Here is a 56,301-nt window from a genome sequence, read left to right as displayed (position 1 = left end):
CGGCCCTGCAGACCGTCATCACGCTGCCGCCGGGCGAGGAAACCGAACTCGTGTTCCTGCTGGGACAGGGGGAGAATGCCGAACATGCCCGGGAACTGGTGACGAAATACCGGACCGCTGATCTGGATGCCGTGCTGGACGAGGTTAAGCAGAACTGGCGGTCGGTTACGGACGCCATTCAGGTTCGCACGCCTGACCGGGCGATGGACATCATGCTCAATGGCTGGCTGCTGTATCAGTCCCTGTCGAGCCGCATCTGGTCGCGGGCCGGCTTCTATCAGGCGAGCGGAGCCTACGGGTTCCGGGACCAGCTTCAGGACGGGATGTCGCTTGTAACGTCTGCACCTGCGCTGGTCCGGGAGCATCTGCTGCGTGCGGCATCCCGGCAGTTTGTGGAAGGGGACGTGCAGCACTGGTGGCTGCCGCAGAAGGGCAATGGTGTGCGGACGCGGATTTCCGACGACTGTGCCTGGCTGGCCTTTACGGTTGCACATTATGTGCGTGTCAGCGGTGACAGATCCGTCCTTGATGAAACCGTGTTATTTCTGGAGGCTCCAGTGCTCGCTCCGGATGAGCATGAACGGTTCCTTCAGCCGGAAACGGCGGAACGGACAGCGTCGCTGTACGAGCACTGTGCCCTTGCGCTGGATCACAGCCTGAAATGGGGCGCTCATGGTCTGCCGCTCATGGGGACCGGAGACTGGAATGACGGGATGAACCGTGTTGGCGAAGCGGGGCGGGGAGAGAGCATCTGGCTCGGCTGGTTCCTGTCATCGGCGCTGAAGGCATTCCTGCCACTGGCAGAGGCGCGGGGTGATCAGGCTCATGTAGCGCTGTGGGAAAAGGCGCTGACGGATCTGAAAGTCGCGCTGGAAAACGCATGGGACGGGAACTGGTACCGTCGCGCCTATTTCGATGACGGCAGCCCGCTGGGAAGCCGTCTGAACCGGGAAGGGCGGATTGACGCGATCGCGCAGTCCTGGGCCGTGATCTCCGGAGTGGGCGATCCGGACAGGGCACAGCGGGGCATGCAGGCTGTCCGGGAACAGCTGGTCCGGCTGGATGATGAAATCATCATGGTGCTGACGCCGCCATTTGATACTTCAGAGCCTGACCCCGGCTATATCCGCGGCTATCCCCCCGGTGTGCGGGAAAATGGCGGACAGTATACCCATGCAGCGCTCTGGACGGTCATGGCGACAGCGCTTCTTGGTGACGGGGCGGCCGCTCACGCCATGTTTGCGACGATTAATCCTGTGCATCATGCCCGTGATGGTGCGGCCGCCGAAAAGTACAGGCTGGAGCCATATGTGGTTGCCGCAGATGTTTATTCTGCCCCGCCGCATGTCGGACGCGGTGGGTGGTCCTGGTACACCGGATCAGCTGGCTGGATGCAGCGTGTAGGCACAGAAATCCTGCTGGGCGTGCGGATCGAGGATGACAGGCTGTTCGTGTCGCCCTGCATCCCACCGGAATGGCCGGGTTTTGAAGTGACGCTGCGCTGGAAGACAGCTACTTACAGGATCGAGGTCACCAATCCCGATCATGTCAGCCGCGGCGTGGTGGAAATTGTTGAGAACGGGAGCCCGCTTGCGGAGAGCGCGCCGGTCATTCTGCAGGATGACGGAGGCCAGCATGTCATCGGGGTCATTATGCGAGGGCCATTTGTAAAATCAACCGGTTGTATGAAGGGGAATGATCCATTAACACCGGGCCAGCCCGGGACGGATGGTGGGAGACCGGGCGTGTGAGACGCTGTTGAAATATTTTCTGTATCTTCCAGTTCTGTCCTTTCTTTTCGTATTGCCGGCGCAGGCCGATACGTGCCCGGCAATCTTCGCGGAAGGCACTCCACCTGCGGTCTTGCGGGAGACGGCCCGGATCGGCACGGTGCAGCTCTGCAATTCCGGTTATGCCGTTCTTGCTTCGGAAGCCAGTAAAGGCCCCCTCTGGTCAGCCGAGGATCTGACGGAAGAAAATCTGGAAATTGTGGACCGGACACGCCGTCAGGGCAGTTTCTTCGTCGATACACGACTGCCTTTCAGCATGCGCGCCTCACTCGAGGATTACCGGTCCTCCGGCTATGATCGTGGTCACATGACCCCGAGCGGGGATGAGGCAGGTCTTCAGGCGCAGCAGCAGTCCTTCCTGCTTTCCAACATCGTCCCACAGACAGCGGAACTGAACCGCGGGCCGTGGGAAGGGGTCGAGAGTGCCGTACGGGGATGGGCCCGGCAGGAAGGGGAAATCTTTGTCGTGACCGGTCCCGGCTATGATCCGGAGCACATCCGGACCATTGGGAAGGGCCGTATTCCGGTCCCGGCCGTGACCTGGAAGGCGATTTACGATCCGGCAGCCAACGGGACAGGTGCGTATGTCTGTCTGAACACGCGTCACCCAACCTGCAAGATCACGAGCGTGGCGCTGCTGACCCAGCTTGTAAATATCGATCCGTTTCCCGCGCTTCCGGCTGCGTTAAAAGATCATGTCAGCGCAATGCCCCCAATCCGCGAGACACCGGAAGCGCTTTCGAGACAGCCACAGGCCAGGGAACTTCTGCGGGAATGGGGCTCGAAGGCTGCGCAAAAAGCACTCAAGGCTCTTGTCAAAGCGCTTATCCAGTAAGCGACGTTGTGTAACGGCCTGAGGGCGTCAAAAATGGCGCCAGGTCTTATACTTTATATGTCGCGGCTCCCTACTGTGAACGTTTTATGAAAAGCAGGAATGTCACAATCAAAAAGGATTAAGATGGATTAAGGCAAGGTTCAAAATAACGGAAACCGGACCCTATGCTCCATTTTGACCCGTCTTCGGCGACATCGCTCGTCGCACTGTGCCTCTGTTTTGTTCTGGTCTGCGTGTTTGAATTTGCCAATGGCTTTCATGACACGGCCAATGCTGTCGCAACAGTCATCTATACCAACTCGCTCAAGCCGACCGTCGCCGTCGTATGGTCGGGACTGATGAACCTTCTGGGTGTGATCCTGGGCGGCATTTCCGTCGCCTATGCGCTCGTGGAGCTTCTGCCCCACCCGATCGTGCGGGCTGTGCTGGTTCTGACCTGCACGCTGGTCAGCTTCTCGCATGGCAGTAATGACGGTCAGAAGAGCATCGGTCTGATCATGTTGACGATCATCGGCATCATGCCCGCTGCCTTCGCGCTCAACCCGGCTTCTCCGGTCAGCATCGAGCAGATCCGCCAGGACGCTCATCAGGCCCTGCCGCTGGTCACGCAGTATGACCGTTATTCCTTCAAGGGGGATGCCGTCGCTTCGATCAACCGTCTTTCGCAGACGGAAGGTCCTGCCGAAGCGCCGTCCGAACTGCGTGGCGATGTGTATCAGGTCCTATCCGGCCTGCGTTCCATCGCTGCCAACCCGGCTGCATCGGATTCAGACAGGAAGCTCGCATCCCATCTCGCATCCGAACTGCGCCCGACTGTTGAATATGCGCCGGGCTGGGTACGTCTGCTGAGCGCACTGTGCCTCGGGATCGGGACCATGGTTGGCTACAAACGGATTGTGCGGACGCTGGGTGAAGGTATCGGCACGACCCATCTGACGCCGGCGCAGGGTGCTGCCTCGGAAGTTGTGGGTGCAGGCTTGATTATGACGGCGGGCTATACCGGTCTGCCGGTTTCCACGACGCATATCATCACGTCGGGCGTTGCCGGAACGATGGTGGCGGCCGGGTCCGGCATCAATAAAAAGATGCTGACGAAGATCGTGATGGCCTGGCTGCTAACGCTGCCGGTGACGGTCTGTGTTGCGGCAGCGGTTTTCTATCTTCTCGCCTGATCAGCGAAAGTTCTGACCGGGAAAAGGACGCGATGGTCTGTCATCGCGTCCTTTTCTGTTTTCAGACCCCGGCGATTTGCAGTGCCAGCTGCGCCATGCGAATGGCGCCTTCGCGGCTACCCGCACCGCAGATGAAACGGGCAGGGTGGGCAAACACGGCATCGGAGACGCCGGAGACGGCTGCCAGCTTTTCACGCTCCAGTCCACCCCAGGCTTCCGGCAGGGAAACGCGCTGTCCGAAATCCCCTCGCACGGGCGGAACGGCCTTGACGTTCCACTGCTCCGGCCCAGCGGGAGAGACCACATAAACGACAGGCAGCTCATGCTCGAAAATGACCTTTTCGGTCGGCATGCCGGTGCCCATGACGAGGATGCGCTTGTCTTCGGCATTTTCATAAGCTGCCAGAACGCGGTCCGTCGCCTTGAGGCTCGCACGGACGCGGTCCACCACGTTGGTCAGGTGGGATGCGACGGCCGTGGCGGCATTAGCAAAACCAAGCAATTCTCGGACACGTGCTTCCTGACTGCCATAGACTTCGGCCGTGTCCCAGGGCGGGCTGCAGGCGGAGACGATGTCCGCCAGCGAGAGCTTGCCCATTTTGACCACACCGTTGTCGTCCTGATCGATCGGCAGGATCAGGGATTTGTCGAGGCTCTTCCAGATCAGATCCACAGTCGCGTCATCAACCGGGGTCTTCAGGATGTTGCGAATGGCGGCGTGGCCGTAATCCTTCCACAGCAGACCGGCGGCGCTGTAGGGCGTGCCGTCTTCGCGCAGCGGCTTGTCCTTCATATGGTGATCGTAGCGGCCGTGCGGCGGGTCGTAGAGACCACCCACGTCAAAGACGATATCGGCCGATTTGATGATATCCGGATTGCGGGTCCGGATGAAGGTCAGGCGATCAGCGGATTTTTCGTTAAGGACGCGCGCGCGCAGGTCACCATGCGGGGCGAGAGCATAGTGCAGGATGACATAGCCCATGGTCTCATCGACGTGGAAATTGCCCGAATGGGTGAGAGCCGTGACCGGCGCTGCACCGTTTTCGAGACCAATGGGAGTATGTTCGGACATCTGGAAAAACCTGCGGCAGGGAAAAGGACGTGTTGGCCCCTTTCATGCCGCAGGGCAGCCCGGCAGACAACCTTGCTGCCGGGATTGGTTGGTTTCAGGCGGCCTTGTACATCGCGCAGAGCTTGTTGCCATCCGGATCGCGCAGATAGGCCAGATACAGGTCGCCCATCGACGTGTGACGGATGCCGGGCGGGTTTTCGATGGCTTCGCCACCGTTTTCCACACCAGCCTTATGCCAGGCATTGACCTGTTCGGCACTGTTCATCGCAAAACCGATCGTCCCGCCATTGGCAGCTGTGGCGGGTTCTCCGTTCAGCGGCCTGGTAATGATCAGACGGCCACCGGTATGAACATAAGCCAGACGGCCCTTGTCATTGGGCTCCGCGGGCTTGCAGCCGATAACGCCAAGGGTCGCATCATAGAATTTCTTGGAGCGGGCAATGTCGTTGCTCCCCAGCATGATGTGGCTGAACATGAAAACTCATTCCTCCATGGGGCATGGCGGCCAGCAGAAATGCTGACCTGCGCTTTCAGTCGATATTGATGTTGCGGATACCGCCCGGAATGCGGGTCTTTGAATTGCGCGGCACGAATGAAAGACTGGTCGTGTTGTAATCCGGATTTTCTGCCATGGCCTGAAGCGTCATGTCATCGCGCACGTCCAGCGGGCGGTCATGGCCACCATTATCTTTGCGAACCTTGGCCGCACAAATATTGGCAGCGGTCGCGAAGGGATGGTCATTGCCATTGGCGCCGGTCAGCATCTGCTCACGGATGCATTTGCTGTCCGTATGTCCTGTCACCCAGGGCGCTGCGGAGCAGGAGGCAAGAAGAAGCAGGCCGGGAAGGAGGACGTAACGCATGACAGAAACCTACTCGTGACGGGAAGGGGAGTAAAGCGCATGGAAATGCAGAATCTGACCGACTATTGGCTCCCGACATCCGGAAAGGTCAATGCCTTTGATCGATCCGCAAGATGGTGGTCCTTTTGAACGATCTGGTGTTCTCTTGTGGGCATGACTTGCGGAGAATGACCATGAACCCAGCTGAATATCCCGTTCTGAACGATCCGGGCGTCCTTAGCGAAGTGACGGCCATGTCGGACCGCTATGAAAAAGCCCTTGGGGAGAACGCGCTGCTGGAACTCGACGCGCTTTTCTACAATGGCGCTGAAACGGTGCGTTATGGGGTCGGAGAAAATCTTTACGGGTTTGACGAGATCCAGGCCTTTCGCCGGAACAGGACTGGCGGGTCTCCGCCGCGTGAGGTCCTGCGGCGGGTGGTAACAGCCATCGGAAAAGACGTGGCGACAGTTGATCTGGAGTTCCAGCGGATCGGGTCAGACCGGATCGGACGACAGAGCCAGACCTGGTTCCGGTCGCCCGAGGGCTGGAAAATCATCGCAGCCCATGTGTCGCTGATGGGGACGACATCGTAACTCTGTGGAAATCAGCTTCCGCTGGAGACATATCCGGCCACGGCCCGCTGCCAGGCGAGAACCATGACGCCGAGAAACACGAATCCCGCAGCTGGCGAAAGGGCACCGATCCAGACCGGCAGACCCAGCGGATCCGGATGGCGGAGGCAGAACAGGGCCGGATAGTAGCAGACGGCAGCGAGCGGCAGGACGAAGGTGATAAAGCGCCGCAGCCAGCGACCGAACATGGTCAGTGGGTATTGTCCGGCCTCCACACCGCCATAGGTCAGGACGTTCACGACTTCCAGACCTTCAACGGTGATGAAGCACAGGGCTGCCTGTCCGATCAGGACGCCAAGGAACATGGCCGCCCCGCCCGCAACGGCCCAGGGCAGCACGAGCAGCGTGCTCCACTGCACATGCGGGGCAAGCCACAGACCGGCTGCGAGCACGAACAACCCCTGAAGAAAGCGTCCGATCGGACGCAGGCGAAGTTCGTGCCCCAGAAGCAGGAGCAGCGTCGAGCGCGGGCGCAGGAGCAGGCGGTCGAAACTGCCGGTCCGGACATATTCGCCGCCAAAGACTTCGAACCCACGTCCCAGCGTTTCGGCCACGGCGAAAGCTACGTTCACCAGACCGTACAGAACGGCGACCGTGCCGATGTCCCATCCCGCGATGCTGCCGAAGCGGTGAAACAGGCTCCAGATGCCAAAGAAGCTGAGGAGCGTCGTGACGAAATTGCCGATGGCCTGGATGATGAAGGTGCCGGGATAGCGCAGTTGCGCTACGATCGAGGCGCCGGCCATCCGCCGATACAGCCCGACCGGGCCGAGCGTGCGGGAAGGGGAGTATGGCATGTCAGGCACCCTGCACCTCCAGCCGGTTCACGGTCTGACGCATCCACAGCCGTCCAAGGAGCGTCAGGGCCGCAAGCCAGAAGATCTGCAGGCCCAGACCTGTCGCAACGCCACCGGGAATGGGCGTTCCGAGATAGATACGGATCGGGATGTCGGTAATGCCGGCAAAGGGTTGCACAAGCAGGAACGGGCGGATCCAGTCGGGATAGAGCGGCAGTGGCAGCAGCATCCCGGACAGCAGAACGGCCAGAGGTGTTCCCACCGCGTAGCTTCCCAGAGGCGAAAGCGTACGGGCCGTGAGGATATTCCAGCCCATGACGATGGTGGCGGAAAGCAGTGCGCCGAGCGTAATGGAAATGAGGGCAAGGGTTGCGGATATCAGGCTCGCAGGGGGAGCAAGGCTCCAGGCCCCCAGACCGACAAGCATGGCCAGCGGACCGGCCACGCAGGCCAGCAGAACCGCGCGGGGCACCGCATTCCCCAGCAGTCGCGCCAGGCTGGCAGACAGCCACCAGTTCCACATATCGACTGGCCGGAGCAGGTCATAGACGATGGAACCTGTCCGGGCGGCGTCTCCGATCGCGGGAAGACAGCCGAGCGGCAGAAGCGTGAAAAGCGACTGCTGGATCCAGGTATAGGCCATGGCCTGCCGCAGCGAGAGCGGGGCCTGCACGTCCGGAGCCGCATGATAGACCGAGGCATAGGCCATCAGGGTCACGGCCCCGAACCACATCTGCGCCACCAGTCCGGCGACGACCGCGATGCGGTATCGCAGACCGATCTTCCATTGGAGACCAAGGGCCGTGAGATAGGGACGCAGGCTCATGCCGCGTGATCCGCATAAAAGCGTGTGATGATTTCATCGATCGAAGGGCGGCTGATCCGAAGATCGTCGAGGCCGGGTAAATGGCCGACATGCGCGACGAGAGCCGGGGCAGGGATCTGACGCGGGTCGAAAGTAATCGTGAGACTGTGGGGCTCGCGCGCGGTTTCGCTGGCGCCGGCGGGAAGCGTCAGTTCGGGGGGCGTATCATGGAAATCGAGTTCGAGAATACGCTCGGACAGGGTTGTCGTCCGCAGGTCCTCGAACGGGCTGTCTGCGAGAATGCGGCCATGACCAATGACGATCACGCGCTCCGCGAGGGCTTCGATGTCATGCATGTCATGGGTGGTCAGTAGGACAGTAGTGCCCCGGTCCCGGCAAAGTTCATGGACAAACGCCCGCACGGCGAGCTTGGACGGTGCATCCAGACCAATCGTCGGTTCGTCAAGAATAAGGATGTCCGGATCATGGATGAGGGACGCCGCGATTTCCGCACGCATTCTCTGTCCAAGCGAAAGCTGACGCACCGACTGGTCCATGATCCCGCCAAGATCGAGCGCATCTGCCAGACGGGCGCGGTTGCGGGCGAAACGCTCAGGCTCGACGCCATAAATATCGCGCAGAAGGGCAAGACCCTCGCCAACTGAAAGATCCCACCACAACTGTGTCCGCTGGCCGAACACGACGCCAATCCGCGCGACATGGGCCACACGGTTTGTCCACGGAACCAGCCCGTTGACCTGCACTTCTCCTGAACTTGGACGCAGGATACCGGAAAGGATCTTGATCGCCGTCGATTTTCCCGCGCCGTTCGGGCCGATAAAGCCTGCGATCTGGCCTTTGGGCACGGAGAAGGAAATCCCGTCCAGTGCAACAATGTCCCGCGTTTTGCCCCGCCAGCTTCCCCCTTCGCGGATACGATAGGTTTTCCGCAGATCACGGACTGTAATGGCGTCTGAAGTGGAAAGAGGCGTCTGCATCAGGGCTCCGTGATGGGCGGAAAAGGGGATTTTTCAAAAACAGTGACCAGCGAAGAATAATGAAATCAATAGGTTTCTAATGCAGAGCCGGAAATCGGAGCCTGTATTGCCGGATATTCTTTCGAATTATTTGCCATTGGACCTGGCTGAAGCAGGATAAGACGTACCGCGTTTCAGCTTCCCTTCCTGAAACGTGTTGATAGGATGATCGCCGAAACGGTCCGTTCCACGCCATCCATTTGTCCAATATCGTCAATCGCCCTGTTGATGTTTTCAGTCGTTGACGCGCCAAGAAGGGCAATCAGGTCCGAGGCTCCGCTGACGGCATGCAGCTCCCGGAGTTCCGGCAGCATTTTCAGATCCCGTTCAACCTTCTGGCTGTAGCGCGGCGTGATGACGATCGAAACATGCGCGCGCACCAGATCATCATCCGGGCTTTCCAGAAGCGTGTAGCCCCGGATCCGTCCCTGCCGCTCCAGACGCTCCATGCGCCCCTGCAGCGTGGTGCGGGATATTCCCAGTCTGCGGGCCAGCGCCGCAGTAGGGGTGCGCGCATTGCGGCGCAGGATATCGAGAAGGGCCTGGTTGATCTGATCCGTCATTCTGCCTGTTATATCCGGCATTCTGCCGATAGAAACGGCTTTTTGCCGTCAGCCTGCCGCTTGAGATCCGTCGTCTTCGGTCATGATCATTTCCATAACACTTCCGGAACAGGATCATCACCATGAAGCAGGTTACAGTCGCAGGCGCAGGCAAGATCGGTTCGGCCATTGCAGAGCTTCTCCATCATGGCGGCTACAAAGTGACGCTGCTCGACTGTCACGCGGATTATCTCAAGAGCCTGAAACTGCCGGAAGGGATCGTGCGCCAGACGGCTGATATCGCACACGGCCTCGATCCCGCAGTGCTTGCAGGACAGTTTGCCATCCTTTCCGCACTGCCCTTCCATCTGACGCGGACCGTAGCCAAAGCGGCAGCAGTAACGGGCGTACATTATCTGGACCTGACCGAGGACGTCGCCTCCACAAAGGACGTCAGGGCTCTGGCCGAGGGCGCCTCAACAGCGTTCATTCCGCAATGCGGTCTGGCGCCGGGCTTTGTCTCCATTGCCGCGCATGATCTGGCCGGGCATTTCGACGCGGTCGATACGATCCGGCTGCGCGTCGGCGCACTGCCCCGTTTCCCGTCCAATGCCTTGGGCTACAACCTGACCTGGAGCACGGAAGGTCTCATCAACGAATATATCGAGCCCTGCGAAGCCATCGTCAACAGAAAGCGTGCTCTTGTTCCTGCGCTCGATGGCATGGAAACGCTCGGTATGGACGGTGTCCTCTACGAAGCGTTCAATACATCAGGGGGACTTGGATCGCTGTGTGAGACCTATGAAGGTCGGGTTCGTGAGCTCAATTATCGGACCATGCGCTATCCGGGCCACCGTGACATCATGAAGGTGCTGTTGTCGGATCTGCGTCTGTCGGAACGCCGCCACATCCTTCAGGATATTTTCACGCATGCCATTCCGGGGACGTCTCAGGATCTGGTGGTGCTCTCGGTCATCGTCACGGGTATGCGCCATGGCAGACAGCATCAGGAAACGCTGGCCCGGACCATTCAGGCGCGGGACTTCATGGGCGGCTATCGTACCGCCATCCAGTTGACGACGGCAGGCTCGATCTGCGCCGTTCTGGATCTGCTTGCTGAAGGAAAAATCCCCACCAGTGGCTTTGTCCGTCAGGAAGACATTCCCCTCAATGCCTATCTGTCAAACCGGTACGGACAGGTTTACCAGCAGCAGAACTGAACCGCCTGTTGCCTCAGTGGCACATCAAAAGCTGGACCAGAAGAAGGCTGGCGCTGACAAGGTCTGTGAGAGACATCAGCACTGTCAGTACTAGCGGCCGGCCAGCCCGGAAGACAGAACGGATATCAATACCCAAGCCAAGCGCCGCCATTGCCAGAATGGTCAGAAAAGTGGCTGTCTGGCTGAGAGGCGCAATCAGGGGCGATGGGATGACACCGAATGAGCGGATGATGACCATCAGCATGAAGCCGATAATGTACCACGGAACGAGGGAGGTCAGTTTCTGACGTCTGTCGGGGTGGGTGGTGACCGAAGTGCGGTCGTTCCGGTCTGCTCTACCGGCCAGGAATGAAAGAGCGATGCAGACCGGACCAAGCATCAGGACGCGCATCAGTTTGACGAGCGTTCCCATCTGCAATGCTGCCGGCCCGAAAGGGAAAGCCGCCGCCATGACCTGTGGGACGGCGTAAACCGTCAGCCCCGCGACGGCCCCTTTGGCAATGTCTGGCATGTGCAGACAGGACAGCAGGAACGGCAGTCCGAGCACGACCGCAAGGCCTCCTGCTGCGGTAAAGGCAATCGTTGCACCCACATCCTCGTCTCGCGCATGCACTGCGGGTGCTGCCGCCATGATTGCGGAGTTGCCGCAGATGGAATTGCCGCAGGCTACAAGAAGCGTCTGGGTCGGCGACAGACTGTTCAGCCGCCCGGCCCAGCAGGTGAAAACAAGGCTGAAAATCACCATACCCATGACAGACAGCAGGAGTTCCGGTCCAGCAGAGAGGATAGCCTGCAGACTGAAAGTCGTGCCCAGGATGACGATGGCAATGTTGAGAAGCGTTTTGGAGCAGAATTTTATACCCGGCTGAAAAGAGGCTGCCGGTTTGTAAAAAGAGCGGAAGAGAACGCCGGCAATCAGTGCAAGATTGAGTGCTTCAAGAAACGCCTTGCCTGTAACCGCCCGCTCCAGACCTTCAAGACCGTAAGCCAGAACCGTAATTCCGATGCAGAGACTAATCCCCGGAATACGGGAATTTGTCAGAGCAATGGATGGAAATGGCGAATGATATCCGGGGCGCGATATGGACTTCACGATACTCTCTCCTTGATCGTGACGATTTAGGAGATCGCAAACTCATCGTTCCAACGCATAATTCTTCTGATTCCAATCAGAAAAAGCGATGAATTATGCTATCAGACCATCATGACCCTTGATCAGCTCCGTCTTTTCATCGCTGTCGCCGAGCGCGAACATGTCACCGCTGCGAGCCGGGCGATGAATGTGACCCAGTCCGCCGTCTCGGCTGCGATTGCCGCTCTGGAAGGACGCTATGGGGTCAAGCTGTTTCACCGGGTAGGACGGGGCATCCGTCTGACCGAGGCCGGGCGTCTTTTTTTGCCGGAAGCCCGCGCTGTCATTGCCCAGGCGACAGCGGCAGAGCATGTTCTCGACGATATCAGTGGGTTGAAACGGGGAACGCTCAAAGCCGTGGCCAGTCAGACAACGGCGGCCTACTGGCTTCCACCCATCCTGGTCGCTTTCCACAGGAAATATCCGCAGATCACTGTGGAACTTGCAATCAGCAACACCGAAGAAGCGGCGCGGAAAGTACGGGAAGGTGAGGCTGAACTGGGGATTGTGGAAGCCATCGTCGATGATCCGGTTCTGGCGCAGTGGCCTCTGGGCGAAGATCATCTCATCATCGTGCAGGCGGAAGACAGGGTTTCCGAGTCCGTGGGGAAAGACTGGCTAAAAGCTCAGCCCTGGGTTATGCGGGAACCGGGGTCCGGGACGCGTGCCACTCTGGAACATTATCTTCGAAGCCTCGATATTCTGCCGGAAGAGCTGGATATCAGTCTCGTTCTTCCATCAAACGAAAGTGTACGAACCGCTATTGAGGCAGGGGCGGGGATCGGCGCTCTGTCGTCGCTGGTGGTTGCGCCAGCGCTTCTGGCTGGGACACTGTATGCTGCGTCTGACGTGCTGGAAACCCGCTTCTTCTATGGGTTGCGACACAAGGAGCGTTATCGAAGCCCCGCTGCCGACGCTCTGCTGGATATGATCGAGCGTGAGGGCAGAGCTGTAAAAAGTCACAAAGTTTAGGCGAGCAGGCACAAAAAAGCCGCCCTGACGGGCGGCTTTCTGCACATCGGAATGTACAGCAGGGCAATCAGATTGCCTTGATGCTCACTGCCGACGTTTTGCCGTTGCGGCCAAACTCGAGCTCGTAAGAGACATGCTGACCTTCGTTGAGGGTATGCATTCCAGCGCGCTCGAGTTCAGAGATGTGAACGAACGCATCCTGGCCACCGTTGTCAGGCTGGATGAAACCAAAGCCCTTGGTGGAGTTAAACCATTTTACGGTGCCTGTTGCCATAACGAGGCTCCTTTTTAACAATAGCAGTCGTGCACAAGATACGCACGAAATCATAACTCTTAAGGGGAACGAATGACGCAACATGCGTCGAAAACCCGCTCAGGAGCACCTGCCAACACCAGATAGACGTTAAATCGCTCGTGAGTGCAAGAGAAAACTCAGTTTGCAGGAAAATAAATTGTAACAGGAATTCAATATCGGGTCTGATGATATCCTGAATTCAGACCGTTTTCAAAGCCGTTATATAATTAACACATTTTGTAAATTGGTTTTAATTCTTACAGACAAGGCGGCAGATCGTTTCAATATTGAAGGTAATTCTTTCCTGCAGGGCTTCGGGGGAGGTGAAATCCCGCTCAAAGATTACCGCGCCCGTGAAGCGGTTCGTGAAATAATAATAGTTGATCGAGGCGATGGTGATGTTAAGCTGCGCTGCATCAATGCCTTCGCGAAACACGTTTTCCCGCACCCCGCGATCCAGCAGGGCCTGAATGCGGCGGATGAATTTCTGACTGACTGTTCTCAGCGTGGGGGAGTTCTTGATGTGGACAGCTTGGCAGAGGTTTTCGCTGTTAACCAGTGTGATGAATTCGGGATTTCTGATGTAATATTCCCAGGTGAAACGGACGAGCGTCTCAAGTGCGGCTCTGGGAGGAAGATTTTCCAGATCAAGTTTCGTCTCTTCGGTCCGGATATTCAGATATTCCCTTTCCAGCACTGTCCTGAAGAGGCCATCCTTACTTTTGAAGTAATGGTACAGCATCCTCTTGTTGGCTTTTGCATCCAGGGCAATTGCATCGACCCGGGCGCCTTCGAGGCCATTTTTTGAAAATTCTTTTTTTGCGGCTTCGAGAATGCGTAGTTTCGTGGCTTCCGCGTCCCTGACACGCGTCTTTACGGCAATGGACATTCTTTTTTTCTCAGGGGGCATCAGTCGCCTGTTCCGCACTCAATAGGAGCGCTCTCTTTGCGGGAAACTGCCATAAAATGGAAGTGCCGCAAAAGATCACACACAAAATGAGAAAAAATATCAACGTAACGTGATTTCATGCTGGTGCACCCCTGCGATATGTGTAAGTAACTACATGGTGCATTAGGCGTTAGGAAGCTGGAACCCCAACGCCTCTGGTCAAATGCAGGTGAGGGGTACCTGGAGGGTTCGAAAAACCCCCTGGTATTGAGGTCTGCTCTGTGATTCCATTTCCCCTTAGTTGATTGGGGATGATGAAAGATGAAGCAGCCGGGTTTCTTTGATGTTGAAGAACGGCTTGCCCGCTTGAGCGGGCTTGGTGATCAGCTGGAGGCCTTTTCCCGGACTGTGGATTTTGAAGTCTTCCGCCCTGACCTGGAGAAGGCTCTGGCCTATTCAGACGGAAGTAAAGGCGGACGACCGCCGTTTGATCCGGTGCTGATGTTCAAAATTCTGGTCATCCAGACGTTGAACAATTTGTCTGATGAACGGACAGAGTATCTGATCAATGACCGCCTGTCGTTCATGCGTTTCCTTGGTCTGGGACTTTCGGATCGGGTGCCGGATGCCAAAACGGTCTGGCTGTTCCGCGAGCGTCTGACCCAGGCGGGTGCCATTGAAAGGCTGTTCAACCGCTTTGATGCGACCCTGCGCAACGCCGGTTATCTCCCGATGTCCGGCCAGATCCTGGATGCCACACTGGTGGCTGCTCCAAAGCAGCGCAATACGAAGGCTGAGAAAGCGGATCTCCGGGCAGGACGTCTTCCAGAAGACTGGCAGGACAAACCCGCAAAGCTGTCGCACAAGGATCGTCATGCACGATGGACACTGAAGTTCACGAAGGCGAAGCGGCAGGACGATGGAACCATACCGTCGAGCGATCTCGCCATCCCGTTCTTTGGCTACAAATCCCACGTCTCCATCGACCGGAAGTTTCGGTTCATCCGAAAATGGAAGACGACGGATGCCGCCGCCAGTGATGGTGCGCGATTGAGAGAGGGGCTGTTAGATAAAACCAATACGGCCTCAAGCGTTTGGGCTGATACAGCTTATCGCTCGAAAGCGAATGAGGACTTCATGGACAAAGAGGGTTTTGTCTCAAAGGTTCACAGAAAAAAGCCGCATCTCAAGCCTATGCCCCGACATATCCAGAAATCGAATGCTGGAAAGTCCGTGATCCGATCGCGCGTCGAGCACGTCTTTGCCGACCAGAAATCACAGACGGGATTGTTCATCCGAACTGTCGGTATCACCCGGGCCACCATGAGGATCGGGCTGGCCAATATCGTCTACAACATGCGCCGCTTCCTCTTCCTCGAAAGATTGAACGCGAGCGCATAGTCATCCAGCGGGAGAGCAGTCCCCGATCTGCTCAAAACGCAGATCAAAAGCTCCCCCAAAAACCGTCAATCAAATCGCCAAAAACCTGAAATCACCAGCCAAGCGTATCAATCAAGGGTTCTTCGATCCCTCCAGGTGCCTGTCACACGTATTCCACGCTGCACCCGCGAAGACCTTGATGAGGCCGTGGCTGCCGCCCGTCGTGCTTTTGAGAACGGAAGCTGGTCCGGCCTGCCGGCAGCGGAGCGTGCTGCGGTTCTTCTGAAAGTTGCGGGACTTCTGCGCGAGCGTCGTGACGAGATCGCCTACTGGGAAGTGCTCGAAAACGGCAAACCCATCAGCCAGGCCAAGGGCGAGATTGACCACTGTATTGCCTGTTTCGAAATGGCCGCCGGTGCTGCCCGCCTGCTTCATGGCGACACGTTCAACAATCTGGGCGAGGGCATGTTCGGCATGGTCCTGCGGGAGCCGATCGGGGTGGTCGGTTTGATTACGCCGTGGAACTTTCCGTTCATGATCCTGTGTGAGCGCGCGCCGTTCATTCTCGCATCCGGCTGCACACTGGTCGTCAAGCCTGCCGAGGTCACGAGCGCCACAACGCTTCTTCTGGCGGAAGTTCTTGCCGATGCCGGGCTGCCGAAGGGCGTCTTCAATGTCGTGACCGGGACGGGACGCACGGTTGGTCAGGCCATGACCGAGCATCAGGACATCGACATGCTGTCCTTCACGGGCTCCACGGGCGTTGGCAAGCCCTGCATCCATGCGGCCGGCTGACAGCAACCTGAAGAAACTGGGCCTCGAACTGGGCGGCAAGAACCCGATTGTCGTGTTCGCCGACAGTGATCTGGAGGACGCTGCTGATGCCGTGGCCTTCGGGATCAGCTTCAACACCGGGCAGTGCTGCGTGTCTTCGAGCCGTCTGATTGTCGAGCGGTCCATCGCCGAGAAGTTCGAGCGCCTTGTTGTCGCGAAAATGGAAAAGATCCGCGTTGGCGATCCGTTTGATCCGGAGACGCAGATCGGCGCCATCACGACGGAAGCGCAGAACAAGACCATTCTGGACTACATCGCCAAGGGCAAGGCGGAAGGCACCAGGCTGCTCTGCGGTGGCGGTGCCGTCGATTTCGGCAAGGGGCAATATATCCAGCCGACGCTCTTCACGGATGTGAAGCCATCCATGGGTATCGCGCGTGACGAGATCTTCGGCCCGGTTCTGGCATGCTTCCATTTCGATACCGTCGATGAAGCGATCGCGATCGCCAATGATACGGTTTATGGCCTCGCCGCATCGGTCTGGAGCAAGAATATCGACAAGGCGCTTGCGGTGACCCGTCGGGTCCGTGCCGGTCGCTTCTGGGTCAACACGATCATAAGCGGCGGTCCCGAGACGCCGCTGGGTGGTTTCAAGCAGTCGGGCTGGGGCCGTGAGGCCGGTCTGTACGGCGTTGAGGAATATACGCAGATCAAATCTGTCCATATCGAGACTGGCAAACGTTCGCACTGGATTTCGTAATGACGAGCGGTTTTGATTACATCGTTGTCGGTGGCGGTTCGGCTGGCTGTGTTCTCGCAGCCCGCCTTTCCGAAAATCCTTCCGTCCGTGTCTGCCTCATTGAGGCAGGCCGGCGGGACACTCATCCTCTGATTCACATGCCGGTCGGCTTCGCCAAGATGACCACCGGCCCGCATACTTGGGATCTCCTGACGGAGCCGCAGAAGCACGCGAATAACAGGCAGATCCCCTACGTTCAGGGCCGGGTTCTGGGTGGCGGATCGTCAATCAACGCGGAAGTTTTCACCCGCGGGCATCCATCCGATTTCGATCGGTGGGCGGCGGAAGGCGCAGATGGCTGGAGCTTCCGGGACGTTCAGAAATATTTCATCCGTTCCGAAGGAAACGCGATTTTCGCTGGTGACTGGCACGGGACAAACGGGCCGCTCGGGGTTTCCAACCTCGCGGACCCGAACCCGACCAGCCGTGCATTCGTCCAGAGTTGTCAGGAAATGGGGCTGCCCTACAATCCCGATTTCAATGGCGCATCGCAGGAAGGCGCTGGCATCTACCAGATGACCATCCGCAACAACCGACGCTGCTCGACGGCTGTGGGATATCTGCGTCCGGCTCTCGGGCGGAAGAACCTGACGGTTGTGACACGCGCGCTGGTCCTGAAGATCGTCTTCAACGGGGCACGGGCAACGGGTGTGTAGTATATTGCCAATGGCACTCTGAACACGGCCGAAGCGACCCAGGAAATCGTTGTCACAGCCGGAGCCATCGGGACGCCGAAGCTGATGATGCTGTCGGGCGTCGGACCTGCGGCGCATCTGCGTGAGAATGGCATTTCGGTCGTGCAGGATCTGCCGGGCGTGGGCGAAAACCTTCAGGACCATTTTGGCGTGGATATCGTGGCCGAGCTCAAGACGGATGAGAGTTTCGACCGGTACAGGAAGCTCCAGTGGATGCTCTGGGCTGGTCTTGAATATACGATGTTCAAATCGGGGCCTGTCGCATCGAACGTGGTTGAAAGGGGAGCCTTCTGGTACTCTGATCCGTCTTCCGACATTCCCGACCTGCAGTTCCATTTCCTTGCCGGAGCTGGCGCGGAAGCAGGTGTGACATCCGTACCGAAAGGCGCTTCGGGAATTACGCTGAACAGCTATGTGCTACGGCCGAAATCCCGCGGAACAGTGCGGCTGCGTTCCGCCGATCCGAGACTCAATCCGATGGTTGATCCCAATTTTCTTGGTGATCCGGCGGATCTCGAGACTTCTGCGGAAGGGGTACGGTTGAGCTACGAAATGTTCTCTCAGCCTTCCTTGCAGAAGCATATCAAGGAAACGTGCTTCTTTAGCGGTAAACAGCCAACGGCACAGATGTATCGCGACTATGCCAAACAGCACGGTCGCACGTCCTATCATCCAACCTGCACCTGCAAGATGGGTCGCGATGACATGGCCGTCGTGGATCCGCGCCTGAAGGTCCATGGGCTGGAAGGGATCCGGATCTGTGACAGTTCCGTCATGCCTTCGCTGCTGGGATCCAACACCAATGCTGCCACGATCATGATTGGTGAGCGGGCCGCAGATTTCATCCAGGGGAACGCCTGAGCAGCGGCGTTCCCGTATTTTCAACACTTACAGACACTGAAAAAGTCGCGCAGTCACGCTGAGCTTTTTTAACCGGATTCCTGGTAACTAACCAGTTAGATACAAAGGCATTGGGACATGACCAAAGTCAGGACAGCGGCCGAGGCGGTAAGCCTCATCAAGGACGGAGCAACAGTCGCCGTCAATTCCTCATCGGGGCTTCTGTGTCCCGATGCGGTTCTGGAGGCCCTTGGACAGCGTTATGAAGCCACGAAGTCGCCCGCAAAGCTGACGACCGTCCATCCGATTGCCGCAGGTGACATGTTCGGGACCAAGGGCGTGGACCATCTCGCCCGTCCGGGCATGATCACGAAGATCATCGGTGGCTCCTATCCTTCAGGGCCGAGCAATGCCGAGCCGCCGCTGATCTGGCAGCGTATCCAGGCAGAAGATCTGGCCGCCTATAACGTCCCGTCCGGCGTAATTTTCGACATGCTGCGGGAAGGGGCGGCAAAGCGTCCCGGCGTTCTGACCAAGGTCGGGCTTGATACCTTCGCAGACCCGAAGCGTGATGGCTGCGCGATGAATGAGACGGCACGGCTGAATCCGCTCGTTCGTCATATGGATTTCGAGGGCGAGGACTGGCTGTACTTCCCCGCGTTGCGCCCGGACGTGGCCATCATCCGTGGCTCAACCGCGGACGAAAATGGCAACCTGACCTTTGAGCAGGAAGGCGCGACGCTCGGTGCCATGGAAATGGCCCTGGCGGCTCATAACAATGGCGGTCTGGTGATTGCGCAGGTCCGTCGTGTGGCGGCGCAGGGCACGCTCAAACCGCATGACGTCAAGGTGCCGGGTATTCTGGTAGATGTGATCGTCGAAGCGCCGGAGCAGCTTCAGACAACCGCAACGGCCTACGATCCCGCCATTTCCGGTGAGATTTTCCGTCCGCTCTCCACATTCGACATTCCGGATTTCGGCCCGTCCAAAGTCATGGCCCGTCGCGTGGCGCAGGAGCTGAAACAGGGCTGGGCCGTGAATATCGGATTTGGTATTCCCGCGAATGTTCCGCGTATCCTGCTGGAAGAAGGGCGGCACGGCGCCGTGACCTGGGTGATCGAACAGGGAGCCGTGGGCGGCATCCCGCTGCTCGACTTCAAGTTCGGCTGTGCCAGCAATGCCGAGGCCTTTGTCGCATCGCCCCATCAGTTTTCTTATTTTCAGGCGGGCGGTTTCGACTGTTCACTGCTGTCCTTCCTTGAGATCGGACAGAACGGTTCGGTGAATGTCAGCCGTCTGGCTGCGACGCCGCATCGCACGGCGGGGGCCGGTGGGTTCGTCGATATTACGGCAAGGGCCAAGCGCATCATTTTCTCGGGCAATTTCAATGCCGGAGCGAAAATGCATATCGAAGACGGGCGCCTTGTGATCGATAAGGAAGGCAAGATCGCAAAAATCGTGCCCGAAGTGTCGCAGGTGAGCTTTTCCGGCGCCCGTGCCACCGAAACCGGGCAGGAGATCACTTATGTGACGGAGCGTTGCGTTCTGAGGCTACTGGATGGCAAGCTGACGGTCACTGAAATCGCGCCGGGGATCAACTTGCAGCGGGACATTCTGGATCAGGCAACGGCTCACCTCGAAGTCGCGCCCGATCTGAAAGACATGGACGCGGCCCTGTTCCGTGACGAACCCATGGGACTGACCCTGTGACCTTCACCCTCAGCGCCAGACGGACAGACAGGAACTGACCATGATGCTTCAGGACCGCATGTTTCTGACAGGACTCTTCGACGCCGCCGTTGGCGCGGCCGAGCCGGAGCAGATCCTGGCGGCGCATCTGCCCGAGCCCCCGAAGGGCCGGACAGTTGTGGTTGGCGCGGGAAAAGGTGCAGCCCAGCTCGCGGCGGCTTTCGAGCGCGTCTGGAAAGGGCCACTCAGCGGTGTGGTGGTCACGCGTTACGGCAATGTTTGCCCGACGCAGTCCATCCGGGTTCTGGAAGCCTCGCATCCGGTGCCGGATAAAGCAGGACTGAAAGCCACGGAAGCGCTTCTTGAAGCGGTAAAGGGGCTGGGGCCGGACGATCTCGTTGTGGCGCTCATCTGTGGGGGCGGATCGGCTCTGCTGCCATCCCCGCCACCGGGCATGACGCTTGAGGACGAGGCCGAACTGAACCGTGTCCTGCTCGCATCCGGCGCGCCAATTTCCGTCATGAACAGCATTCGCAAGCAGGTGTCGGGCATCAAGGGTGGCCGTCTGGCGGCCGCAGCGGCTCCGGCTAAGGTCGTGTCTCTGGTGGTGTCGGATGTTCCTTTTGACGATCCTGCGCAGGTAGCCTCCGGGCCCACAGTGCCGGATCTGGGAACACGGGAGGATGCGCGTCGTCTGGCAAAGACGTGGAAACTGCGTCTGCCGGAAAGGATCCAGTCATGGCTGAATGGGGAAGAGGGGCGCGCACCATTGGCAACCGATCCGGTCTTCAACAGGAATGAGGTGCGCGTGATCGCCTCGGCACATCTGTCGCTGGAAGCGGCGGCAGAAAAGGTGCGGCAGGCGGGGATTTATCCCGTGATCCTGTCGGATGCGATCGAAGGTGAGGCCAGGGACGTCGCCAAGGTTCATGCCGCTCTGGTGCGGGAAGTCATCCTGCGGGGACGACCTTTCCGACGACCGGTCGTCATCCTGTCAGGCGGCGAGACCACCGTAACCATACGCGGGCAGGGCGGCCGGGGAGGGCGCAATACCGAGTTTCTTCTGGCTTTTGCGCTGGCGGCGGAAGGCCTGCCGTTTTCAGCCCTGGCGGCGGATACTGACGGCATTGACGGCTCGGAAGACAATGCTGGGGCCTTTGCCGATGGTGTCAGTATGGAACGCCTGAGGGAAAAGGGGTTCAACCCTGCGGATCTTCTGATGGAGAACGACGCCTATACCGCGTTCGAAGCGCTGGGAGACCTGTTTGTGCCGGGCCCAACCAGGACGAACGTCAATGATTTCAGAGCCGTACTGGTTCGCTAGGAGCGGCTCGGAAAGCTTCAATAATGATTGATTGGTGAGTGTGGCGGAAGCCGTAGTCTTTAACAGATTTTTCAGTAACCATCTAGTTAGTTACTTATACGGAGTTGGCTATGTTTCTGAACGAAATGCAGGAAGAAGTCCGCGAAACGACACGGTCTTTCGTGGATAACGTTATCCGTCCCGCCGCCGAGGCGCTGGACCGTGAGGAGCGCTTCCCGGCAGAAATCTATGAAGAAATGGGCAAGCTGGGCCTGTTCGGCATCGCTGTGCCCGAAGAACTTGGCGGACCGGGTTTCGATACGCTGACCTATGCGGTCGTGATGGAAGAACTGTCCCGCGGTTATGCCAGCGTGGCTGACCAGTGCGGTCTGGTGGAGCTGATCTCCACCCTTCTCGTGCGTCACGGAACGCCGGAACAGCAGAAGATGCTGCCCGACATCCTCTCCATGAAGCGCAAGGTCGCCTACTGTATCACGGAGCCCGAAGCTGGCACCGATGTCTCCGGCATCCGTACGACCGCCGTGCGCGATGGCGACGGCTGGGTCCTCAACGGCGGCAAGATCTGGATCCATAACGCACCGGTCGCCGATACGGGCTTTGTTCTGGCCCGGACCGACAAGGAAGCGGGCAACCGCGGCATGTCCATCTTTATCGTGGATCTGCATGCCAAGGGCGTCGAGCGTGGCCCCAAGGAGCACAAGATGGGCCAGCGGGCGAGCCAGGTTGGCGCGCTCGACTTCTCGGACGTCCGTCTGGGCAGCGATGCGCTGCTGGGCGAGATGAACCGTGGCTTCCACATGATGATGAGCGTGCTCGACAAGGGCCGCGTCGGCATCGCGGCACTGGCCGTCGGTATTGCTCAGGCCGGACTTGAAGCGGCCGTGGATTACGCCGGAACACGCAAGCAGTTCGGCAAGCACATCTCCGAGTTCCAGGGCGTGCAGTGGCTTCTGGCCGATATGGCCAAGGACATCGAGGCTGCACGGCTTCTGGTCCATTCGGCTGCGACAAAGATCGACCGCGGGCAGGACGCTACGCGCTCGTGCTCCATGGCCAAGTGCTTTGCCGGTGACATGGCGGTGGCGCGGACGGCCGATGCCGTACAGGTCTTTGGTGGCTCGGGCTATATCCGTGGCTTTGAGGTCGAGCGTCTGTACCGCGATGCCAAGATCACCCAGATCTACGAAGGCACAAACCAGATCCAGCGCATGATCATCGCGCGTGAGCTGCTCCGTAAAGGCGCACGGGCATGACACAGGTCGCTCTCGTCACCGGCTCCTCCAGAGGCATCGGTTTCGCTGCGGCGCAGGCTCTGGCGAAACGGGGCTTCGCTTTAGCGGTCAATGGACCGTTCGATGACGAGGAACTGCGTTCGGCCGTCAGCCGTCTGTCCGAAAGCGGAACGCGCGTCATGGCGCTCCCGTTCGACATCACGGATCTCTCCGTGCATGCGGAGCGACTGGCGCAGGTCGAGGCCGAGCTCGGGCCGCTGACGACGCTCGTAAACAATGCCGGCGTTGGCGTCCTCCAGCGCGGTGATCTGCTGGATGTGAGCGAAGCGAGTTGGGACCGCTGCCTGACGGTGAACACCAAGGCGCTGTTCTTTCTCTCGCAGGCTTTCGCAAAGCTGCTCCTGTCCCGCTCGCGGCCCGAAGGCGTGTTTCATTCCATCGTGAATGTGACCTCGTCCAACGCCACGGCCGTGGCGGTCCAGCGCTCCGAATACTGCGCCTTCAAGGCGGCTGCGGCGATGGTGTCCAAGGCTTTGGCCGTACGGCTCGGGCCTGAAAACATCGCAGTCTATGACGTGCAGCCCGGTCTGATCGCCACGGACATGACGGCTGCCGTGATCGAGCAGTATCGCCAGCGCGCCGTGGACGGGCTGACCCTGCTGCCACGCATCGGCGAACCCGAGGACATGGGCGGCATCATCGCGACCCTCGCTTCGGGCGGACTTCCCTACACCACAGGCCAGGTGATTTCGGCGGATGCCGGAATGCTTGTGCCGCGTTTCTGAGAACGGTCATGAAAATCATTCTTCCCGATGAAGCCGGCCGGAAGACGGACTATCACCTGATCGGAACACCAGCACCGACAGGAACACTGGGACGCAATCCGGCCCGCATCGTCTATTCCGCAGCCCATGTCGTCGCCAATCCCTACACGGCAAATGCTCCGTCCGGACCCGGCGCCATCGACTGGGACCGGACGATGGAGTTCCGCCGCTATCTCGCGGGTCTGGGGCTGGGCATTGCCGAAGCCATGGATACGGCCCAGCGCGGCATGGGGCTGGACTGGCCGATGGCGCTGGAACTGATCCGCCGGACGAAGGCGGAACTGCCGGACGCCGATGTGGTCAATGGCTGCGGAACCGATCATCTGGACCCGGCAAGCGCGCGGGACGTGGACACAGTCATCCGCGCCTATCTGGAACAGGTCGAAGCCATCCAGGCGGTTGGCGGCCGGATTATCCTGATGGCGAGCCGGGCACTCGCCCGGGTCGCGAAGGGACCGGAAGACTACCTGCGCGTCTACCGCGAAGTTCTTTCCGCCTGTGATGAACCGGTCGTCCTGCACTGGCTGGGCGAAGCGTTCGACCCTGCTTTGGCCGGATACTGGGGCACGAACAGCTTCGATCAGGCGCTGGAAACTGTACTTGAGATGATCGGGCAGAACGTCTCCAAGGTGGACGGCATCAAGATTTCCCTTCTGGACAAGGAAAAGGAAATCCGGATGCGCCGTCTGCTTCCGGCCGGCGTGAAAATGTATACCGGGGACGACTTCAACTATCCGGAACTGATCGAAGGCGACGAGCAGGGCTTCAGCCATGCGCTTCTGGGCGTGTTCGATCCGCTGGCGCCGCTGGCCGCTTATGCGGTGAGCAAACTCGGTGAAGGCGACAAAGCCGCTTTCCGCGCGGCGCTGGATCCCACGGTTCCGCTGGCCCGGGTGATCTTCAAGGCGCCGACCCAGTATTACAAAACGGGTGTCGTGTTTCTGGCCTGGCTGAACGGCTTTCAGGATCACTTCATCATGCTGGGTGGTGCGCAGTCCATGCGGCCGCTGCCGTATTTCACGGAGATCTTCCGGCTGGCAGATGGCTGCGGCCTGCTCCGTAATCCGGAACTGGCCGTCCGGCGCATGAAGTCGCTTCTGTCGCTCTATGGAGCCGACTGATGCGCGACTTCACCCACGATCATTCCGCGCTGGCCCTGAATACCGCGACCCTTGGCCATAACATGCCGGGGGCAGGGGCCGGATGGTCCGCCGAACGGACGATCGATGCCTGTGCCGAGCGCGGCATCTGCGGCATCGTCTTCTGGCGTCCGGAACTTCAGGGCCGGGCTTCGGCCATCGGGCAGTACGCCCGGCAGGCCGGAGTGGAAGTCGTGGGGCTGTGCCGATCGCCGTTTCTTGTGGGGCCTCTCGCACCACACGGACGGCAGGCGGTCGTGGACGATTTCCGCCGCTCCATCGACGAGACCGCCGATTTGGGAGGAAAGATCCTGACCATCGTGGTGGGGGGCGTCGAGCCCGGCACCAAGGGGGTGAGGGAGAGCCTCGATATCGTCATAGACCGTCTGTCGGCAGTGCTGGACTACGCATCCGAACGGGGCGTCAAGCTGGCTCTGGAGCCGCTGCATCCGATGTATGGGGGGACCGCTCCTGCCTGCCGACACTGCGCGATGCCCTGGATATCTGCGACATCCTCAATTGCGACACGCTGGGTGTGGCGGTCGATGTCTATCACGTGTGGTGGGACACTGATCTTCCGCGCCAGCTTGAGCGGGCAGGGACGCGCATTATGGGGTTCCATCTGTGTGACTGGCTGGTTCCCACGACGGATTTTCTTCTGGATCGCGGGATGATGGGGGACGGCGTGGCAGACCTGAAAGGCCTGCGCGCGGGGGTGGAACGCGCGGGATATGACGGGTTCTGCGAAGTCGAGATTTTTTCTGCAAACAACTGGTGGAAGCGCGATCCGGCCGAAGTGCTGGATGTGATGATACAGCGCTTCCGCGATATCTGCTGAGAACGGAGAGTATCATGAAGATCCTCGTCCCTGTGAAACGGGTCGTTGACTACAACGTCCGCATCCGCGTCCGGCCGGATGGGTCTGGCGTCGATCTGGCGAACGTCAAGATGTCCATGAACCCCTTTGACGAAATCGCGGTCGAAGAGGCCATTCGTCTCAAGGAAAAGGGCGTGGCGACCGAAGTGGTCGTCGTTTCCATCGGTGTCGCGCAGGCAAAAGACGCGCTGCGGACTGCTCTTGCGATGGGCGCGGACCGGGCCATTCTCGTGACGGCAACCGACGATGTGAATGTCGATCTGGAACCGCTTTCGGTGGCGCGGATCCTGAGCAAGGTCGTGGCAAACGAACAGCCTGGCCTCGTGATTGCGGGCAAGCAGGCGATCGACAATGACATGAATGCAACCGGCCAGATGCTCGCCGCCCTGCTGGGCTGGGGGCAGGGCACGTTCGCCTCTTCTGTTACGGTCGAAGACGGTTCGGCTCTGGTCACACGTGAAGTCGATGGCGGTCTTCAGACCATCAAACTGAAGCTTCCGGCCGTGGTGACGACGGATCTGCGTCTCAACGAGCCCCGCTATGTGGCGCTGCCTAACATCATGAAAGCCAAGAAGAAACCGCTTGAAGAAGTGTCGCTTGCGCAACTCGGGGTCGATGTCCGCCCGCGTCTCACGGTTCTCAAAACGGTCGAGCCTCCGCAGCGCCCTGCCGGCGTAAAGGTTGGGTCCGTCGATGAGCTGGTTTCGAAACTGAAGAATGAAGCAGGAGTCCTCTGATGTCTGTTCTGCTACTTGCCGAAGTCAATGACGGCCGCTTGGGCACGGATACTGTCGCCAAGGCCCTGACGGCGGTTGCCACGCTGGGTGACGTGCACGTTCTCGTCACGGGCCAAAACTGCGCGGCCGCGGCCGACGAGGCGGCAAAGCTGGCAGGCGTGTCGAAGGTTCTTCTGGCGGATGATGCGTCGCTAGCGCATGGCCTTGCCGAGCCTGTCAGCGCGCTGATTGTCTCGCTGGCCAAGGACTATAGCCACATCTCGGCTGGCGCGACGGCGTTTTCCAAGAACGTTCTGCCGCGTGTTGCTGCACTACTGGATGTGATGGTCCTGTCCGAGGTGACGGCCGTTCAGGACGCGGACACGTTCGAGCGGCCGATTTACGCAGGCAATGCGATCCAGACGATCCGCTCCTCTGATCCGGTGAAGGTCTTCACGGTCCGCACGGCGGCGTTCACGGCGGCGCAGGATGGTGGAAGTGCCGCTGTCGAAGCCGTCACTGTCCCGGCCGATCCCGGCCTGTCGCAGTGGATCGAGGACAAGACGGTCGCCTCCGAGCGTCCGGGCCTGACATCGGCAAAGATCATCGTCTCCGGTGGCCGCGGTATCGGATCGAAAGAGAATTTCAACACAATAACGACCCTTGCAGACAAGCTCGGCGGGGCGGTTGGTGCCAGCCGTGCAGCCGTTGATGCCGGGTATGCGCCCAATGACTGGCAGGTCGGGCAGACCGGCAAGGTCGTGGCGCCGGATCTTTACCTCGCGGTCGGCATCTCGGGCGCCATCCAGCACCTCGCGGGCATGAAAAACTCCCGCATCATCGTGGCGATCAACAAGGACGAGGACGCGCCAATCTTCCAGGTTGCCGATTACGGTCTGGTCGGGGACCTGTTCACCATCCTGCCCGAACTGACAGCAAAGATCTGACCATGCGCAGCCTCGAGATTACCTTCGGACAGGAAGAAAAGTCATGACGGCCATTGAACGCGAAAGCATGGATTATGACGTCGTCATCGTCGGTGCCGGGCCGGCAGGCCTGTCCGCTGCCATCCGTCTCAAACAGCTTGACCCGGACCTGTCCGTCGTCGTGCTGGACAAGGGATCCGAGGTGGGCGCCCACATCCTCTCCGGCGCGATCATTGATCCTTGCGCACTTAATGTCCTGCTGCCGAAATGGCGGGAAATGAACGCGCCGATCACCGTGCCGGTGGAGACGGACAGCTTCTATGTTCTGGGCGAGAAGGGACAGACACGTCTGCCCAACTGGCTCATGCCGCCCTTCATGAACAATCACGGCAACTACATCGTCTCGTTGGGAAATGTCTGTCGCTGGCTGGCCGAAACGGCGGAAGGGCTGGGCGTGGAAATCTTTCCCGGTATGGGGGCCAGTGAGCTTGTCTATGGCGAGAAGGGCGAGATCCGGGGCGTAGTGGCCGGCGAGTTCGGGCGGAATGCGGATGGAACGCCGGGCGAGAATTATGAACCGGGCATGATCCTGGCAGGAAAGTACGTGCTGATTGCCGAGGGTGCGCGAGGCTCTTTAGCGCTCCAGATCATGCGGCATTATGGCCTGTCGGATGGCAGGGATCCGCAGAAATTCGGGATTGGCCTGAAGGAAATCTGGGAAGTGGACCCGGCCCGGCACAAACCCGGCACGGTCGTTCACACGATGGGTTGGCCTTTGGGACGCAATGCGGGTGGTGGTGCGTTCATCTATCATCTCGACAACAATCAGGTCTGCGTCGGGTTTGTCGTGCATCTGAGCTACGAAAATCCCTATCTCGACCCGTATCGTGAGTTCCAGCGTTTTAAGCATCATCCGCTGATGGCGAGTCTGCTGGAAGGCGGAAAGCGGATCGCCTATGGCGCCCGCGCCATTTCCGAAGGGGGGTGGCAGTCCATTCCGAAAGCCGTTTTCCCCGGTGGTGCGCTGCTGGGGTGTTCCGCAGGACTGGTGAATGTTCCGCGGATCAAGGGCAGCCATAACGCCATCTATTCGGGGATGCATGCGGCAGAGGCCGCTCATTCGGCGATCCGGAATGGCCGGAGCGGTGATGAACTCACGGCCTATGACACTGCACTGAGGGACGGGCCCGTGGGCCGGGATCTCAAGCTTGTCCGCAACGTCAAACCGCTCTGGGAAAAATACGGCCTCGCGGGTGGGATCGTGCTGGGTGGTCTTGATATGTGGACGGCGTCTCTGACCGGAGCGCCTTTGTTCGGGACAATGCATCATCACAAGACGGATGCGGCGGCGACGGGGAAGGCGGCGGATTTTTCCCCGATTGCCTATCCCAAGCCGGATGGAAAGCTCAGCTTCGACCGGACGACCAATGTGGCGTTTTCATTCACCAATCACCATGAGAACCAGCCCTGTCATCTGAAACTCAGAAACGCTGAAATTCCGATCACGGTAAATTTGCCGGTCTATGCCGAGCCTGCGCAGCGTTACTGCCCGGCCGGGGTTTACGAGATTGTCGAGGATGCGGGGAAGCCACGCTTTCAGATCAATTTCCAGAACTGCGTGCATTGCAAGACCTGCGACATCAAGGATCCGTCACAGAACATCGTCTGGACGCCGCCGCAGGGCGGGGACGGACCGAATTACCCGAATATGTGAGTTCCAAAGACCAGATCAAAGTAACGGCATCCATGCAGAACTCGGAATCCATGGCTGCCGAAGTGTTTCTTCCGATCACAGAAGAAGACCAAGAAAAGGAACACGGTTATGAGTGACGTTGGCGTCGTAGAGAGCGTTCCGCGCGTTTCACTCAACGGCAGAAGTGCCCTGGTAGCCACTCTGGCTGCGGTGGCAGGTCTGATGTTCGGGCTGGATCTGGGTGTCATATCCGGAGCGCTGAAATTCATCGGTATCGAGTTTCAGGTCAATGATTTCGGCAAGGAGTGCATTGTCTCCGGCATGATGGTCGGAGCAGCGCTCGGGGCCCTGTTTGGTGGGCGGCTGTCCTATATTCTGGGCCGCAAAAAACTGCTGATCATCTCGGCACTGCTCTTCATCTCCGGATCGGCGCTCTGCGCACTGGCCCCGTCCGTTCCGGTCCTGATCGCGGGCCGTGTGGTCCTCGGACTGGCGATCGGCGTCGCGAGCTTTACCGCTCCACTTTACATCTCGGAAATTGCGCACCAGCAGCATCGCGGGGCCCTGATTTCCGTCTATCAGCTCATGATTACGGTGGGCATTCTAGTCGCGTTCATCTCCGATGCGATCCTGGCTTATTCGGGGTCTTGGCGCTGGATGCTGGGGATCGTGGGCGTTCCGGGTGTTCTGTTCCTGATCGGCGTCCTGTTCCTGCCGGACAGCCCGCGCTGGCTGGTTCTGCGAGGGCGGCATGATGAGGCGTTCGATGTCCTGCACGGCCTGCGCGGCAATGACACGCATGCACGGGACGAGATCGTCGAAATCCGCGATCAGCTCGCACAGGCCGATGGCGGCTATACGCTTTTCAAGAGAAACCCGAACTTCCGTCGCGCGGTCTATCTGGGTGTGGCCCTTCAGGCGATCCAGCAGTTCACCGGCGTCAACGTGGTTATGTACTACGCGCCGCATATCTTCGAGATGGCCGGTTTCGGCACCAGTGCCGCCCTGTGGGGCACGGTGATCGTGGGCTTGGTCAATGTGCTCTCCACGTTCATCGCCATCGGATATGTGGATCGCTGGGGCCGGCGGCCCATGCTGATCGCGGGCTTCATCATGATGGCGCTCGGCATGTTTACGGTCGGAATCCTGCTGTATTTCGGGACGGGCAACAGCGATCTGGCGCGCTACGCGGCTGTTGCGATGCTGCTGTGCTTCATCGTCGGGTTTGCATTTTCTGCCGGGCCGCTGGTGTGGATCCTGTGCTCCGAAGTGCAGCCCATGAAGGGGCGTGACTTCGGCATCGGATGCTCGACCTTCACCAACTGGGGCACCAACATGATCGTTGGTCTGACCTTCCTTTCGCTTCTGACGACACTGGGAAGTGCCCAGACCTTCTGGCTCTACGCCCTGCTCAATCTCATTTTCATTTTCGTGACGATGAAGTTCGTGCCGGAAACCCGTGGCGTATCGCTTGAGCAGATCGAGCGGAATCTCATGGCCGGTAAGCCCCTCAATCGTATCGGCCTGTAAGCGCAGGCCTCCCCCTCATTCACAAAAGGACAGGCCCTGACATCGGGGCATCAAACGGAGACGGTATCGTGGCAGTCAAGATCGGGATCAATGGATTTGGACGTATCGGGCGTGTGACCTTGAGAAGCATTATCGAGAGCGGACGGACCGACATTGTTCCCGTTGTCATCAATGGTCCGGGGAGCGTCGAGGACAAGATCCATATGTTTGTTTATGACAGCATCCATGGAAGGTTTCCGGGTAAGGTCGAGCTTGAGGGAGACCAGCTGACGATCCATGCGCAGGGTCGGACCTACGGCCCGATCCGCATTTCCTCGGAGCGTGATCCTGCTGACATTCATCTGGATGATGTGGACGTTGTCATGGAGTGCTCTGGCCTTTTTACGTCAAAAGAGGCCGTAGCGCCTCTTCTGCAGGCAGGCGCGCGGAAAGTTCTCATTTCCGCGCCGGCCAGCGATGTGGATGCGACGATCGTGTACGGCGTCAATAACGATGCTCTCAAACCGGACATGACGGTTGTCTCAAACGGTTCATGCACGACCAACTGTCTGGCGCCGCTGGTCAAGGTGGCAGACGAGGCGTTCGGTGTGGAATGCGGTTACATGCTGACGGTTCATTCCTATACCGGCGACCAGCAGATCGTGGATCGCAGGCATCGTGACCTGCGGCGGGCGCGGGCAGGGGGTCTGAACATGGTTCCGACCTCGACCGGTGCTGCAAAGGCCATCGGTCTGGTTCTGCCGCATCTCAAGGGGAGGCTTGTCGGATCGTCGCTTCGCGTTCCGACACCGAATGTCTCGATGGTGGCGCTGGATTTTCTGCCCACGCGTGCGCCGGCCTCGGTCGATGAGATCAATGCTGTTTTTCATGATGCCGCTGCAGGAGCGCTGGCAGGGATTCTGGATTACAGCGATGGCATGCTGGTCAGCAGCGATTTCAATCACAGTGCGGCCTCGTCCAGTTTCGATGCCACACAGACCGCGCTCATCCATAATGGAGAGATGGTCCATATCTGCAGCTGGTACGATAATGAATGGGGCTTCTCGAACAGGATGATCGATACGGCTGTTCTTATGGGAACCCTGTAAAGACCTGACCGGTTCTGTCTGTCAGAGGAATTGCCCTGTCGGAGATAAAGGAGACATGCCCCTTAATCTTCCGCAGGGAAAGACAGGGGACGGTCATGACGATACAGGATATTCCGGTTCAGTTTGCTGAGACGATTTCTGGGGAAAACCAGCAGAAAGTTCTGAACGCCAGACTGTTTTCAGAGTGGGTTAGCAAGACCCGGACGCATTTTGACCTTCACTCCGTCTTTGTTCGTGATGTGCTGATGTTCGGCTCGCGCGTCGGGTTTGTTATTGTTGAAGCCGATGCCTGGAATAACGGCGCGAAGATGCCATGCTTTGCCGTTCTGCGGGATGCGACAGTCTCCATCATGCCGGTTGTCAGCGTAAAGGAAGCGCCTGCTGAGAAATACGTTATTCTGGTGCGGGAAGCGCGGCTTCCGGCGGGGCAGATGGTGACAGCGCTTCCCGCTGGCGTGATTGATGATGAGACCGCTGAAATTGCTGCCATCCGCGAATTGCAGGAAGAGACGGGGCTGCACCTGAAGGTCAGCAAGCCATACAGTCTGCGCGAAACGCCCGTGCTTCTGTCTCCCGGCGGGAGCAGCGAGGAAATGATGCTTTATGCGGTCGATATTGTCCTTGGCCGGGCCGAGCTCAGGGACCTGATTGATCGCAAAGGCGGGCTGGCCAATGAGCACGAGCATACGACGGTCTGCATCGTGTCGCTGGACGAGATGCCGCGCCATACACCCAATGCACATTGTCTCCTGAGCTGGCATCTTTACCAGCAGCATCGTGCGGATATGTAATCCGCACGATGTGTTCAGGTCTGCTCAGAAGATCTGACGGAACAGGACGTAAAGCAGTCCCGCAATCGCCATGGCGGCGGGCAGGGTGGTGACCCAAGCGAGCGCCATGGAGCGTAGTGTGGAAAACTGAACGCCGGAGCCATTGGCCGCCATCGTCCCGGCGACACCGCTGGACAGGATATGCGTTGTAGAGACGGGCAGACCATAGCCTTCAGCCAGACCAATGGTCGTCATGGCCACGATTTCAGCCGATGCGCCCTCGGCATAGGTCATGTGCGTCTTGCCGATCTTCTCGCCGACCGTCACGACGATGCGCTTCCATCCGACCATCGTGCCAAGTCCCAGAGCGATGGCGACGGAAACCTTGACCCAGAGCGGGATGAAGCGGGTGCCGTGATACAGCTCGGACTGGAAAGATTTCAGGGACTTCTTTTCCGCCGGGGTGAAGCCCTCGGTCTCTCCCATGACGCGGATGGCATCTGCGACCAGATACATGTCCGTACGGACGTTCGGCACAGCTGCGGCAGGAACGGCCTTCATGGAACCATAGGTCTTGACCGAAGTGGAGATGTCGTTGCTGAGAACGGCCAGCGCATCATAGGTTTCGGGAGACGCGATGGACTTGGCGCGCAGACCCGCACCGACAATATCACGCGCATTCTCTGCGGTCAGTGAGCTTACAGGGCTCGGCGCGTGCGTCAGGAAAATCTTCTCCGCTTCGGCGGAGGACTGGATGAAGGCCGGCATGGCGCTCTCCGGCATCGCCCGGTTCAGCGCATAGGCCGTGGGGGCCGCACCGATCAGGATCAGCATGATCAGACCCATGCCCTTCTGTCCGTCATTGCCACCATGCGAGAAAGAAACACCGGTGCAGGTGAAGATCAGCAGCGCACGGATCCACAGCGGCGGCGGGGTGTCACCCTCGGGAGCCTGATAGAGTGCCTTGTTACGGACCAGAAGCTTCATGACGAGCAGCAGCAGCCCGGCCATGACGAACCCGCAGATCGGGCTGAACAGCAGTGAGGAAAAGACTTTCTCGACCTGCCCCCAGTCTACGCCCTGCGTGGCGGCACCGGTCGGTGACATCAGCTGGTTGGCCAGACCGACACCCATGATCGAGCCGACGAGCGCGTGGGACGAGCTGTTGGGAATACCGAAAGCCCAGGTGACGAGGTTCCAGACGATGGCTGCGATCAGCAGGGCGAAGATCATGGCATAGCCCGCGCGGCTTCCGGCCTGGAGGATCAGTTCCACCGGCAGAAGCGTCACGATGCTGTAGGCCACCGCTCCCGTCGAGAGCGAGACTCCGAGAAAGTTCCAGAACCCGGACCAGATGACGGCGACGAGTGGCGGCAGGCTTCGCGTATAGATGACCGTCGCAACAGCATTCGCCGTATCATGAAAGCCATTTACGAACTCGAAGGCGAGGGCGATGACCAGGGCAATGCCGAGCATCACGAATGTTCCTGTCGCCAGCGCCCCTTCGCCGACCGAATGCATGTCGTGCAGGATGCTGAACGCCGCAAACCCCAGCGCGCCGATCAGCACAATGAAGAAAAGCGCAACATGAAGAGGCTTGTTGCCCCCGCTCATGTCCGGCCGTGACGGGGACTGGAGCTCCGTTGAGGAGCCTAGGGTCATATCAGACATCACTGATCCATGGATTGTTTACCTTTTTTAAATTTATGGGCGTCGGGATGTGGATGCGACCATTGAAACATGACTGTTTTGCGACAGGACACATTGGACGGAATATGCGTTTTCGTAGCGTTATTTGCTGTCCTCATAGCGGCTACTGCGCGCTTTCCGCGTTATAGGAATGGAGATGCTTCCGGCACTTCTGTTGTTATGTTTTCATGACTCCGATCACTTTTGCCGCGTAAATGTCGACTGATGCCCCGAGCGGGTTTATTGAGATCAGGTGAGGGGCCGCTCCCTGTTCCGTGAGCGGAGCACTCCGAAGGAGGGCACATGAACCTGCAACCGGCCGTTCTGTCCGAACCCGAAGCCGTGGCGCCGCAGGGCGAGATCATCGCGGTGCGTGAAGCGGTGGTGGATGTGCGTTTCCCTGCAGGTCATCTTCCCGAAATCAATTCAGCCCTGACCGTCGTCGTGGACGAACCCGAAGTCCTGTCGGTCCGGGCGGAAGATGAAAGCGGTGGTTTCGGCATCCTGCAGGGACATGCAGATCTGGTTTCCAGCATTTTGCCGTCTGTTATCCTCTGGAAAGGCAAGGGTGGTGTTCCGCATTACTGTGCCGTGCGTCAGGGTGTCCTGACCGTGGCGAACAGGGGCAGCATGGTCGAGATCGCGACACGTGAAGCGGTACGCGGCGATGATCTTGAAACGCTCAGAACCCTTGTTCATCAGCATTACGCAGCACTTGATGATGCCCGCAGGAATGCGAATGTCGAGGCTGTCCGTCTCCAGCTTGATGCGGCCCAGCGGATTGCAAAGGGTCTGTGGTCCGAAGCGGGAGATCTGTTCCAGTGAACGATGATCAGTCCCGGGCCGACGAGATGGACACGGCCATCCGCCGGCACATTCAGCGCCAGAAAACCTGGGAGACGGATGGAAGCGTCAATGTCTCGCAGCATCTTGGCCGGATCGGGGTGCTGGGCTGGACGATCATCACGCCGCCCCTCGCTGGCCTGCTTGTCGGACGCTGGCTGGATCATCGGACGGGATCTGGGGTTGCCTTTTCAGCGGCCCTGCTTCTTGCGGGATTTGCGGTCGGCGGCTGGAGCGCCTGGAAATGGATGAGTCATCCCCATGCCTGAAAAAGAAATCATCATATCAATCGGCTGGCTGCTGGCGGGACTTGCCGCAGGCAGTGTTCATGTGGCGGCGCTCTGGATCAATGTCCAGTTCCTGATGCGTCCGGGAAAACGTCCCGTGGCGCTCGTGATGCTGCTGGGCCGCTTTCTTCTGCTGGGCGCGGTCCTCTTCGTTGCGGCCTGGAATGGCACGGCCGCGTTCCTGTGGGCGACCTGCGGTGTGCTGGTCGCACGCCCCCTTGTTCTCCGATTGATGAAGGACCGTGTTGGGCCGGAAGTGGCGATGGGCGAGGAGGGACATCTGCGATGATGTCCCCACTCTCAAGCCGTATCCTGTTTCACGTCGGCCCGGTCCCCGTCACGCAGCCGGTGGTCACGACCTGGGGGATCATGGCCGTACTGACGATTGGCGCCGCCTGTGCCTCCCGTTCATTGACGTCCGGCGTACCGGGCCGGCTCCAAACGGCTTTTGAACTGGGCGTGACTGCGCTTGACGGTCAGATCCGCGAAACCATGCGCACGGAGCCTGCGCCATACAGGGGGTTCGTCGGGACGCTCTTCCTCTTCATTCTCGTCGCCAACTGGTCTTCGCTTGTCCCGGGCGTACAGCCGCCTACGGCCATTCTGGCGACGGATGCGGCGCTGGCGATCATCGTCTTTGTGGCGATCATCATTTTCGGGATCCGCTCGGGTGGCGTCCGCGGATATCTGCGCAGTTTTCTGTGGCCCAGTGTTGTCATGATCCCGCTCAACCTGATCGGCACCGTGACACGGACGTTCTCGCTCATGGTGCGCCTGTTCGGAAACATCATGGCGGGCGTCTTTATTATCGGGATCGTTCTGTCCCTGGCCGGGCTACTCGTTCCTATTCCCCTCATGGCGCTTGATCTGCTGACCGGGGCTGTTCAGGCTTATATTTTCGCCGTCCTCGCCATGGTCTTCATTGCCGGCGTGCTGACCCGACCGGCCGTACCTGCCGCGTCCCAATCCATTGAAAATACAGGATCCCGCTCATGAACTGACTCGCTCTGGCAAGTATCGTCTCGGCCGCGATGGCGGTGTCATTTGGCTCCATAGGGCCTGCCCTTGCAGAAGGGCGCGCGGTTGCAGCGGCCATGGACGCCATCGCGCGCCAGCCGGAATCAGCGGGAACCATTTCCCGGACGCTGTTCGTGGGGCTGGCGATGATCGAGACCATGGCGATCTACTGTCTGGTCATCGCCCTGCTTCTGCTCTTTGCCAATCCGCTGCTGAAGTAGTCCGGTGACTGTCGACTGGTGGACAATCGGCCTGCAGGTCATCAATGTCAGCGTCCTGATCTGGCTGCTTTTCAGAGTTTTCTGGCGCCCGATCAGCGCTGTCATTTCCAGACGCCAGCAGGAAATCGCGGCCCGGTTTGCGCAGGTCGCGGACGGGCAGAAGCAGCTTGAGGCCGATCGTGCGGCCGTGCAGAAGGCGCGTGACGGGTTTGACGAGGAACGGACCCGCATTATCGCAAAAGCCCGGCAGGACGCGGAAAGCGAACGCGCTGCCATTCTGGCAAAGGCGCAGCAGGATGCCTCGGCGCTTCAGGCCGGAGCCAGGCAGAGCATCGCCCAGGAGGAAGCCGATAGCAGGGCGCGCTGGCGTGGTGATGCGGCCGCGCTGGCCTGCGACATTGCCGGACAGCTTCTGAAAGAAACAGGCTCCTCCGGCGTGGCGCGCAAAGCCCTTTTCGACAAACTCCTGACAGCGATTGCGGCGCTGCCTGACCGGGAGCGGACGGGCCTGCGCGACGGGTTTGCGTTTGTTTCTGCATCTCCGCCCGCTCCGGATGACCAGGGGGCGTATGAAACGGCTCTCATATCCGCGGTTGGTGGGCATCCATCCATCACATGGACGACCGATCCTGCGCTCGTAGAAGGATTTGCGGTGAAAACGCCCTATCTCACCGTGGCTTCGAACTGGCAGGCCGACCTCGTCCGGATCAGGGAGGCCCTGTCTCATGCCGGAAACTGATCAGGCCGCCAGCTGGCTGGCATCCGCCCGTTCAAGCCTGGGACAGGTCGATGCCGGACCGCAGACGGACCGGACGGGAAGGGTGGAAGATATCGGGGACGGAATTGCCCTTGTTTCCGGTCTTCCTGATGCAAAGCTGGACGAACTGCTGTCTTTCGGAAACGGTCGCTACGGTTTCGTGCACGGACTTGAAGAAGACATCATCAGCTGCATCCTGCTCAACAATGAAGGCACGATCGAGGCCGGGGATGCCGTAGAGGGGACTTCCAGCGTCGTGAGTGTCCCCGTGGGGCCGGGGCTTCTGGGACGTGTTCTGGATCCGCTTGGGCGCCCGCTGGATGGCAGGGGGGATGTGGAGGCAGAGACCCAGTTCCCGGTCGAGCGTCCCGCTCCTGCCATCATAGACCGCGAGCTCGTGACCGAACCCGTTCAGACAGGGACGCTTGCGATCGATACGCTTTTTCCCATCGGGCGCGGGCAGCGCGAACTCATTGTTGGCGATCGGGCAACGGGCAAGACCACGATTGCCGTTGATACCATCCTGGCCCAGAAATCCAGTGATATGATCTGCATCTATGTTGTCATAGGGCAGAAGACGTCCAGCGTTCAGCGCGTGATCGACACCATCCGCAAGCGGGGCAATCCCGATCACTGCATCATCGTGGTGGCGCGTCCGGCCGAAGCTCCCGGCCTGTGCTGGATCGCACCTTTTGCCGCCATGAGCATGGCCGAATATTTCCGGGACCGTGGTCAGCATGCCCTTATTGTCATCGACGATCTTTCCAAACATGCCGCAACACATCGGGAGGTTTCCCTGCTTACCGGGCGTCCTCCGGGGCGTGAGGCCTATCCGGGAGATATTTTTTACGTACATGCCCGCCTGCTTGAGCGCGCTGCGAAGCTCTCGGCAGAAAAAGGCGGTGGGTCGCTGACGGCCCTGCCGGTTGCGGAGACAGAAGCGGGCAATCTCAGTGCCTATATCCCGACGAACCTGATCTCCATCACCGACGGCCAGATCGTCCTGAACCGCACGCTGTTTGACCAGGGACAGAAGCCGGCCGTCGATGTGGGTGTCAGCGTCAGTCGTGTTGGCAGCGCTGCGCAGGCGCCGGTGCTGCGGGCCTCGGTGGGGACATTGCGGCTGGATTATGCGCAGTTCATCGAACTTGAAGCGTTCACGCGCTTCGGCGGTCTGCCGGATACACATGTCCGGCAGCAACTGGTCCGCGGTGCGCGTATCCGGGCCATCCTCCGCCAAGGGCCGCATGCACCACTGGACCTCCTGCAGGAAGTCGCGCTTGTGACAGCGTCGCAGAACGGCCTTCTGGACGCCGTACCAGAAAAGGAAATCCGCAATATCCAGAGCGGTCTGGGCGATTATCTGCGGACCAATGAAGCCGATCTTGTGAAAGTCATAGAAAGCGGCAATGCGCTCCCACCAGAGCAGAAAACGCGCTTTCTGGCCTCCCTGCATCACTATATCGACACCCGGACCTCAGCGGTCTCATGAGCGGGCGGTTACAGGAGGTCACGGCCCGGATCGGGAATGTCAGGGAACTGGGCGGGATCGTGGACTCGATGCGGAATCTGGCCACCGTACGGGTGCAGCAGGCTCGCAGGGCCGCGGTGGCAGTCGAGACTTACGCGGAAACGATCGAGGACGCGCTGCTCCGGATTGCTCCTCTGCTGCCCGCTGATCGGCCCCTGCCGGCTTCGAAACAGGCAGGTAGCGCGGGCGCAGTTGTTTTTTGCGCCGAGCAGGGGTTTGCGGGGCTGTTCAGTGAACATGTCCTTGATGCTCTTCGGGACGACGAAAAAGAGCATGTTTTTCTGATCGGGACACGCGGCAATGCCATTGCCCGTGTCAGAGGACTGGCACCCAAATGGACTGCACCAGCGGTGCAGAATCCGGGTGCAGTGCCAGAGTTAGCTGACAGCATCACAAAAGAAATCGGACGGCAGGTCGTCCTTGGCCATCTCGTGCGTGTCACGATAATCGTCTGTCAGTCATCAGAGCAGGAAAAGGCGAGGGTCATCCGCCTGCCGCTTTTCCCATTCGATCCGGCCGCCTTGGGAAAAAGCGAGGGCTGTGCTGCGCCTCCGCTTCTGAATGTCGCGCCTGAAAAGCTAATGCCTGAGCTGGTGTCGGATTACATGTTCTCCCAGCTCTGTCTTGCGGCGTTGCAGTCTTTCAAAGCGGAAAACCAGGCCCGCAGCGAACGGATGACGGCCGCGCATCACGAGATCACACGTCAGCTCAAATCCCTGGAGCAGCTTCAGAGAACGGTGCGGCAGGAAGAAATCACATCGGAAATCATCGAACTCGTGTCCGGTCCGACGCTGGCAAAACTCAAACGCTTCAACCGTCATTCCCGAGCCTGACAGGACTCTGCATCTCCATCTGTTCCATAAAGGGAACTGAATGCGGGAAAGGCCGTTTCATCAGGCCTAACAGAGTTTTTTTAAGGATCGTCCGTATGCGTAAATCAATCCTGCTTCTGCTGGCTCTCTCAGTATCCTGCGTTACCCTGACGGCATGTGAGCATCACCGGACCTTCGGGGAAAAGGTTCGCGATACGGTAGATCCGCCGAAGGGCCCGGTTGAGCGCGCCGGTCGCTCCGTCGATCGTTCACTCGGAAACTGAAGTCTTCTGACGGAAAATGGCCTGCATTCTGCTGACAACAGGCAGAATGCAGGCCGTTTCGTCTTTCTGGCGGTTTCAGATTTGGCTATGTGCGATGCATTGAGATCGGCGCCCGGACCAGCAGAAGCGAAAGCAGACCCGCGACAATCAGCGCGGCCGAGCACATATACCAGGCCATATCAAAACGGCCCGTATAGGACACGATGTATCCTGTGACGATCGGGGCAAACAGGCCCAGAGAATTGCTGCAGGTCAGGGTGACGCCGGTTACCGTTCCGATCTTGTCTCCGTCTTCGATCAGATCCGTCAGCAGCGCTGTGTTGGCCCCGTTTGCGGCGATCAGACAGGCAAGCGAGCCTCCGAGGATCAGGAGGATTGGCGTCATGGTATGGAAATGCGGGAGAAAGCCGATTGTGGCAGCGCCTGCAAGGCAGATGGCTACGATAAACCGGCGATAAGGCGGGTGAATACCGTTGCGGAAGGTAATGTGTTCAAGAACACGCCCGATAATAACAGCTCCGAGTGCTGCGGACAGGTAGCAGAGCGCCGTTCGCGTTCCTGTTCCTGTAATATCGATATGAAGTTCGTGGATAAGGTAAAGTGGCATCCAGGACATGACCAGAAAGTTGAGATAATTCTGGGTGCACTGGACAACAAGAATGCCCAGAAAAGACGGGGAACGAAAAAGGTTTCGGGCGGCAGTAAATGAGAAAGGAGCGCGGGCAGGGGCGTCGGCTTTCTCAGCCGGGGCACGATAGACCTTCCACCAGATCGCGGCCCAGATCAGCCCGATGATACCAAGCGCCATAAACTCGAAGCGCCAGCCGAACAGGTCAATCAGATAGGCCCCGGCGATCGTGCCGCCAGCCAGACCAAGCTGCATGCCGGTGAGCAGGACCGTCATGACGGAGCCGCGCTCTTTCGGAAGCGCCCAGTTGCGGACGACAGTGGCGCCGACACCGAAAGTCGGGGCTTCACCAACGCCAAGCAGAACGCGGGTCATTAGGAACTGCGTGATGTTGTGAACCATTCCGCCCAGAAGCATGGCAAAAGACCAGAGCGAGACGGCCAGACTGCCGATCAGGCGTGCTCCCTTTCGGTCCAGAAGCATGGTCGAGGACAGATTCAGCAGGAAATACGACCACAGGAAGCTTGACGAGACCCATCCCATCTGTACCGGAGAAAGCGTGAATTCCTTGCCCAGCGTGGGAAGGGCGATGGAGAGCGCCGCGCGGTCGCCATAGCTGATGACATACATCAGGAAGACAAGAAAAAAGAATATGTAGCGAGACGGAACGTTACGTTTCCGGGATATGGAGGTTGTGGCCTGGGCTGTTGTCACGCTGCCGTTCTCCGGGAATTTCTGTCGTTTCGGACGAGATCTGAAATCAGGACTTGATGAAAAGAGAAGCCGGACGAGTGGTCAGGAGCCCTCGGCCGCTTCGACTGTTGCGGTTACTGTTGTCTTTGCTTTCGAAGCCCGGTCATGACGCAGCATCCAGATGCCGGATCCGATGATCAGAAGCGCACCCAGAGCCATGGCAGCACTTGGAACTTCGCCAAAGCCAAACCAGCCGATGATCGCGGCCCAGAGCAGACCCGTATAGGCAAAGGGTCCGATGGCCGAGACCTGCGTGGAGGCAAAAGCCTCGGTCTGGAGAACCTGTGCAATACCTGCAAAGGCTCCCACAACCACCAGGCACAGCGCGTCCTGCCAGCCGGGCGTGACCCAGATGAATGGGAGTGGGGCTGCGGTCATGACCGTCATGAGAATGGCCTGCCAGAGCGAGATGGTCGTACTGGCTTCCGTGGCCGAGAGCTGGCGGATCTGCATGGTCGTCAGCGCACCGACGGCACCTTGGGCCAGCGCAAGCAGATAGATAACGGTGGAGACGGACGTTGCGTCCGTGTTGAGCAGCCCTTTCCCGAGAGCGACCACCACGACGCCGGCAAATCCGATCAGGACTGCAATCCAGCGCTGCAGGGACGGACGCTCGTGCAGCAGCGGGATCGAGAGCAGAACCAGAAACAGGGGCTGTGTGTAGGAAAGGACCTGCTGTTCCGCCAGTGGCAGACGCGTCACCGTGATGACGACCATGATCATGCTGATCAGGCCGACGACTGAGCGGATGAGATGACCGCCGAAGTGATGCGTCTTGAGAATAATCCCCGTTCTGGAAGCAATCAGAAGAACAAAGGGAAGCGAAAACAGGTTGCGGAAGAATATGATTTCAAGAGCAGGAAGTCGCGAGCCTGTCAGCTTTTGCAATGCATTCAGGGCTGCAACGAAAAATGTGGCTGAAGCCAGAAGCACTGCACCGCGTTTCAGATCATGCTTCATTTCAACTCATACCCCGATGCACGATACTGACGCAGCAGTGCTTTGATAACAGGCCCGAAACTGATGCAGGAATGATCTCCTGCTACGTTATGAAAACGTAATGCATGTTTGCGAAATCCGGCTATAGGAACTTCCGGCGGCGTAATAAGAATTTCTTATGGCTGTCAGTCATGCAGCTTGAAGGCTGGCGTCAGGACGGCACCGGTCGCTTCAATTTCCGAGCGAATGGCCTTGGCCAGCTCCAGCGATCCCGGAGTATCGCTGTGTACCAGAATGGACTGCGCGTTTACTTCAAGCCGGGAACCGACCGAGGTCGTGACGGAGCCGTCCTCAAGGAACTGCCTGACACGTTCCCGGACGGCATCAAGATCGTGGATGACGGCACCGGGCTGACCGCGCGGCACAAGGGTACCGAGGCTTGTATAGGCGCGATCTGCGAGGAACAGGGTCTGGGCGCGGATGCCAGCTTTGTCTGCCGCACGCTCGGTGAGCTGTCCGGGCATGCAGAACACCGTCAGTTCCCTGTCCAGAGCCGCAATGGCGCGCGCAAGCCGCAATGCGAGGCCCTCATCAGCATTGGCCATATTCCCGAAGGCGGCATGGTAGCTGACATGGGTCACGCGATGAACATGCAGGGCGGCAACGGCCTGAAGTGCTCCGATCTGGTAGACCATCATGGCTTCCATATCGGCATCCGAGATGGACATGGCGCGGCGACCAAAGCCTATGAGATCGGGCAGGCCCGGATGTGCGCCAATCCCGACGCCCTTTTCCTTGGCGAGCTGAACGGTCCGGTTCATGATCGCGTAGTCACCGGCATGGAAGCCGCAGGCCACGTTTGCGGACGAGATGACATCCATCAGACCGTCATCATCCGCGATCCGCCAGCGACCAAAGCCTTCGCCCATATCGGAATTGAGATCGATCTTCATGCTTTGCCTCCGGATTTGACGCCGTTTCGTGACTGACAGGACGCGCGGTAATGGGCCACCATCAGGCGCAGGTCATCAAGGTAGTGGCTGATTGGCTGTTCGGCTTCAACACCGGCCTCGTGGCTGCACTCCACAAAGCGGATGGCTGTCCCGATCCGGGCTTGGCCCAGGCGCCAGAGGTCGGCTTCGATAACGGTTGCGATCCGCGGATAGCCGCCTGCGGTGTTGGCGTCTGCGAGCTGAACGATGGGTTCGCCGGCTGGCGGAACCTGCACGATCCCCGGAATGATGCCGTAGGAACGCAGTTCAACCCGATCATGCAAAGTCAGAGGCGCGCCGCTGAGGCGATAACCGACACGGTTGCTCTGCGGCGTGATCCGCCAGGGGTGGTTCCAGAAACGCTCGCGGGACTCCTCCGTGAAACGGGCATAATCCGTTCCGGGGATTGCGCGCAGGAGCACGGTTTTTTCTTCGCACGGTCCTGTATCAAGGATGCGGGCAGGGGGGACCGCGCCGTAGCCGGAGAGATGTCCCGTTTCAGGCTGCGTTACAAGCTCGTCCCCGGCTTCCAGAAACCGTCCTTCAACGCCACCGAAGCTGCCCCGGAGCTGCGTACTGCGTGAGCCGAGCACAACGGGCACGTCAATACCGCCGCTCACACAGATATAGCCACGGGCACCCTTTTTCGGGACGCCAACCTGAAGGACCTGTCCGGGAGCAGCAGTCTCGACAGACCAGGCAAGAACAGGCTTGCCGTCCAAGGTCAGCGGCGCATCAATGCCCGTGACGGCAAAACTGGTCGGTGTCTCGAACCGGATGACAAACGGGTAGGTCTGAAGCTCGATGCAGGCGGCACCCGGTTCATTGCCTAGAAGAATGTTCCCGATTTTCAGGGCCAGGGGGTCCATGACGCCCGAACTGCCGACACCGAGATTCCGATATCCCGGGCGTCCCAGATCCTAAATCGTATTCAGGGGCGCGGTCTCGAGGATCGTGATCACAGTTCGATGCTCTCCGGGTAAAAGCGGATACGATCGCCAATGGCAAAAAGGGATGGGGAACTGCGATGCGGATCGAAAAGGCAGATTTGCGTATAGCCAATGGAGTTCCAGCCATTAGGGCCGGTCAGCGCGGAAATCCCGGCCTGCATCCCGCCGATCGTCACAGTACCTGCCGGCATGTTGAGGGAGGGAACGGATTTCCGAGGCGTCGCGATACGCGGGTTTAGTCCGTGCAGATAGCCAAAACCCGGTGCACTTCCCACGGCGCAGACCGTGTACTCGCCCTCATGATGAAGCCGGATGACCTCTTCGGGAGACAGACCGGTATGGGCGGAAACCGCCGCCAGATCGTCACCCAGCGCGCCGCCGTACTGTACGCCTACCTCAAAAAGCCGCCCTTCGATCTGGCGGGGCGGGAGCGTCTCCCAGGCGTTCCGGAGCCAGTCTGCGATCTGTTCCGGATGCTCGGGAGCATGGGTGAAGATCAGGAGCAGGTTCGTAACGCCGGGGACGAGTTCCTGAATGTCGGGGCGGTTTTCGGTATGGGCGATGAGGGCCCAGATCCGCTGCTGCTGCCGCATGGTGAAATCGCCGGGGGCTTCGAACAGCATGGCGCGTGTGCCCATCATGCTGATGACCGGGGCGTTGGCGGCGTGATGCCGGTCCGGTGTGAGGAGCGTGTCTGCGGTCAAAACATGCAGTTCCCGGGCTGTGACGGTTCCGTCTCATGGTCTCAAAGCCGCTTTTGAGGCGGTAACGAAACGATATGACCGGCGCGCGGATGATGACCAGAGCAATTCGGCGTTTGAGGGCATCGGATAATCTTATGGTTCTCAGGGGCCTAGGTCACGTTGACAAAAGATCCAATCCAGAGCCTTGCTGCGGCGATATTGAGGAAACTCATGAAGGACAGGGCGGTCTTGTCGTAGCGGGTCGCGATGCGGCGCATTTGCTTGAGTTTGTTGAACATCCGCTCGATGCGGTTACGATCCCTGTAGCGCCGCCAGTCTGTTTTCTGTGGAACACTGCGGCCTTTTCGTGAGGGAATAACCGGCAGGATCCCGTGGATCAGCAGGTCCTGGCGCAAGCTGTCGCTGTCATAACCCCGATCAGCCAGCATGGCCCTGGGGTTCGGAGCTGGAAGTGCCATCAGGGCATTTACGGCTTTATAGTCCGAGACCTGCCCGCCGGTGAGGACAAAGCCAAGAGGACGTCCCTGATTGTCGCATCGGGCGTGGATTTTGCTCGTAAAGCCGCCGCGTGACCGACCAAAAGCTTCCGCATGAGCCCCCCTTTTGCGCCAGTGGCCTGTGAATGGGCACGAACCACGGTGCTGTCGAGCATATGCTGCCAGTCATCAGTCAGGCCAAGGTCTACAAGGGTTTGCAGCAGGGTATCCCACACACCCTGTTCGGCCCAACGGCGAAACCGGACATAAACCGAGTTCCATTTGCCGTAGCGCTCATGCATGTCACGCCAGGGGCATCCAGTGCGTAGGATGTGCAGCATACCATTGAGAAAACGGCGGTTATCTCCGGACGGGCGCGCCCAACGTCCACGCTCAGAAGGCAGAAGCGGACCAATCATCGCCCATTCCTGATCCGTCAGATCGCCTCGTGCCATGCCTGTTCTCTCTGCTCCTTACCCCACAGGTAGGAAGTGAATCAGATCTCAGGCAGATCGTATAGATCTTTTGTCAACGCGACTTAGCGAGGGTTCCATCGGATTATGTTATGGGGCAAGAACGAACGGCTCTTGGTGTTTGTGAAATAACTCCATTAGCGTCGGAATAATACTCCTGCAGGATGTTCCGTATTTCATGCGGCGCTGACGGCGGTCTCTTCCTGTCCTCCAGCAATGGGTCTCACTCGCATGAGCAATACTCCTTACCGCACCGCTCTCGTTACTGGCGCTTCTTCCGGCATCGGCGCTGCCATTGTTCGGCGGCTGAGCGAAAGCGGCATTGAAGTTCATGTCCTGGCCCGCGATGCGAAGCGCCTTGAGACGCTGGCCAGCGAGACCGGCTGCATTCCTCATGCTGTCAGCGTGTCGGATCAGGCAGGGCTTGAGGCGCTGATCGCCGGTCTGGAAGTGGACGTCCTGATCAATAATGCCGGCCAGTCCCGCACGGGCAATATCACAAAAACGACGCCCGAAGACATTGACGCTCTGGTGGACGTAAACCTGCGTGCCGTTCTGCAGCTGACGCGTCTGGTGGTGCCGGGGATGATCGAGCGGGACCGCGGGCACATCGTGAACATCAGTTCCATTGCCGGTCACTATGCGTTTGCAGGCGGCAATACGGTCTATCATGCGACGAAGGCCGGTGTGCATTCGCTGTCCCAGCAGCTGCGCTGTGACCTGTTCGGACGTCACATCCGGGTGACGGAAGTCTCGCCGGCCCGTGTGGAAACCGAGGTCTTCGGACGTCTGATCGGGGACATGGCCGAAGCCAAGAAGCGCTTCTTTGACGAGTATGAGTCCCTGCTGCCGGAAGACATTGCTAACTCGGTTGCGTTTGCGGTTCTGGCTCCCCAGCGCATGAATGTCAACTTCATGGAAGTGCTGCCGACGATGCAGGTCGTGGGCGGTCTGAACTTTGCGAAGAAAACCTCTGATCCGGCCTGATATCAGTGGATATCTCACAGATCAGACGCCTGATCGATCTCATGGCTCAGGCTCCGATTGCGGAGCTTGAGATTGAGGAAAACGGTCGGAAGATCCGTCTTGCGAAGGGTGGTGGAAAGACAGGCATGTCGCCTGTGGCGGCCGCTCCGGCTCCGGTAGAGGCAAAGGCTCCTGTTGCATCAGCTGCTCCGTTGCCCGTGCCGACAGTACCCAAGGTGGCCGAGACCATCGTCACCGCGCCGTCCTACGGTGTCTTTCACCTCGCTCCGTCGCCGGATGCGCCGCCTTACGTCACTATCGGCCAGAAGGTCGAGGCAGGGCAGCAGATCGGGCTGCTTGAGGCCATGAAGGTTTTCAATCCGGTCCGCGCGACGGCTGCGGGTGTGGTTGAGGAAATCCTCGTGGCTGCCGGCACGGAAGTTGACATGGGAACGCCCCTGTTCCGCCTGGTATGAGTGACATGCAGCGTTTCAAAAGAGTTCTGATTGCAAATCGCGGGGAAATTGCCCTGCGGATCCAGCGCGCCTGTCGTCAGCTCGGACTGGAAACCGTCGCCGTCTATTCGGAAGCGGATGCGGACAGCCGTCATGTTCATGAAGCGGATGTGGCGCTGTGTATCGGTCCGGCCGCGGCGTCCAAAAGCTACCTCGATATGGAGGGCCTGCTTCTTGCCGCGAAAGTGACGGAAGCGGGGGCCATTCATCCGGGATATGGCTTCCTTTCTGAAAATGCTGATTTTGCGGATGCGGTGGAAGCGGCCGGTCTGACCTTTGTCGGGCCGACGGGTGACTCCATCCGCATGATGGGCGACAAGATCACCGCAAAGCGGGCCATGCGCGATGCGGGTGTGCCCTGCGTGCCGGGCTCTGACGGGCCATTATCGTCTTCTGCGGAGGAAGTTCGGGCCATTGCGCTCGAGGTTGGCTTTCCGGTGATCGTCAAGGCGTCCGGCGGCGGCGGTGGCCGCGGTATGCGGGTCGTTCACAGTGTGGACGAACTGGATGATCCCGTGGCCCTGACGGCCAAGGAGGCCCAGCAGGCTTTCGGCAACCCGACGCTGTATCTTGAAAAATACATGCAGAAACCGCGCCATGTGGAGATCCAGGTTCTGTGTGACACGCATGGAACCGCGCTATGGCTCGGGGCACGGGACTGCTCCCTGCAACGACGTCACCAGAAGGTTCTGGAAGAGGCCCCGGCGCCCGGTATTCCACCCGAAACGATCGCCGAAATCGGGGAGCGCTGTGTTCAGGCCTGCCGCCAGATTGGCTATCGCGGGGCAGGCACGTTCGAGTTCCTGTATGAAGACGGGATCTTCGCATTTATCGAGATGAATACGCGCGTGCAGGTCGAGCATCCCATTACGGAAGAAACGACTGGTATCGACATTGTGGCGCAGCAGCTTCGGATCGCGCAGGGTGAGACGCTGGATCTGCGTCAGGAAGATATCCTGATGCAGGGCCATGCGATCGAATGCCGTCTGAACGCGGAAGATGCCGCGACATTCATGCCGTCTCCGGGAACGGTGACGCGCTGGGATCTGCCGGGTGGTCCGGGTATTCGCGTCGATACGCATGTGGTCAGCAACTACACGGTTCAGCCTTATTATGACTCGCTGATTGGTAAGATCATCAGCTATGGGGCAACACGTGAACAGGCGATTGCCCGGATGCGGGTGGCCCTGGCCGAGATGCGGGTCGAGGGTATTTCGACCAATATCGCGCTACATCAGGATCTGCTGGCTGATCCGCAATTTCAGGAAGGTGGTGTCGATATCCACTATCTCGAACGCTGGCTGGCAGAGAGGTCACCATCATGAGCACTGTGGAAAATCAGGTCCCGGTATTTGAAGGAATCCCGTCCTCAGACGATCTCGCACGGATTGCAGATCTGCTGGTTCAGGCAGGGCTGGAGACGATCGATCTTTCCGACGGAAAGGGCGCGCGATGCTTTATGCGCGTAGATGCTCCTGCTTCTGCACCATATGTGCCGACTTCTGCAGCCCCATCAGCGCCTGTTGAGACGGCGCAGACTGATATTGCAGTCAAGGCACCTTATTTCGGAGTGCTGTCGCTGACGGAACTGGCGGAAATTGGAACGCTGGTGCGGCAGGGCGATGTTGTGGCCCAGATGCGGATCGGAACCCTACAGGTTCCGGTTACGGTTCCTGTCGAGGGAACGGTTGTGGATGTTGTCGGGCAGGATGGTGTGGTGACCGGCTATGGTGCCGTTGTCGTGCGGATCGAGCCGACTGTCTGATAGCGGCAAAGCATATCGGATCTACAGGAACGAGGAAGCCGTGAGGCTTCCTCGTTTTTCGTTCAGGTCAGGGACGCGATGAAGTCTGCGATGCGGCGGCAGCCTTCCTTCAGCGTTTCCCGGTCAGTCGCATAGGAAATACGGAAGAACGGGCTCATGCCGTAAGCGCCACCCTGGACGGATGCAACCTGCTTTTCTTCCAGAAGCGCCATGACGAAATCGGCGTCCGTCGCGAGATGCCGGCCTTTCGGCGTTGTCTTGCCAAGGCAGGCACCGATCTCCGGATAGACATAGAATGCACCCTGTGGCGTGTGGCAGGTCACGCCAGGAATCTCGTTCAGCAGACCTACCACCAGATTGCGACGGGACTGGTACTCTGCGGCACGCTCCTTCAGGAAATCCTGCGGACCTTCCAGGGCAGCAATGGCAGCAGCCTGGGCGATGGTGTTGATGCCGCTTGTTGACTGGCCCTGCATGTTGTTCATGGCGGCGATCAGATCACGCGGGCCGCCGCAATAGCCGACACGCCAGCCGGTCATGGCATAGGCCTTGGAGACACCATTGACCGTCAGCACGCGATCTTTCAGGCGGGGTTCGACTTCGGCGATGGTGCAGAACTCGAAATCGTCATAGATCAGGTGTTCATAGATGTCGTCCGTCATAATCCAGACATGCGGATGCTTCAGGAGAACGGCGGCGATCTCTTCCATGTCCTCACGCGGGCAGCAGGCACCGGTCGGATTGTTGGGGAAGTTCAGCAGAAGCCATTTGGTCTTCGGCGTGATGGCCGCGTCCAGCGCCTTGGCAGACAGGCGGAAATTGTCCTCGGCCGGGCAGGGGGCCTGTACCGGTTTTGCGCCGCACAGGCGGGCAATGTCGGAATAGCTGATCCAGTAAGGGGAGGCGAGAACGACCTCGTCCCCGGCATTGCAGGTCGCCATCATGGCATCGAAGATGATCTGCTTGGCACCGTTACCGACGAGGATTTCGTCCAGCGCATAGTCAAGATGGTTTTCCCGCAGGAATTTGGCTTGCACGGCCTTCTTGAGCGCAGGTTTGCCGTCCTGTGGCGGATATTTCGTATCACCACCACGCGCCGCGGCAATGGCGGCATCCACGACGTGGTCGGGGGTCGGGAAATCGGGCTCGCCGGAGGAGAGGCTGACGATCTTCAGACCTTCCGCCTTGAGTTCGCGGGCCTTGTCCGTCATGGCGGCGGAGGCCGAAACTCCAATTCCGTTCAGTCGATCAGCAAAACCGGGCATCGATGGGTCTCCATTGCCGCATGGGTTAAGGGCGCGTGCGCGAATGGAGGTATCGTAAGTCGTTTCGATGGCGTCGAGATACTGCCGAAAATTGTCTGACCCTATATCACAATCATATGGGGTTGAATCGAAGTCGCAATAATAGGCTCGGGCTCAGTCAGGAGTTGCAAGACTTCTGAAGATCCTTTTGGCGAAGGGTCGTACTCTGGTTCAATTACAGCTCTGGATATCCGAAATGACGCCATCTGCACTCCAGTCAGACGCTCTGACCGACATGATGCCACAGCAGACGGATATGCCACCACCAGCCGGTTTCCGCGTCGAGAAAGACCTGTTGGGAGATGTCAGGATTCCAGCGACGGCGCTGTGGGGGGTTCATACCAGCCGGGCTGCGGCGAATTTTCCGATCAGCGGTGAAACGATTGGCGCTTTTCCCGAGTTCATCCGCGCTTTCGTGATGGTCAAGCAGGCCGCGGCCCGCACGAACAGCGCGCTCGGATATCTGGATCAGAAGCGGGCCGATCTGATTGAGGCGGCCTGCGAGGCTCTGCTGAAGAGCGATGACTATCGCGGCAGTTTCATCGTGGATGCCATGCAGGGTGGGGCGGGGACGTCCACCAACATGAACGTCAACGAAGTAATCGCCAATGTTGCGCTGGGACTGGCCGGAAAGAAGCCTGGCGATTACCGCGTTCTGCATCCGAATGACCATGTGAACATGGCGCAGTCCACCAATGACGTCTATCCCACGGCACTGAGGCTTGGCGTACTGGCCGCAATAGGGCCCTTGCTGGCTGCGCTGGAAGATCTGGCCTGCGCATTCGGGAAGAAAGCCGATGAGTTTGCCTCCATTCTGAAGGTCGGGCGCACGCAATTGCGGGATGCCGTGCCCATGACGCTCGGGCAGGAATTCAGGGCCTTTCAGCATGCAATCGAGACAGAAATCCGCCATATCCGGGATCAGTCCGCCACTTTCCTGACGGTCAATCTGGGTGGGACGGCGATCGGAACCGGGCTGAATACCGATCCGCGTTACGCAGATGCCGTTGTCGCAGAGCTTGGCAAGCTGACCGGTCTGGCTGTGGCGGGAGCCAAGGACAGGATTGAGGCGACCTCGGATGTTGGCGCTTTCGTTCTGTTTTCGGGTGTCCTCAAGAGGCTCGCGCTCAAGCTGTCCAAGATTTCAAGCGATCTGCGCCTGCTTTCCAGCGGGCCACGGACAGGCATTGGCGAAATCACGCTGCCAGCCGTGCAGGCTGGATCGTCAATCATGCCTGGGAAGATCAATCCGGTCATTCCAGAGGCCGTCAATCAGGTTGCGTATCTCGTTGCAGGATATGACGTGACACTCAGCATGTGTGCCGAAGGCGGGCAGTTCCAGCTCAATCTGTTTGAGCCCATGATCGGATACTGCCTGTTCTCGTCTCTGAAGACGCTGACCTCAGCCGTGACGCTGCTGACGACGAAATGCGTTGCTGGCATCGCCGCGGATGCCGATCAGTGCCGTTACCTGTTCGAGCGGAATATCGGCATTGTCACGGCGCTCGTGCCCGTACTGGGCTACGACACGTGCTCGCAGATTGCCCGACGGGCCCTGTCGGAGAACCGGACAGTCTCCGAACTCGTGCTTCAGGAAAAACTGCTGTCCGAGACAGAACTTGGCCATTTGTTGCGGCCTGAATTTCTGACGCAGCCCAATGTCGGAAGGACAAGTGCGGGCGCTATGTAGTCGGGTGCGTTCCGGGCCAGTTGTGCGACGACGCCATGGCCCGGGCGAGGTCGATCAGGCGTTCCCGCACGGCAACCGAGGCTTCTGTTTCAGGCACGAGTTCCGGAATGCAGAGCGAAACGTTCTCGCTGATGACCGGATTGCGCAGGGCATAGATCCGGGATTTGCCCTCAACGGCGATCCTGCTGGCGACAGACCAAGGAAGGATGGTGCTGCCGATCCCTTCCTGAATCGCACCCTGGAGCGTTGTCAAGGCTTCGATCTCTGCGACGATGGTAGGCTCCAGTCCTTTGCGCATGAAGGCCATGTCGATGGCCTTGCGGACAAAGTTGTGTTTCGGAGGGACCAGAAGGGGGATGTCCGTAACATCTGCAAGCTGGACCGCATCATCGCTGTCGTGAGGGATTTCAAGCGCATGGGGGGCGAGAAGGAAGAACTCTTCCTTCATCAGCGGCGTGAAGCTGACGCCTTTCATCGGGCCGGAGCCATGAATAACCGCCATGTCCAGACGGCCGGTCATGACAAGTTCGCTATAGATGTCGTCAAAGCTCTCGGTCAGATGCAGGATGATACCCGGGAGATCTTCGCGGATGCGGCGCAGAAGCTCTACGGACAGCGTGGAACCGGCACTATAGGGAGAAAGACCTACGGAGACCTTGCCAACAAGCGGACCATCGCCCTGCGTGATCTCGACCATGGCCCGGTCGAACTGTTTGCTCAGGATCTGGACATGGCGGTAGAGGACGGATCCGGCGATGGTCGGGGTAACGCCGCTCTTGCTGCGGATCACCAGCTTCTGGCGGAACGCACTTTCAAGCGCCGCGAGCTGCTGGCTGGGCGATGTTCAGCAGGTCGGCAGCGCGTGAAATGCTGCCGAGGTCAATGATCTTCACGAAGGCCTGCAGACGCCTGATATCCAACTGATCCATCTCCTCGGGTAAACAAACCTGTCTCTGATAGTCTGACTATAAGGGAGGGTCGTCAATAAAGTTACAGGAATATGGCCGTTTTTTTAAGCTCATGCGGCAGAGCACTGTATCTTCCGGCTGCCTGCCCCGAGACGTAATTTTCATGCGTCCTCGTTGCGAAATCGGAATATAACTAATCCATATGACGCCAAAACATAACGTATCCGTACCATAAACTCATGCTTTCGTATCGGGATTCCGGCGACTTGAGAGGGATGCAATGTTGATTGGGTCAAATTGGAAACTCTGTCTGGTCGCAAGTGCTGCACTGGGCGCATTCATGCCGGATATCGTTCTTGCAGCCTCGACTGCAGCATCCGAGCCGGTAAAACACCACAAGGTCATCAAGAAGAGTGCGAACGCTGCTCCGGTCCGGAGTAAAGCGCCGGTCCATCGCGCTCCGACGTCGCTTCAGGCAGAAGCAACTGAAAGTATCCGCGTCGGTGGACGACAGACAAACTCCGTCTTCTCACCGGTAACGGCGCGTCACAGCACGACGCAGGTGACCGTAGTGACGGGTGCCGAGCTTCTGAAGACGGGTCAGACCAACGTCCTGTCCGCTCTGGCGCAGGCCAACCCTGCGATCACGACCGCGGCTCTGCCGGGTGGTGGTGCAAGTGCGTTCGTCCAGACGATGCAGCTTCGCGGGCAGTCTCCGGACGATACGCTGATCCTCGTCAACGGCCACCGCCGTCACATCGGTGCGAACTTCAATTCCAATGCCGGTACGAACTGGGGCAGTGAGCCGAGCGATATTTCGCTGATTCCTGTCTCTGCCATTGATCATATCGAAGTCATCACGGAAGGGGCCTCGGCGCTTTACGGACAGGATGCGATCGCAGGCGCGGTCAATATCGTGCTCAAGCGCGATACACATGGCGGCAGCATCAACTTCAAGAACAGCGGTTATTATGCCGGTGATGGTCAGGGGCTTGATGGCTCGGCCAATTATGGCATGGCCCTGGGCAATAACGGCGGCTATCTCGACCTTGCGGCTCAGGTCACGCATCAGCTTCCCACGACGCGTGGTGGTGATTTCTACGGCACGCTGTTCAGTGATTCCCGCAACGAGACCGCGAACCGCGATGTCCAGCGCGGGCTTGGCATTCCGAAATCCACGCTTGAAACCCTGAGCGAGAACATGTCGCTCCCGCTGGGACATGGGTTCAGCGCTTACAGCACATCCACGTTCTCGCACCGCCGCGCCAATGTGGCCGAGACGTACCGGAGCGCTGCGGACTCGGATATGTGGATCAATACCGATCTGTATCCCAACGGCAACCAGCCCTACATCACGATGGACCAGTACGACTTTGAGACGGATAATGGCATCCGCACTCACAAGTTCGGTTTCGCGTGGGATGCGTATGTGACATTCGGACGCGATGCGCAGAAATACGGCACCAAGGATTCCGAGAACGTCTCGCTGCCGGACAGCACCCAGACCTCGTTCTATGATGGTTCGTCCATCGCAACCGAACTGACGAGCGGCATTCGTGGATCACGCTCCTTTCATACAGGTCTGCTGCCGCGGCCGATCGATCTGAAGTTCGGCGCCGAGTACCGGCATGACACGTTCCAGATGACAGAAGGTGAAACCGCATCCTGGGAAGGGCTGGGCGCCACCGACCATCCGGGTAACGTTCCGATGGCTGTGACCAACCAGAACCGTGATGTTTATGAAGGTTTCGCCAATCTCGATTTCTATCTGACCAAGAAGTGGGAATGGACGCTGGGCGGCCGTGTTGCCAGCTATAACAACCTGGCGACTGTCGAGACCGGATCGGTCGGCACGCGATACAACTTCACCAAGCGCTGGGCTGTGCGCGCCAACATCAATTCGGGCTATCGTCCGCCGACGCTGGGCGAGATGTCCTATTTCTATTCGGCGCCTTATCCTGGCTATACGGTCGATCAGGTTCCGGCCAACAGCACAATTGCCAAGTATCTTGGCTCGGGTAGCATGAAGGGCGAGTATTCCCGCAGCTACAGCATCGGTCTTGATGCAACGCCGGTGAATGATTTCCATGTGACGGGAAATCTCTATTACATCACCATCAATTCCCGCCTGGGAAGCACCAAGACGTATAACGTGAACACGAATGATTCCGTGCTCATGAACCTGCTCGCACAGAACAATCTTGAGAGCGCGACGTCACTGTCCTATTACGCCAATCTCTACAACACCCAGACTTTCGGTGGTGATTTCAGCGCCGATTACACGCTACATACGCATCATCTGGGTCAGTTCCGGTTTGCAATGGCATTAACTTCGCTGATACGGAAATCCGTTCGGCAAGAGAGAACTTCGTCAACGAGTATACCAAGCAGGTCGTACTGCACTCCGCGCCGAAGAACCGCGAGCAGATCAGCGTGAACTGGACCTATGGCAAGTGGTCGGTGTTCGTGCAGGAAATGCGTTACGGCTCGATCATCTACATGGCAGCACCGACCGGTCCGGGCAGCGTGTCGTTCATGCAGAACCCGGCGCTGCTGACCAATCTTGAAGTGGACTACAAGATCATACCCCGCTGGACGATCGGTGTGGGCGCCAACAACATCGGCAACAAGTATCCGACGCGTGTTCCGTCCTCGATCTCCAATACGCAGCAGGGTCTGTCGAAGTACGCCTCTTACTCGCCCTACGGCTTCAACGACGGAATGTATTACGTAGGCTCAGGACTCATAGCCAGAACAAGACGGTTGCGGCGAGGCAGACTGCCGAGAAGAAGACGGTCGGGCATCTGTCATAGCGTGTTGCGACCCGTCTCCAGTCCTTGAGCCTGCCGAACATGATCTCGATACGGTGGCGTCTTTTGTATTTCCGTTTGTCGTATTTGACCGGTTTTGCACGAGATTTTCGACCAGGAATACAGGGTTTGATCCCTTTCTCCTCCAGGGCCTCTCTGAACCAGTCAGCGTCATAGCCCCGGTCTGCCAGCATCCATTCGGCTGGTGGCAGACTGTCCAGAAGGGCAGCGGCACCAGTATAATCACTGATCTGACCTGCTGTCATGAAGAAGTCGAGCGGACGTCCGTTCCGGTCGGTGACAGCATGCAGCTTCGTATTCATCCCGCCTTTGGTCCGCCCGATCAAACGGCCTGAGCCCCCTTTTTAACCGCAGGCTCGAAGCCGTGCGATGTGCCTTGAGATAGGTCGCATCAATCATGATTGTCTGAGGCTCTGCCTTGCCAGTAGCCAGTCCCTCCATCATGCGGATGAATACCCCCATAGCGCTCCAGCGCTTCCAGCGGTTGTAGAGCGTCTTGTGTGGACCGTATTCCCGGGGCGCATCACGCCAGCGCAGACCATTTCTGTTCACGAAAATGATCCCGCTCAACACACGACGATCATCAACGCGAGGTTTGCCATGGCTCTTCGGGAAAAAGGGCCGCAGACGATCCA

General features: G+C 58.9%; 54 protein-coding genes and 5 pseudogenes (2 of these 59 cut by a window edge). 39 read left to right on the top strand and 20 right to left on the bottom strand.

Going from position 1 to position 56,301, the window contains the following annotated elements; genetic code table 11:
* The 3 genes from ACJ2A4_RS02505 to ACJ2A4_RS02495 all read left to right on the top strand — a co-directional run.
* Nucleotides 1-1,751, top strand: the 3' end of a protein-coding gene (locus tag ACJ2A4_RS02505; RefSeq protein WP_408873479.1) for a GH36-type glycosyl hydrolase domain-containing protein. Its footprint begins 6,757 nt before the window's first position; 1,751 of the gene's 8,508 nt are visible here — the last part of the coding sequence; the start codon falls outside the window, past its left edge; its stop codon occupies nt 1,749-1,751.
* A gap of 7 nt (nt 1,752-1,758) precedes the next feature.
* Nucleotides 1,759-2,625 carry a DNA/RNA non-specific endonuclease gene (locus ACJ2A4_RS02500; protein WP_408873478.1) on the top strand — a complete coding sequence of 289 codons (867 nt, stop codon included), beginning with the start codon at nt 1,759-1,761 and terminating at the stop codon, nt 2,623-2,625.
* A 164-nt stretch (nt 2,626-2,789) separates the two neighbouring features.
* The gene (locus ACJ2A4_RS02495; RefSeq protein WP_408873477.1) at nt 2,790-3,797 is read left to right on the top strand and encodes an inorganic phosphate transporter; all 1,008 of its coding nucleotides are present in this window, start codon (nt 2,790-2,792) and stop codon (nt 3,795-3,797) included.
* A 61-nt stretch (nt 3,798-3,858) separates the two neighbouring features.
* On the opposite strand, the gene ACJ2A4_RS02490 is transcribed toward ACJ2A4_RS02495, so the two are convergent.
* The 3 genes from ACJ2A4_RS02490 to ACJ2A4_RS02480 all read right to left on the bottom strand — a co-directional run bounded on the left by ACJ2A4_RS02490 (nt 3,859) and on the right by ACJ2A4_RS02480 (nt 5,732).
* The gene (locus tag ACJ2A4_RS02490; RefSeq protein WP_408873476.1) at nt 3,859-4,869 is read right to left on the bottom strand and encodes an MYG1 family protein; all 1,011 of its coding nucleotides are present in this window, start codon (nt 4,867-4,869) and stop codon (nt 3,859-3,861) included.
* Between the two features lie 94 nt (nt 4,870-4,963).
* Complete coding sequence (locus ACJ2A4_RS02485; RefSeq protein ID WP_408873475.1) at nt 4,964-5,344, bottom strand: VOC family protein; 381 nt, start codon at nt 5,342-5,344, stop codon at nt 4,964-4,966.
* Nucleotides 5,345-5,399: 55 nt separating this feature from the next.
* Complete coding sequence (locus ACJ2A4_RS02480; protein ID WP_194260471.1) at nt 5,400-5,732, bottom strand: hypothetical protein; 333 nt, start codon at nt 5,730-5,732, stop codon at nt 5,400-5,402.
* 173 nt (nt 5,733-5,905) lie between these two features.
* Between ACJ2A4_RS02480 and hpxZ the strand changes: the two genes are divergently transcribed.
* On the top strand, nt 5,906-6,307 hold the full coding sequence (gene hpxZ / locus ACJ2A4_RS02475) for an oxalurate catabolism protein HpxZ (RefSeq protein ID WP_408873474.1): 402 nt from the start codon (nt 5,906-5,908) through the stop codon (nt 6,305-6,307).
* A gap of 11 nt (nt 6,308-6,318) precedes the next feature.
* On the opposite strand, the gene ACJ2A4_RS02470 is transcribed toward hpxZ, so the two are convergent.
* The 4 genes from ACJ2A4_RS02470 to ACJ2A4_RS02455 all read right to left on the bottom strand — a co-directional run bounded on the left by ACJ2A4_RS02470 (nt 6,319) and on the right by ACJ2A4_RS02455 (nt 9,548).
* Nucleotides 6,319-7,143, bottom strand: a complete 825-nt coding sequence (locus tag ACJ2A4_RS02470; RefSeq protein ID WP_408873473.1) for an ABC transporter permease — start codon at nt 7,141-7,143, stop codon at nt 6,319-6,321.
* 1 nt (nt 7,144) lies between these two features.
* Nucleotides 7,145-7,969 (bottom strand): ABC transporter permease, encoded by an 825-nt coding sequence (locus ACJ2A4_RS02465; protein ID WP_408873472.1) that lies wholly within the window; start codon nt 7,967-7,969, stop codon nt 7,145-7,147.
* Nucleotides 7,966-8,946: an ATP-binding cassette domain-containing protein gene (locus ACJ2A4_RS02460; RefSeq protein ID WP_408873471.1), complete on the bottom strand. Its 981-nt coding sequence runs from the start codon at nt 8,944-8,946 to the stop codon at nt 7,966-7,968. The genes ACJ2A4_RS02465 and ACJ2A4_RS02460 overlap by 4 nt, the downstream gene beginning before the upstream one ends.
* 173 nt (nt 8,947-9,119) lie before the next feature.
* Nucleotides 9,120-9,548 (bottom strand): Lrp/AsnC family transcriptional regulator, encoded by a 429-nt coding sequence (locus ACJ2A4_RS02455; protein WP_408873470.1) that lies wholly within the window; start codon nt 9,546-9,548, stop codon nt 9,120-9,122.
* A gap of 122 nt (nt 9,549-9,670) precedes the next feature.
* Between ACJ2A4_RS02455 and ACJ2A4_RS02450 the strand changes: the two genes are divergently transcribed.
* On the top strand, nt 9,671-10,747 hold the full coding sequence (locus ACJ2A4_RS02450; protein ID WP_408873469.1) for a saccharopine dehydrogenase C-terminal domain-containing protein: 1,077 nt from the start codon (nt 9,671-9,673) through the stop codon (nt 10,745-10,747).
* Between the two features lie 13 nt (nt 10,748-10,760).
* Here the strand turns inward: ACJ2A4_RS02450 and ACJ2A4_RS02445 are convergent, their stop codons facing one another.
* Entirely contained in the window at nt 10,761-11,831 is a 1,071-nt protein-coding gene (locus ACJ2A4_RS02445; RefSeq protein ID WP_408874079.1) for a YeiH family protein, read from the bottom strand.
* 120 nt (nt 11,832-11,951) lie between these two features.
* Between ACJ2A4_RS02445 and ACJ2A4_RS02440 the strand changes: the two genes are divergently transcribed.
* Nucleotides 11,952-12,851, top strand: coding sequence for a LysR substrate-binding domain-containing protein (locus tag ACJ2A4_RS02440; protein ID WP_408873468.1), 900 nt, complete (start codon nt 11,952-11,954; stop codon nt 12,849-12,851).
* Between the two features lie 67 nt (nt 12,852-12,918).
* Here ACJ2A4_RS02440 and ACJ2A4_RS02435 read toward each other — a convergent pair whose 3' ends face one another.
* Complete coding sequence (locus ACJ2A4_RS02435) at nt 12,919-13,125, bottom strand: cold-shock protein (protein ID WP_408873467.1); 207 nt, start codon at nt 13,123-13,125, stop codon at nt 12,919-12,921.
* A gap of 271 nt (nt 13,126-13,396) precedes the next feature.
* Nucleotides 13,397-14,035 (bottom strand): TetR/AcrR family transcriptional regulator, encoded by a 639-nt coding sequence (locus ACJ2A4_RS02430; protein WP_408873466.1) that lies wholly within the window; start codon nt 14,033-14,035, stop codon nt 13,397-13,399.
* Between the two features lie 321 nt (nt 14,036-14,356).
* On the opposite strand from ACJ2A4_RS02430, the gene ACJ2A4_RS02425 reads away from it, so the two are divergent.
* The 18 genes and pseudogenes from ACJ2A4_RS02425 (at nt 14,357) to ACJ2A4_RS02340 (ending at nt 32,352) form a co-directional block, all read left to right on the top strand.
* Nucleotides 14,357-15,436 carry an IS5 family transposase gene (locus tag ACJ2A4_RS02425; RefSeq protein ID WP_408873465.1) on the top strand — a complete coding sequence of 360 codons (1,080 nt, stop codon included), beginning with the start codon at nt 14,357-14,359 and terminating at the stop codon, nt 15,434-15,436.
* 135 nt (nt 15,437-15,571) lie between these two features.
* On the top strand, nt 15,572-16,210 hold the full coding sequence (locus ACJ2A4_RS02420; RefSeq protein ID WP_408873464.1) for an aldehyde dehydrogenase family protein: 639 nt from the start codon (nt 15,572-15,574) through the stop codon (nt 16,208-16,210).
* On the top strand, nt 16,197-16,949 hold the full coding sequence (locus tag ACJ2A4_RS02415; protein ID WP_408873463.1) for an aldehyde dehydrogenase family protein: 753 nt from the start codon (nt 16,197-16,199) through the stop codon (nt 16,947-16,949). Before ACJ2A4_RS02420 ends, ACJ2A4_RS02415 begins: the two co-directional genes overlap by 14 nt.
* Nucleotides 16,949-17,818 (top strand): annotated as a pseudogene (locus tag ACJ2A4_RS02410) (GMC family oxidoreductase); the annotation flags it as partial. The gene ACJ2A4_RS02415 and the pseudogene ACJ2A4_RS02410, both read left to right, overlap by 1 nt.
* A gap of 78 nt (nt 17,819-17,896) precedes the next feature.
* On the top strand, nt 17,897-18,544 hold the full coding sequence (locus ACJ2A4_RS02405) for a GMC family oxidoreductase (RefSeq protein ID WP_408874078.1): 648 nt from the start codon (nt 17,897-17,899) through the stop codon (nt 18,542-18,544).
* Between the two features lie 117 nt (nt 18,545-18,661).
* Nucleotides 18,662-20,233, top strand: coding sequence for an acyl CoA:acetate/3-ketoacid CoA transferase (locus ACJ2A4_RS02400; protein ID WP_408873462.1), 1,572 nt, complete (start codon nt 18,662-18,664; stop codon nt 20,231-20,233).
* A gap of 40 nt (nt 20,234-20,273) precedes the next feature.
* On the top strand, nt 20,274-21,536 hold the full coding sequence (locus ACJ2A4_RS02395) for a glycerate kinase (protein ID WP_408873461.1): 1,263 nt from the start codon (nt 20,274-20,276) through the stop codon (nt 21,534-21,536).
* 110 nt (nt 21,537-21,646) lie between these two features.
* Nucleotides 21,647-22,789, top strand: coding sequence for an acyl-CoA dehydrogenase family protein (locus ACJ2A4_RS02390; RefSeq protein ID WP_062495289.1), 1,143 nt, complete (start codon nt 21,647-21,649; stop codon nt 22,787-22,789).
* Nucleotides 22,786-23,553 carry a 3-ketoacyl-ACP reductase gene (locus ACJ2A4_RS02385; protein ID WP_408873460.1) on the top strand — a complete coding sequence of 256 codons (768 nt, stop codon included), beginning with the start codon at nt 22,786-22,788 and terminating at the stop codon, nt 23,551-23,553. The genes ACJ2A4_RS02390 and ACJ2A4_RS02385 overlap by 4 nt, the downstream gene beginning before the upstream one ends.
* Before the next feature lie 8 nt (nt 23,554-23,561).
* Nucleotides 23,562-24,713: a dihydrodipicolinate synthase family protein gene (locus ACJ2A4_RS02380; protein WP_408873459.1), complete on the top strand. Its 1,152-nt coding sequence runs from the start codon at nt 23,562-23,564 to the stop codon at nt 24,711-24,713.
* Nucleotides 24,713-25,126 (top strand): annotated as a pseudogene (locus tag ACJ2A4_RS02375) (sugar phosphate isomerase/epimerase family protein); the annotation flags it as partial. The gene ACJ2A4_RS02380 and the pseudogene ACJ2A4_RS02375, both read left to right, overlap by 1 nt.
* Before the next feature lie 14 nt (nt 25,127-25,140).
* On the top strand, nt 25,141-25,569 hold the full coding sequence (locus tag ACJ2A4_RS02370) for a sugar phosphate isomerase/epimerase family protein (protein WP_408874077.1): 429 nt from the start codon (nt 25,141-25,143) through the stop codon (nt 25,567-25,569).
* Nucleotides 25,570-25,583: 14 nt separating this feature from the next.
* Nucleotides 25,584-26,345: an electron transfer flavoprotein subunit beta/FixA family protein gene (locus tag ACJ2A4_RS02365; protein WP_408873458.1), complete on the top strand. Its 762-nt coding sequence runs from the start codon at nt 25,584-25,586 to the stop codon at nt 26,343-26,345.
* Nucleotides 26,345-27,271 (top strand): electron transfer flavoprotein subunit alpha/FixB family protein, encoded by a 927-nt coding sequence (locus ACJ2A4_RS02360; protein WP_408873457.1) that lies wholly within the window; start codon nt 26,345-26,347, stop codon nt 27,269-27,271. The genes ACJ2A4_RS02365 and ACJ2A4_RS02360 overlap by 1 nt, the downstream gene beginning before the upstream one ends.
* 43 nt (nt 27,272-27,314) lie before the next feature.
* Nucleotides 27,315-28,964: a 4Fe-4S dicluster domain-containing protein gene (locus ACJ2A4_RS02355; protein ID WP_408873456.1), complete on the top strand. Its 1,650-nt coding sequence runs from the start codon at nt 27,315-27,317 to the stop codon at nt 28,962-28,964.
* A gap of 108 nt (nt 28,965-29,072) precedes the next feature.
* The gene (locus ACJ2A4_RS02350) at nt 29,073-30,473 is read left to right on the top strand and encodes a sugar porter family MFS transporter (RefSeq protein WP_408873455.1); all 1,401 of its coding nucleotides are present in this window, start codon (nt 29,073-29,075) and stop codon (nt 30,471-30,473) included.
* 68 nt (nt 30,474-30,541) lie between these two features.
* Nucleotides 30,542-31,561 (top strand): type I glyceraldehyde-3-phosphate dehydrogenase, encoded by a 1,020-nt coding sequence (gene gap, locus ACJ2A4_RS02345; RefSeq protein ID WP_408873454.1) that lies wholly within the window; start codon nt 30,542-30,544, stop codon nt 31,559-31,561.
* Between the two features lie 95 nt (nt 31,562-31,656).
* Nucleotides 31,657-32,352: an NUDIX domain-containing protein gene (locus ACJ2A4_RS02340; RefSeq protein WP_408873453.1), complete on the top strand. Its 696-nt coding sequence runs from the start codon at nt 31,657-31,659 to the stop codon at nt 32,350-32,352.
* Between the two features lie 24 nt (nt 32,353-32,376).
* Here ACJ2A4_RS02340 and ACJ2A4_RS02335 read toward each other — a convergent pair whose 3' ends face one another.
* Nucleotides 32,377-34,002, bottom strand: coding sequence for an inorganic phosphate transporter (locus ACJ2A4_RS02335; protein WP_408873452.1), 1,626 nt, complete (start codon nt 34,000-34,002; stop codon nt 32,377-32,379).
* A 321-nt stretch (nt 34,003-34,323) separates the two neighbouring features.
* Between ACJ2A4_RS02335 and ACJ2A4_RS02330 the strand changes: the two genes are divergently transcribed.
* From ACJ2A4_RS02330 to ACJ2A4_RS02290, 9 genes are all read left to right on the top strand, one after another.
* Nucleotides 34,324-34,845 (top strand): F0F1 ATP synthase subunit epsilon, encoded by a 522-nt coding sequence (locus tag ACJ2A4_RS02330; RefSeq protein WP_408873451.1) that lies wholly within the window; start codon nt 34,324-34,326, stop codon nt 34,843-34,845.
* Nucleotides 34,842-35,132: an AtpZ/AtpI family protein gene (locus ACJ2A4_RS02325; protein WP_408873450.1), complete on the top strand. Its 291-nt coding sequence runs from the start codon at nt 34,842-34,844 to the stop codon at nt 35,130-35,132. The genes ACJ2A4_RS02330 and ACJ2A4_RS02325 overlap by 4 nt, the downstream gene beginning before the upstream one ends.
* Nucleotides 35,125-35,439 carry an ATP synthase subunit I gene (locus tag ACJ2A4_RS02320; protein WP_408873449.1) on the top strand — a complete coding sequence of 105 codons (315 nt, stop codon included), beginning with the start codon at nt 35,125-35,127 and terminating at the stop codon, nt 35,437-35,439. The genes ACJ2A4_RS02325 and ACJ2A4_RS02320 overlap by 8 nt, the downstream gene beginning before the upstream one ends.
* Nucleotides 35,436-36,146: a F0F1 ATP synthase subunit A gene (locus tag ACJ2A4_RS02315; protein ID WP_408873448.1), complete on the top strand. Its 711-nt coding sequence runs from the start codon at nt 35,436-35,438 to the stop codon at nt 36,144-36,146. Before ACJ2A4_RS02320 ends, ACJ2A4_RS02315 begins: the two co-directional genes overlap by 4 nt.
* An 11-nt stretch (nt 36,147-36,157) precedes the next feature.
* Nucleotides 36,158-36,388, top strand: coding sequence for a F0F1 ATP synthase subunit C (locus ACJ2A4_RS02310; RefSeq protein ID WP_408874076.1), 231 nt, complete (start codon nt 36,158-36,160; stop codon nt 36,386-36,388).
* Between the two features lie 4 nt (nt 36,389-36,392).
* Nucleotides 36,393-37,127: an ATP synthase F0 subunit B gene (locus ACJ2A4_RS02305; protein ID WP_408873447.1), complete on the top strand. Its 735-nt coding sequence runs from the start codon at nt 36,393-36,395 to the stop codon at nt 37,125-37,127.
* Nucleotides 37,114-38,637 carry a F0F1 ATP synthase subunit alpha gene (locus ACJ2A4_RS02300; protein ID WP_408873446.1) on the top strand — a complete coding sequence of 508 codons (1,524 nt, stop codon included), beginning with the start codon at nt 37,114-37,116 and terminating at the stop codon, nt 38,635-38,637. Before ACJ2A4_RS02305 ends, ACJ2A4_RS02300 begins: the two co-directional genes overlap by 14 nt.
* Complete coding sequence (locus tag ACJ2A4_RS02295) at nt 38,634-39,509, top strand: F0F1 ATP synthase subunit gamma (RefSeq protein WP_408873445.1); 876 nt, start codon at nt 38,634-38,636, stop codon at nt 39,507-39,509. The genes ACJ2A4_RS02300 and ACJ2A4_RS02295 overlap by 4 nt, the downstream gene beginning before the upstream one ends.
* A gap of 95 nt (nt 39,510-39,604) precedes the next feature.
* On the top strand, nt 39,605-39,772 hold the full coding sequence (locus tag ACJ2A4_RS02290) for a hypothetical protein (protein ID WP_165919968.1): 168 nt from the start codon (nt 39,605-39,607) through the stop codon (nt 39,770-39,772).
* Between the two features lie 85 nt (nt 39,773-39,857).
* Here ACJ2A4_RS02290 and ACJ2A4_RS02285 read toward each other — a convergent pair whose 3' ends face one another.
* The 6 genes and pseudogenes from ACJ2A4_RS02285 to ACJ2A4_RS02260 form a co-directional block, all read right to left on the bottom strand.
* Complete coding sequence (locus ACJ2A4_RS02285; RefSeq protein ID WP_408874075.1) at nt 39,858-41,030, bottom strand: MFS transporter; 1,173 nt, start codon at nt 41,028-41,030, stop codon at nt 39,858-39,860.
* A 165-nt stretch (nt 41,031-41,195) separates the two neighbouring features.
* Complete coding sequence (locus tag ACJ2A4_RS02280; protein ID WP_062508917.1) at nt 41,196-42,113, bottom strand: DMT family transporter; 918 nt, start codon at nt 42,111-42,113, stop codon at nt 41,196-41,198.
* 164 nt (nt 42,114-42,277) lie between these two features.
* Entirely contained in the window at nt 42,278-43,045 is a 768-nt protein-coding gene (locus ACJ2A4_RS02275; protein ID WP_408873444.1) for a LamB/YcsF family protein, read from the bottom strand.
* Complete coding sequence (locus tag ACJ2A4_RS02270) at nt 43,042-44,001, bottom strand: biotin-dependent carboxyltransferase family protein (RefSeq protein ID WP_408874074.1); 960 nt, start codon at nt 43,999-44,001, stop codon at nt 43,042-43,044. Before ACJ2A4_RS02270 ends, ACJ2A4_RS02275 begins: the two co-directional genes overlap by 4 nt.
* A gap of 41 nt (nt 44,002-44,042) precedes the next feature.
* Entirely contained in the window at nt 44,043-44,675 is a 633-nt protein-coding gene (gene pxpB, locus ACJ2A4_RS02265) for a 5-oxoprolinase subunit PxpB (protein ID WP_408874073.1), read from the bottom strand.
* Between the two features lie 215 nt (nt 44,676-44,890).
* Nucleotides 44,891-45,642, bottom strand: a pseudogene (locus ACJ2A4_RS02260) (IS5 family transposase); the annotation flags it as partial.
* A gap of 276 nt (nt 45,643-45,918) precedes the next feature.
* Between ACJ2A4_RS02260 and ACJ2A4_RS02255 the strand changes: the two are divergent.
* The 4 genes from ACJ2A4_RS02255 to ACJ2A4_RS02240 are packed head-to-tail and all read left to right on the top strand — an operon-like array spanning nt 45,919 to nt 48,933.
* Complete coding sequence (locus tag ACJ2A4_RS02255) at nt 45,919-46,674, top strand: SDR family oxidoreductase (RefSeq protein ID WP_408873443.1); 756 nt, start codon at nt 45,919-45,921, stop codon at nt 46,672-46,674.
* 5 nt (nt 46,675-46,679) lie between these two features.
* Nucleotides 46,680-47,129, top strand: a complete 450-nt coding sequence (accB, locus tag ACJ2A4_RS02250; protein ID WP_408873442.1) for an acetyl-CoA carboxylase biotin carboxyl carrier protein — start codon at nt 46,680-46,682, stop codon at nt 47,127-47,129.
* Nucleotides 47,126-48,493 carry an acetyl-CoA carboxylase biotin carboxylase subunit gene (accC, locus tag ACJ2A4_RS02245; protein ID WP_408873441.1) on the top strand — a complete coding sequence of 456 codons (1,368 nt, stop codon included), beginning with the start codon at nt 47,126-47,128 and terminating at the stop codon, nt 48,491-48,493. Before accB ends, accC begins: the two co-directional genes overlap by 4 nt.
* Nucleotides 48,490-48,933 (top strand): hypothetical protein, encoded by a 444-nt coding sequence (locus ACJ2A4_RS02240; protein WP_408873440.1) that lies wholly within the window; start codon nt 48,490-48,492, stop codon nt 48,931-48,933. The genes accC and ACJ2A4_RS02240 overlap by 4 nt, the downstream gene beginning before the upstream one ends.
* A 62-nt stretch (nt 48,934-48,995) precedes the next feature.
* Here the strand turns inward: ACJ2A4_RS02240 and ACJ2A4_RS02235 are convergent, their stop codons facing one another.
* Nucleotides 48,996-50,198, bottom strand: coding sequence for a pyridoxal phosphate-dependent aminotransferase (locus ACJ2A4_RS02235; protein ID WP_408873439.1), 1,203 nt, complete (start codon nt 50,196-50,198; stop codon nt 48,996-48,998).
* 235 nt (nt 50,199-50,433) lie between these two features.
* Here ACJ2A4_RS02235 and ACJ2A4_RS02230 point away from each other — a divergent pair, with 235 nt between their 5' ends.
* A complete protein-coding gene (locus ACJ2A4_RS02230) occupies nt 50,434-51,927 on the top strand; it encodes an aspartate ammonia-lyase (RefSeq protein WP_408873438.1) in 1,494 nt (497 codons plus the stop codon).
* Here the strand turns inward: ACJ2A4_RS02230 and ACJ2A4_RS02225 are convergent.
* Nucleotides 51,920-52,847, bottom strand: a pseudogene (locus ACJ2A4_RS02225) (LysR substrate-binding domain-containing protein). The gene ACJ2A4_RS02230 and the pseudogene ACJ2A4_RS02225 sit on opposite strands and share 8 nt — an antisense overlap.
* Nucleotides 52,848-53,175: 328 nt before the next feature.
* On the opposite strand from ACJ2A4_RS02225, the pseudogene ACJ2A4_RS02220 reads away from it, so the two are divergent.
* A pseudogene (locus ACJ2A4_RS02220) lies at nt 53,176-55,580 on the top strand (TonB-dependent receptor plug domain-containing protein); the annotation flags it as partial.
* On the opposite strand, the gene ACJ2A4_RS02215 reads toward ACJ2A4_RS02220, so the two are convergent.
* A protein-coding gene (locus ACJ2A4_RS02215) for an IS5 family transposase (protein WP_275877879.1) occupies nt 55,579-56,301 on the bottom strand; the annotation gives its coding sequence in 2 pieces (ribosomal slippage) (nt 55,579-56,011 and nt 56,010-56,301; 759 coding nt in all) (it continues 34 nt past the right edge of the window). The pseudogene ACJ2A4_RS02220 and the gene ACJ2A4_RS02215 overlap by 2 nt on opposite strands.

The sequence above is a fragment of the Gluconobacter roseus genome, assembly GCF_046058915.1.
Taxonomy (GTDB): Bacteria; Pseudomonadota; Alphaproteobacteria; order Acetobacterales; family Acetobacteraceae; genus Gluconobacter; species Gluconobacter roseus_A.
This window is presented reverse-complemented; position numbering and strand designations above follow the sequence as displayed.

Bases quoted from the DNA above. Each gene is read 5' to 3' on its own strand.
- ACJ2A4_RS02495 (WP_408873477.1), top strand. From the start codon at position 2,790: ATGCTCCATTTTGACCCGTCTTCGGCGACATCGCTCGTCGCACTGTGC.
- ACJ2A4_RS02490 (WP_408873476.1), bottom strand. From the start codon at position 4,869: ATGTCCGAACATACTCCCATTGGTCTCGAAAACGGTGCAGCGCCGGTC.
- ACJ2A4_RS02485 (WP_408873475.1), bottom strand. From the start codon at position 5,344: ATGTTCAGCCACATCATGCTGGGGAGCAACGACATTGCCCGCTCCAAG.
- ACJ2A4_RS02480 (WP_194260471.1), bottom strand. From the start codon at position 5,732: ATGCGTTACGTCCTCCTTCCCGGCCTGCTTCTTCTTGCCTCCTGCTCC.
- hpxZ (WP_408873474.1), top strand. From the start codon at position 5,906: ATGAACCCAGCTGAATATCCCGTTCTGAACGATCCGGGCGTCCTTAGC.
- ACJ2A4_RS02470 (WP_408873473.1), bottom strand. From the start codon at position 7,143: ATGCCATACTCCCCTTCCCGCACGCTCGGCCCGGTCGGGCTGTATCGG.
- ACJ2A4_RS02465 (WP_408873472.1), bottom strand. From the start codon at position 7,969: ATGAGCCTGCGTCCCTATCTCACGGCCCTTGGTCTCCAATGGAAGATC.
- ACJ2A4_RS02460 (WP_408873471.1), bottom strand. From the start codon at position 8,946: ATGCAGACGCCTCTTTCCACTTCAGACGCCATTACAGTCCGTGATCTG.
- ACJ2A4_RS02455 (WP_408873470.1), bottom strand. From the start codon at position 9,548: ATGACGGATCAGATCAACCAGGCCCTTCTCGATATCCTGCGCCGCAAT.
- ACJ2A4_RS02450 (WP_408873469.1), top strand. From the start codon at position 9,671: ATGAAGCAGGTTACAGTCGCAGGCGCAGGCAAGATCGGTTCGGCCATT.
- ACJ2A4_RS02440 (WP_408873468.1), top strand. From the start codon at position 11,952: ATGACCCTTGATCAGCTCCGTCTTTTCATCGCTGTCGCCGAGCGCGAA.
- ACJ2A4_RS02435 (WP_408873467.1), bottom strand. From the start codon at position 13,125: ATGGCAACAGGCACCGTAAAATGGTTTAACTCCACCAAGGGCTTTGGT.
- ACJ2A4_RS02430 (WP_408873466.1), bottom strand. From the start codon at position 14,035: ATGTCCATTGCCGTAAAGACGCGTGTCAGGGACGCGGAAGCCACGAAA.
- ACJ2A4_RS02425 (WP_408873465.1), top strand. From the start codon at position 14,357: ATGAAGCAGCCGGGTTTCTTTGATGTTGAAGAACGGCTTGCCCGCTTG.
- ACJ2A4_RS02415 (WP_408873463.1), top strand. From the start codon at position 16,197: ATGCGGCCGGCTGACAGCAACCTGAAGAAACTGGGCCTCGAACTGGGC.
- ACJ2A4_RS02405 (WP_408874078.1), top strand. From the start codon at position 17,897: ATGCTCTGGGCTGGTCTTGAATATACGATGTTCAAATCGGGGCCTGTC.
- ACJ2A4_RS02400 (WP_408873462.1), top strand. From the start codon at position 18,662: ATGACCAAAGTCAGGACAGCGGCCGAGGCGGTAAGCCTCATCAAGGAC.
- ACJ2A4_RS02395 (WP_408873461.1), top strand. From the start codon at position 20,274: ATGATGCTTCAGGACCGCATGTTTCTGACAGGACTCTTCGACGCCGCC.
- ACJ2A4_RS02390 (WP_062495289.1), top strand. From the start codon at position 21,647: ATGTTTCTGAACGAAATGCAGGAAGAAGTCCGCGAAACGACACGGTCT.
- ACJ2A4_RS02385 (WP_408873460.1), top strand. From the start codon at position 22,786: ATGACACAGGTCGCTCTCGTCACCGGCTCCTCCAGAGGCATCGGTTTC.
- ACJ2A4_RS02380 (WP_408873459.1), top strand. From the start codon at position 23,562: ATGAAAATCATTCTTCCCGATGAAGCCGGCCGGAAGACGGACTATCAC.
- ACJ2A4_RS02365 (WP_408873458.1), top strand. From the start codon at position 25,584: ATGAAGATCCTCGTCCCTGTGAAACGGGTCGTTGACTACAACGTCCGC.
- ACJ2A4_RS02360 (WP_408873457.1), top strand. From the start codon at position 26,345: ATGTCTGTTCTGCTACTTGCCGAAGTCAATGACGGCCGCTTGGGCACG.
- ACJ2A4_RS02355 (WP_408873456.1), top strand. From the start codon at position 27,315: ATGACGGCCATTGAACGCGAAAGCATGGATTATGACGTCGTCATCGTC.
- ACJ2A4_RS02350 (WP_408873455.1), top strand. From the start codon at position 29,073: ATGAGTGACGTTGGCGTCGTAGAGAGCGTTCCGCGCGTTTCACTCAAC.
- ACJ2A4_RS02340 (WP_408873453.1), top strand. From the start codon at position 31,657: ATGACGATACAGGATATTCCGGTTCAGTTTGCTGAGACGATTTCTGGG.
- ACJ2A4_RS02335 (WP_408873452.1), bottom strand. From the start codon at position 34,002: ATGTCTGATATGACCCTAGGCTCCTCAACGGAGCTCCAGTCCCCGTCA.
- ACJ2A4_RS02330 (WP_408873451.1), top strand. From the start codon at position 34,324: ATGAACCTGCAACCGGCCGTTCTGTCCGAACCCGAAGCCGTGGCGCCG.
- ACJ2A4_RS02320 (WP_408873449.1), top strand. From the start codon at position 35,125: ATGCCTGAAAAAGAAATCATCATATCAATCGGCTGGCTGCTGGCGGGA.
- ACJ2A4_RS02315 (WP_408873448.1), top strand. From the start codon at position 35,436: ATGATGTCCCCACTCTCAAGCCGTATCCTGTTTCACGTCGGCCCGGTC.
- ACJ2A4_RS02300 (WP_408873446.1), top strand. From the start codon at position 37,114: ATGCCGGAAACTGATCAGGCCGCCAGCTGGCTGGCATCCGCCCGTTCA.
- ACJ2A4_RS02295 (WP_408873445.1), top strand. From the start codon at position 38,634: ATGAGCGGGCGGTTACAGGAGGTCACGGCCCGGATCGGGAATGTCAGG.
- ACJ2A4_RS02290 (WP_165919968.1), top strand. From the start codon at position 39,605: ATGCGTAAATCAATCCTGCTTCTGCTGGCTCTCTCAGTATCCTGCGTT.
- ACJ2A4_RS02285 (WP_408874075.1), bottom strand. From the start codon at position 41,030: ATGTATGTCATCAGCTATGGCGACCGCGCGGCGCTCTCCATCGCCCTT.
- ACJ2A4_RS02280 (WP_062508917.1), bottom strand. From the start codon at position 42,113: ATGAAGCATGATCTGAAACGCGGTGCAGTGCTTCTGGCTTCAGCCACA.
- ACJ2A4_RS02275 (WP_408873444.1), bottom strand. From the start codon at position 43,045: ATGAAGATCGATCTCAATTCCGATATGGGCGAAGGCTTTGGTCGCTGG.
- pxpB (WP_408874073.1), bottom strand. From the start codon at position 44,675: ATGATGGGCACACGCGCCATGCTGTTCGAAGCCCCCGGCGATTTCACC.
- ACJ2A4_RS02255 (WP_408873443.1), top strand. From the start codon at position 45,919: ATGAGCAATACTCCTTACCGCACCGCTCTCGTTACTGGCGCTTCTTCC.
- accC (WP_408873441.1), top strand. From the start codon at position 47,126: ATGAGTGACATGCAGCGTTTCAAAAGAGTTCTGATTGCAAATCGCGGG.
- ACJ2A4_RS02240 (WP_408873440.1), top strand. From the start codon at position 48,490: ATGAGCACTGTGGAAAATCAGGTCCCGGTATTTGAAGGAATCCCGTCC.
- ACJ2A4_RS02235 (WP_408873439.1), bottom strand. From the start codon at position 50,198: ATGCCCGGTTTTGCTGATCGACTGAACGGAATTGGAGTTTCGGCCTCC.
- ACJ2A4_RS02230 (WP_408873438.1), top strand. From the start codon at position 50,434: ATGACGCCATCTGCACTCCAGTCAGACGCTCTGACCGACATGATGCCA.